The organism is Luteolibacter sp. Y139 (assembly GCF_038066715.1).
GTDB classification, from domain to species: Bacteria; Verrucomicrobiota; Verrucomicrobiia; order Verrucomicrobiales; family Akkermansiaceae; genus Haloferula; species Haloferula soli.
In genome coordinates this window covers 1144847-1202517 of sequence record NZ_JBBUKT010000001.1, presented here as the reverse complement: position 1 = coordinate 1202517, position 57671 = coordinate 1144847, and the positions used below count along the sequence as shown (strand labels likewise).

44 protein-coding genes (1 of these 44 cut by a window edge) are annotated in these 57671 nt (G+C 61.8%); 28 read left to right on the top strand and 16 right to left on the bottom strand.

From position 1 onward, the window contains the following. From WKV53_RS04990 to WKV53_RS04945, 10 genes are all read right to left on the bottom strand, one after another. Positions 1 to 182 carry the beginning of a hypothetical protein gene (locus WKV53_RS04990; RefSeq protein ID WP_341403251.1) on the bottom strand. The gene continues 1459 nt to the left of window position 1, outside the view, so the window shows 182 of its 1641 coding nt (coding positions 1–182); it begins with the start codon at positions 180 to 182; the stop codon falls past the left edge of the window. 52 nt (positions 183 to 234) lie between these two features. Beyond that, positions 235 to 4890 carry an autotransporter-associated beta strand repeat-containing protein gene (locus tag WKV53_RS04985; RefSeq protein ID WP_341403250.1) on the bottom strand — a complete coding sequence of 1552 codons (4656 nt, stop codon included), beginning with the start codon at positions 4888 to 4890 and terminating at the stop codon, positions 235 to 237. A 221-nt stretch (positions 4891 to 5111) separates the two neighbouring features. Beyond that, a complete protein-coding gene (locus WKV53_RS04980; RefSeq protein WP_341403249.1) occupies positions 5112 to 6656 on the bottom strand; it encodes a glycoside hydrolase family 28 protein in 1545 nt (514 codons plus the stop codon). A gap of 142 nt (positions 6657 to 6798) precedes the next feature. Continuing rightward, positions 6799 to 7842 (bottom strand): sialidase family protein, encoded by a 1044-nt coding sequence (locus tag WKV53_RS04975; protein WP_341403248.1) that lies wholly within the window; start codon positions 7840 to 7842, stop codon positions 6799 to 6801. A 50-nt stretch (positions 7843 to 7892) separates the two neighbouring features. Continuing rightward, on the bottom strand, positions 7893 to 10958 hold the full coding sequence (locus tag WKV53_RS04970) for an Ig-like domain-containing protein (protein WP_341403247.1): 3066 nt from the start codon (positions 10956 to 10958) through the stop codon (positions 7893 to 7895). Then, positions 10922 to 11758, bottom strand: coding sequence for an alpha/beta fold hydrolase (locus WKV53_RS04965; protein WP_341403246.1), 837 nt, complete (start codon positions 11756 to 11758; stop codon positions 10922 to 10924). Before WKV53_RS04965 ends, WKV53_RS04970 begins: the two co-directional genes overlap by 37 nt. A gap of 50 nt (positions 11759 to 11808) precedes the next feature. Next, the gene (gene uxaC, locus WKV53_RS04960) at positions 11809 to 13224 is read right to left on the bottom strand and encodes a glucuronate isomerase (RefSeq protein ID WP_341403245.1); all 1416 of its coding nucleotides are present in this window, start codon (positions 13222 to 13224) and stop codon (positions 11809 to 11811) included. Beyond that, the gene (locus WKV53_RS04955) at positions 13221 to 14852 is read right to left on the bottom strand and encodes a glycoside hydrolase family 43 protein (RefSeq protein ID WP_341403244.1); all 1632 of its coding nucleotides are present in this window, start codon (positions 14850 to 14852) and stop codon (positions 13221 to 13223) included. The genes uxaC and WKV53_RS04955 overlap by 4 nt, the downstream gene beginning before the upstream one ends. Then, on the bottom strand, positions 14849 to 16255 hold the full coding sequence (locus WKV53_RS04950; protein ID WP_341403243.1) for an MFS transporter: 1407 nt from the start codon (positions 16253 to 16255) through the stop codon (positions 14849 to 14851). Before WKV53_RS04950 ends, WKV53_RS04955 begins: the two co-directional genes overlap by 4 nt. Next, positions 16252 to 17667 (bottom strand): glycoside hydrolase family 28 protein, encoded by a 1416-nt coding sequence (locus tag WKV53_RS04945; protein WP_341403242.1) that lies wholly within the window; start codon positions 17665 to 17667, stop codon positions 16252 to 16254. Before WKV53_RS04945 ends, WKV53_RS04950 begins: the two co-directional genes overlap by 4 nt. A gap of 356 nt (positions 17668 to 18023) precedes the next feature. Between WKV53_RS04945 and WKV53_RS04940 the strand changes: the two genes are divergently transcribed. From WKV53_RS04940 to WKV53_RS04930, 3 genes are all read left to right on the top strand, one after another. After that, positions 18024 to 19208 carry an AraC family transcriptional regulator gene (locus tag WKV53_RS04940; protein ID WP_341403241.1) on the top strand — a complete coding sequence of 395 codons (1185 nt, stop codon included), beginning with the start codon at positions 18024 to 18026 and terminating at the stop codon, positions 19206 to 19208. A gap of 275 nt (positions 19209 to 19483) precedes the next feature. After that, on the top strand, positions 19484 to 22780 hold the full coding sequence (locus WKV53_RS04935) for a malectin domain-containing carbohydrate-binding protein (protein ID WP_341403240.1): 3297 nt from the start codon (positions 19484 to 19486) through the stop codon (positions 22778 to 22780). Between the two features lie 76 nt (positions 22781 to 22856). Further along, on the top strand, positions 22857 to 23891 hold the full coding sequence (locus WKV53_RS04930) for a pectinesterase family protein (RefSeq protein ID WP_341403239.1): 1035 nt from the start codon (positions 22857 to 22859) through the stop codon (positions 23889 to 23891). 21 nt (positions 23892 to 23912) lie between these two features. On the opposite strand, the gene WKV53_RS04925 is transcribed toward WKV53_RS04930, so the two are convergent. The 3 genes from WKV53_RS04925 to WKV53_RS04915 form a co-directional block, all read right to left on the bottom strand. Then, complete coding sequence (locus tag WKV53_RS04925) at positions 23913 to 26039, bottom strand: hypothetical protein (protein ID WP_341403238.1); 2127 nt, start codon at positions 26037 to 26039, stop codon at positions 23913 to 23915. A 119-nt stretch (positions 26040 to 26158) separates the two neighbouring features. Continuing rightward, positions 26159 to 26740, bottom strand: a complete 582-nt coding sequence (locus WKV53_RS04920) for a class I SAM-dependent methyltransferase (RefSeq protein WP_341403237.1) — start codon at positions 26738 to 26740, stop codon at positions 26159 to 26161. Positions 26741 to 26752: 12 nt separating this feature from the next. Next, positions 26753 to 27181, bottom strand: coding sequence for a 6,7-dimethyl-8-ribityllumazine synthase (locus WKV53_RS04915; protein WP_341403236.1), 429 nt, complete (start codon positions 27179 to 27181; stop codon positions 26753 to 26755). Between the two features lie 104 nt (positions 27182 to 27285). Between WKV53_RS04915 and WKV53_RS04910 the strand changes: the two genes are divergently transcribed. From WKV53_RS04910 to WKV53_RS04810, 21 genes are all read left to right on the top strand, one after another. Continuing rightward, on the top strand, positions 27286 to 28011 hold the full coding sequence (locus tag WKV53_RS04910; protein ID WP_341403235.1) for an RNA polymerase sigma factor: 726 nt from the start codon (positions 27286 to 27288) through the stop codon (positions 28009 to 28011). Positions 28012 to 28058: 47 nt separating this feature from the next. Beyond that, positions 28059 to 31073, top strand: coding sequence for a protein kinase domain-containing protein (locus WKV53_RS04905; protein ID WP_341403234.1), 3015 nt, complete (start codon positions 28059 to 28061; stop codon positions 31071 to 31073). A gap of 50 nt (positions 31074 to 31123) precedes the next feature. Beyond that, complete coding sequence (locus tag WKV53_RS04900) at positions 31124 to 31801, top strand: hydrolase (RefSeq protein WP_341403233.1); 678 nt, start codon at positions 31124 to 31126, stop codon at positions 31799 to 31801. 71 nt (positions 31802 to 31872) lie between these two features. After that, entirely contained in the window at positions 31873 to 33132 is a 1260-nt protein-coding gene (locus WKV53_RS04895) for an alginate export family protein (protein WP_341403232.1), read from the top strand. Positions 33133 to 33227: 95 nt separating this feature from the next. Beyond that, positions 33228 to 34685, top strand: coding sequence for a glycoside hydrolase family 32 protein (locus WKV53_RS04890; protein WP_341403231.1), 1458 nt, complete (start codon positions 33228 to 33230; stop codon positions 34683 to 34685). Between the two features lie 96 nt (positions 34686 to 34781). Further along, positions 34782 to 35342, top strand: a complete 561-nt coding sequence (locus WKV53_RS04885; RefSeq protein WP_341403230.1) for an antibiotic biosynthesis monooxygenase — start codon at positions 34782 to 34784, stop codon at positions 35340 to 35342. A 7-nt stretch (positions 35343 to 35349) separates the two neighbouring features. Next, complete coding sequence (locus WKV53_RS04880) at positions 35350 to 37137, top strand: amidohydrolase (RefSeq protein WP_341403229.1); 1788 nt, start codon at positions 35350 to 35352, stop codon at positions 37135 to 37137. A gap of 37 nt (positions 37138 to 37174) precedes the next feature. Beyond that, on the top strand, positions 37175 to 38872 hold the full coding sequence (locus tag WKV53_RS04875; RefSeq protein WP_341403228.1) for an FAD-dependent oxidoreductase: 1698 nt from the start codon (positions 37175 to 37177) through the stop codon (positions 38870 to 38872). 69 nt (positions 38873 to 38941) lie between these two features. Beyond that, on the top strand, positions 38942 to 39769 hold the full coding sequence (locus tag WKV53_RS04870) for an alpha/beta hydrolase (protein ID WP_341403227.1): 828 nt from the start codon (positions 38942 to 38944) through the stop codon (positions 39767 to 39769). 33 nt (positions 39770 to 39802) lie between these two features. Beyond that, positions 39803 to 40633 (top strand): alpha/beta fold hydrolase, encoded by an 831-nt coding sequence (locus WKV53_RS04865; RefSeq protein WP_341403226.1) that lies wholly within the window; start codon positions 39803 to 39805, stop codon positions 40631 to 40633. Between the two features lie 9 nt (positions 40634 to 40642). Further along, positions 40643 to 41398, top strand: a complete 756-nt coding sequence (locus WKV53_RS04860) for a glucose 1-dehydrogenase (RefSeq protein WP_345789638.1) — start codon at positions 40643 to 40645, stop codon at positions 41396 to 41398. A 97-nt stretch (positions 41399 to 41495) separates the two neighbouring features. After that, positions 41496 to 41846, top strand: coding sequence for a cupin domain-containing protein (locus WKV53_RS04855; RefSeq protein WP_341403224.1), 351 nt, complete (start codon positions 41496 to 41498; stop codon positions 41844 to 41846). Positions 41847 to 41859: 13 nt separating this feature from the next. After that, positions 41860 to 42807, top strand: coding sequence for a ring-cleaving dioxygenase (locus tag WKV53_RS04850; RefSeq protein ID WP_341403223.1), 948 nt, complete (start codon positions 41860 to 41862; stop codon positions 42805 to 42807). After that, complete coding sequence (locus tag WKV53_RS04845; protein ID WP_341403222.1) at positions 42804 to 43442, top strand: alpha/beta hydrolase; 639 nt, start codon at positions 42804 to 42806, stop codon at positions 43440 to 43442. Before WKV53_RS04850 ends, WKV53_RS04845 begins: the two co-directional genes overlap by 4 nt. A 19-nt stretch (positions 43443 to 43461) precedes the next feature. Next, a complete protein-coding gene (locus WKV53_RS04840; RefSeq protein WP_341403221.1) occupies positions 43462 to 44163 on the top strand; it encodes a histidine phosphatase family protein in 702 nt (233 codons plus the stop codon). Next, positions 44160 to 45188 (top strand): sensor histidine kinase, encoded by a 1029-nt coding sequence (locus WKV53_RS04835; protein WP_341403220.1) that lies wholly within the window; start codon positions 44160 to 44162, stop codon positions 45186 to 45188. The genes WKV53_RS04840 and WKV53_RS04835 overlap by 4 nt, the downstream gene beginning before the upstream one ends. Further along, positions 45188 to 45856: a response regulator gene (locus WKV53_RS04830; RefSeq protein WP_341403219.1), complete on the top strand. Its 669-nt coding sequence runs from the start codon at positions 45188 to 45190 to the stop codon at positions 45854 to 45856. The genes WKV53_RS04835 and WKV53_RS04830 overlap by 1 nt, the downstream gene beginning before the upstream one ends. A 280-nt stretch (positions 45857 to 46136) precedes the next feature. Continuing rightward, the gene (rpiB, locus tag WKV53_RS04825; RefSeq protein ID WP_341403218.1) at positions 46137 to 46565 is read left to right on the top strand and encodes a ribose 5-phosphate isomerase B; all 429 of its coding nucleotides are present in this window, start codon (positions 46137 to 46139) and stop codon (positions 46563 to 46565) included. Beyond that, positions 46565 to 46999: a YiiD C-terminal domain-containing protein gene (locus WKV53_RS04820; RefSeq protein ID WP_341403217.1), complete on the top strand. Its 435-nt coding sequence runs from the start codon at positions 46565 to 46567 to the stop codon at positions 46997 to 46999. Before rpiB ends, WKV53_RS04820 begins: the two co-directional genes overlap by 1 nt. A gap of 29 nt (positions 47000 to 47028) precedes the next feature. After that, entirely contained in the window at positions 47029 to 47787 is a 759-nt protein-coding gene (locus tag WKV53_RS04815) for a DUF1444 domain-containing protein (RefSeq protein WP_341403216.1), read from the top strand. A gap of 94 nt (positions 47788 to 47881) precedes the next feature. Beyond that, positions 47882 to 49147, top strand: a complete 1266-nt coding sequence (locus WKV53_RS04810; RefSeq protein WP_341403215.1) for a leucine-rich repeat-containing protein kinase family protein — start codon at positions 47882 to 47884, stop codon at positions 49145 to 49147. A gap of 2 nt (positions 49148 to 49149) precedes the next feature. On the opposite strand, the gene WKV53_RS04805 is transcribed toward WKV53_RS04810, so the two are convergent. Both WKV53_RS04805 and trxA read right to left on the bottom strand, forming a co-directional pair. Beyond that, positions 49150 to 50349, bottom strand: a complete 1200-nt coding sequence (locus WKV53_RS04805) for an MFS transporter (protein WP_341403214.1) — start codon at positions 50347 to 50349, stop codon at positions 49150 to 49152. A 65-nt stretch (positions 50350 to 50414) separates the two neighbouring features. Next, positions 50415 to 50783: a thioredoxin gene (gene trxA / locus WKV53_RS04800; RefSeq protein WP_341403267.1), complete on the bottom strand. Its 369-nt coding sequence runs from the start codon at positions 50781 to 50783 to the stop codon at positions 50415 to 50417. A 44-nt stretch (positions 50784 to 50827) separates the two neighbouring features. On the opposite strand from trxA, the gene WKV53_RS04795 reads away from it, so the two are divergent. The 4 genes from WKV53_RS04795 (at position 50828) to WKV53_RS04780 (ending at position 55244) form a co-directional block, all read left to right on the top strand. Continuing rightward, positions 50828 to 51436 (top strand): TetR/AcrR family transcriptional regulator, encoded by a 609-nt coding sequence (locus WKV53_RS04795; RefSeq protein ID WP_341403213.1) that lies wholly within the window; start codon positions 50828 to 50830, stop codon positions 51434 to 51436. Positions 51437 to 51560: 124 nt separating this feature from the next. After that, positions 51561 to 53405 (top strand): translational GTPase TypA, encoded by a 1845-nt coding sequence (typA, locus tag WKV53_RS04790; RefSeq protein WP_341403212.1) that lies wholly within the window; start codon positions 51561 to 51563, stop codon positions 53403 to 53405. Between the two features lie 138 nt (positions 53406 to 53543). Continuing rightward, positions 53544 to 54200: a hypothetical protein gene (locus WKV53_RS04785; RefSeq protein ID WP_341403211.1), complete on the top strand. Its 657-nt coding sequence runs from the start codon at positions 53544 to 53546 to the stop codon at positions 54198 to 54200. A gap of 57 nt (positions 54201 to 54257) precedes the next feature. Beyond that, positions 54258 to 55244: a metallophosphoesterase family protein gene (locus WKV53_RS04780; protein WP_341403210.1), complete on the top strand. Its 987-nt coding sequence runs from the start codon at positions 54258 to 54260 to the stop codon at positions 55242 to 55244. 17 nt (positions 55245 to 55261) lie between these two features. Here the strand turns inward: WKV53_RS04780 and WKV53_RS04775 are convergent, their stop codons facing one another. Continuing rightward, positions 55262 to 57604: a M60 family metallopeptidase gene (locus WKV53_RS04775; RefSeq protein WP_341403209.1), complete on the bottom strand. Its 2343-nt coding sequence runs from the start codon at positions 57602 to 57604 to the stop codon at positions 55262 to 55264. Between the last annotated feature and the right edge of the window lie 67 nt (positions 57605 to 57671).

Below are 57671 nucleotides of genomic sequence, written 5' to 3'. Positions count from 1 at the left end.
CTGGTGACGCCTTGGTAGAAGGAACCCGGTCCGGACGATTCCAGGTTCGTCACGACATAGACGTCACCGCCACGGCCACCCCTGGCATTGGCACCGAAGCCTTCGGCTCCGGGAAAGGCAGGTGTTTCGGCGCTCGCGCAAATGACGCTTGCTGCGGAACTAACGAGAAGGGTCCGGATCATGGGAAGGACAAGGGTTTACGGTGAATCAACCCGCTCGGGCGTGAGCAGTCGCTCAGGGATCGATGAAGATACGGTAGAAGCCGGCGTTGTTTGCGGCGGCGGGATCGTTGAAGGTAAGGACGGAGCCGTTGCCGGCTTGCGGCGTGCCGACATCGCTCCAGCTCGCTGCTGTCAGGCTGGCAGAGCGCTGCAGGCGGTAGTTGTGGCCGGCGTAGCTCTGGATGGTGACGGTGAAGCCATTGGTGAGGCTCGCGCTCGCGATCTTCACCTTGCTTGAGTCCAGAACGACTCCCTCATTGACGATGGATGCGAGGACTTCGGAGGAAACATCGGCGGTGAGAAGGTCTAGCAGGCCGGTATTGGTTAGGCTGCCTGTCAGCTCGAGGTCGGTGCCGCTGGTGACGCGGAAGGTGCCATGGTTCACCACATCGCCATGGATGGTGAGCTTCACGCCGCAGCTACTCAGCATGGTGCCGTTGTTGACCAGATCTCCCACCAGCGTGCCGCACGCGTCGAGGGTGCCGCCGGCGTCGATGACGATCTGGTCCATGATCACGGTGCCGCCGGCCACACGCAAGGTCGCGCCGCTGGCGACATCCAGATCGCCGGTCGAGCTACTGAGGAGGCCCGATACGCTCAGCGTTCCTGCGTTAACCGCTGTGTCGCCGCCATAGGAAGAGGAACCGCTGAGGGTGAGCGTGCCGGTGCCGACCTTGGTCAGCGCGGTGGTGTGTGGGGTGGCGTTGGTGCCGTTGAGGATGCCGCCGGCGAAGGAGGTGTCGGTATTGAGGGTTCCGATGACGTAGGTGTCTACCGCAGGGCCGGCTTGGTCACTGCCGCGGAGTTGCGAGCCAGCGGATCCGCTCAGGGCACCGAGGGGAATGGTGACATCGGTGAGGGCGCGGTTGTTGATGACTTGGGTGCCGGCGTTGAAGGCGACATTCGCATTGCCCCATCCTCCGCCACTGGTGGTGGCTGGATTGAAGCGCAAGGTGCCGCCGCTGCCGGTGAGGGCGATGCTGCCGGCGAAGGCGTCGATATTTCCCTGAAGGGTCATCAGGCCACCTGCGGGAAGATGAAAGGCCAGTGAGCCGGTGCCGGAGAGGATGCCTGTCAGCGTGTTATTGCCGCTGGTGGTCGCGAGGATCGAGTTGCCGGTGTTGCGGAGTTCGTTGGCGAGCGTGAGCGCGGAGCCGCCGAGTTGCAGCGTCGATCCATTGAGTGCAACGAAGCCGCTGCCAAGTGCGGTGGCGGTGCCGGCGGAAACCGTGCCACCATTGATGGTAGTGCCGCGGGTGTAGGTGTTGGCCGTACTAAGCGCGAGCGTGCCGGTGCCACTCTTGATCAATGCCGCCGAACCGGCGATGCCACCGGATCCGCTGAGAGTGTAAGCGGTGGTACTGTTAGAAAAGGTGACGTCCTTTGGCTGGAGATTGCCGGTGAGGGTGACTGCGCCGACCGCGGACGAGTCGTTGAACGTAACGGCGTCGAGATTGTAGAACGTTCCGGGAGTGCCGGTCCAGTTGGCGGAGCTGTTGAGATCCCACGTGCTGTTTGTCGTGCCGGTCCAGACGAGGCTCTCGGGATTGCCGGTAACGGTGAGCTGTACGAAGGCGGGATTGCCGGCGGCAGCGGAGCTGGTCAGGGCGAAGCTTTGGCGCGTGGTGGCCGGGAGATTGTGATTGAGGACGGGGGAGTTCAGGATGGTGTTGCTGCCGCCATCGATCAGCGTGTAGGTGCCTGCACCGAGTCCTCCATTGGTGAGGTTGAATTGGAAGTTTTGCGTGCCGGTAATGGTGAGCGTGTTTTGGGTGGAGATACGGTCGTTGATGGTGTCGTTCACGCCCGCGGTGTTCGACAGGTCGTATTGGAGAGTCGCGCCATTGAGAGTGAGCGCTGCCAGTTGCAGGCGGCCATCTTGGCCTGTCGCGCCCGGTATAAGGGTGGAGCCGCTGGCGGCTGTCACCGAACCACCTACGGAGTCGCCGATGCGTCCGCTGCCAGCGAACTTTGCGCCGTTGGCCACCGTGGTAGCGGTTCGGCCGAAGGTGCCATTGAGTGTGAAGGTGCCGGCGTTGATATTGGTCGCGCCGGTGTGGCTGCCGCCGCCATTCCACGTGAGCGTGCCGGAACCGGTCTTGGTCAGGATCGTATTGGCACCGCTGGCGGTATCGGTGGAGCTGGTGCTGTTGGTGATGGTTCCGTCGAAGGCAGTGTTCTTGTTGAGTGCGCCGATCGAGTAGGTGAGGACGCCGGCATAGTGAGCTCCGCCGAGCTTCGCCGTCGAGGTGCCCGAAAGCGCGCCGATGGTGAAGGTATTGCCGCCGGAATTGTCGCGGCCGCCGAGGTTGACGTTGTCTAGGTTGACGGTGGCGGCGTTGAGGTTGTTGAAGGCACCGTTAGTCGCGTCGCCGTTGAAGTTCGCGCTGATCAGGGCCTGCGCGCCGGTGGCGGAAAGATTGAGCGTACCGGTGAAGCCCGACCACGAACCGTTCAGCCGGGAGTTCTGGGTGGCAGTGGCGGTGACATTCAGGTTCAGGTTTCCCGATCCGCTGACGCCGCCGAGTTTCATCTGTGGCGACATGTTGATGGCGACATTGCTGCCGCCCGGGATGGTCATGAGGTTCGGCAGCGTGTGACTGCCGGTGTATTGCGAGGTGAGCGTGCCACTGAGGAACTCAAGCGGCCCATTGCCCATGCTCGAATTGTTTCCGATCACGACCGCTCCGCCATCAATGAGGATGTCCAGCGGGAAGGTATTGGCTCCGGTGTTCGCGAGGGTGAGCGTTCCACTGCCGGATTTTGTTAGAGAGGCGGCTCCGCCGATCGCGCCGGTGCCTGTGAACGTGTAGTTCTTCGTGGAATCCACCGTTACGGCGGACGGTTGGACAGTTCCGGAGACGGTGATGGCCGGTGAATTCGAGCCGCTGTCGTCAAAGGTCGCGGTGTCGGTGTCGCCGAAGCCCGAGGGCGTTTCGCCATTCATCCAGACCTGATTGGAAGCCGTGCTGTTCCATGTATGCGTGGTGCCGTTGCCTTTCCAAACGAGCGGATCGGAAACCGGATCGACCGGCAGCGGATCACCGGACACAAGGATGGCGAAGGTCTGAGTCCACGTGCTGCCCTGCGTGTCGGTGACGGTGAAGTCAAACATCGCACGGCCGGTGTAATTGGCCGGTGGGACATAGTGAGCCTGCGAATTGCCGGTGCCGGACAGCGTGACCGCGCCGCCGGTGACATTCGAGACTGTGAAGGTCGGGCCGCTGGTGAAGCCGGAAGTGTAGCGCCCCAGGTCGATGTCGAGAGCATTGTCCTTCAGCACCGCGCGATGCGGGATCGCCTTGAAGTGGAGGTATTCTTCAAGTTGGGTATAACCGGCGGGAGTAGCAGGCGGGAAGTAGGTGGTGCCACTGACAACGCCACCTGAGGTTGGCATCAGCGTGTTGTTATTCGCGACGGTGTGGCTGTAGCCGACGGCCTTTTCCCAGTAGTCCGGCATGCCGTCCTGATCGGTATCGGTGGGGGCAGGGCTGGAAATCAGCGTGCCGAAGCCGCCATTGGTGGCACCTGAGCCGCCGAGGGATCCATAGGTGATGCGATGGCGGCGCTGGGTGACGAGGTTGTTGGTGAGGATTCCATTGAGCTCGTCGCGCAGCGGACGATTCGGATTCGCGTCCATGCGCAGCGGTCCGCAGGCGGAGACGATCTTCTTGTAGGCGAGCAGGGCATTCGCATCCTCGGTCACGGGAACTCCGGCGGAGCGAGCGACGGCGCTCGCTAGCAGGTTCACGTTTGCCAGGCTGCTGCCGAGAATGTCGCTGCCACGGAGGGTGCCATCGAGGATGCGGTCCTTGTCGCTGTCGTAGTAGTTTCCATTCACATACACCGAGAAATTGGGATTCCCGTTGCTGTCCTTGCTGGCACTGGAGAACGGGCTGCCGGACGATGAGCTGGCGATGAAATAGCTGCCGACGACATTAGTCTTCCAATCGGCCGGTGTCTGCGAGTCACCGAGGATGAAGCCGATGTCGTAGTCGAAGGTGACATTGTTCACCCAGTCTAACAGGCCATTGGGGCGCGCCTTTGGATTGCGGGTGTGATTATGCGCCCACAGCGAATGGTGGACCGTGGCGCGGTTGACGTCCCACAAACCGCCGGCCGAGTGCGACTCGAGACCCCAGGCATTGTTCGACCACTGGAAGGTCTGCAGGTCCGGCGGGTCATTGAAACTGGAGTGATTCTCATCGTGCGCGAAGATCACGTCGCAATGGTCGAAGAGGGTATTGGTAGCCGTGCTGTCCACGTCCACGGCGTCTCCGGCAAGGCCATCGCGGAGGCGGAGGAAGCGGAACACGTTGTTGTTTCCGGAGACACGCACCGTGTTGTTCTTCAATCCGAAGCCGTCCCCGGGCGCGGTTTGCCCCGCTACGGTGATCTTGTTCGAAGTGATGCGAAGGGTGCTGGTGATGGTGGCATAGCCACTGACATCGAAAACGATGGTGCGCCCCGCCGCTGGAACCCCGGTGGTCAGTCCATAGTTCAAGGAGCCCGCGCCGGATCCATTGGTATTGGTGACGTGATAAACATCCCCCCCTCGGCCACCTGTGGCATAGGCGGCGAAGCCCTCCGCGCCGGGGAATGCGGGGATCTGGGCGACCGCGGTGAGCGCGCCGCAGGCTTGGACCAAAAAGAACAGGGGTTTCGTCATGGGGCCGAGTCCGGCGACAAGGCTGCCGGAAGGGATGGGTTTAAGAATCGATTCGGGAGATCAAGAATGGTCGGGCCCGCTTGATCCTCTCAATTCGGATTCCTGCAAAATCCCTTGAATGCAATGCAGGCGGCGGCAGGCCTATCCCAATTTGCGAGATTGGGTTTCAATCGAATGCCAGAGGCATTGCGCAATATTCAAAGGAAGGTGCGACGCGGGTCTCAGCGGATCTTGACCGCATTGTCCGCCACGCCTTTGGCGAGCGAGATCCGCGTTTTTGCGGCTGCACTTCCGCTGACATCGATGCCGCCGGACTTTTCTCCTGCCAGCTTCAGGAACAGCTTCGGAGTCGATGAAGAGGTCACGTTGCGGATTTCCACGCCGCTTGCGCCGTCGAAGTCGAACAGCACGCCGTCCTTCGGATCGATCGTGATATCCTCGAATCGCAGCCCCTTGACGTGACTCGCGATCACGCCCTGCTTGGCGGCGAGCTTCGTGTTTTCGAAGCGGATGTTCTCGATCGGTGAATCCGCCTCACCGGTAATGCGTATGGCGACCGGGGCTCCATCGCCTTCGATGCGCTCGAAGCACATGTCGCGGAATACGGGCAGCTTGTCATTGGCGGCAGCGTTTTTGTCGGCGCTGTAGTCCATGTTCAGGATCGCGAACTCGTATTCCATGTTCTTCGCCTTGATGTCGCGGGCGTAGACCTTCTCCACCACGCCGCCGCGGCCGCGCTTGGACTTGATGCGGATCGCGCGGTCGGTGCCATCGAACTGGCAATCATGCATGAAGACATTGCGCACGTCACCGGACATCTCGCTGCCAATCACCAGGCCGCCGTGGCCGTGCTTGCTGGAGCAGTGGCGCATGATGACGTTCTCGGTCGGCCGGCCGACGCGCCAGCCGTCTTCATTGTAACCTGACTTCAGAACAACGCAGTCGTCGCCGGTGTTGAAGGTGCAGTGCTCGATCAAGACATCGCGGCAGGAGTCGGGATCAATGCCGTCGTTGTTCGGTCCGTCGGTGTCGACGTTCACGCGGCGGATGGTGACGTTCTCACAATAGAGCGGGTGGATGGTCCAGTTCGGCCCGCTGCCGATGGTGAAGTCTTCCAGCAGGACGTTCTTGCAGCCGGAAAGGCAGAGGAAGTTCGGGCGGATGCCTGCTTCGGGGGTGCCGAAGATGCGTTTTTCCACAGGCTCGGTGAGGATGCCCGCCTTGAAGTGCGCGCCGCTTTCCTTCCACTTCCACCACTTCGCGGCGTTGCCATTGAGTTTGCCTTTGCCGGTGATCGCGACGTTGGTGCAGTCCTTGGCGAAGATGAGCGGCGAGTAGTTCAGGATTTCCACGCCGCCTACGCGCACCGGGACGACAGGCAGGTAGTCTTCAAAGCGATCGCTGAAGTTGAGCTCCGCGCCATCGGCCAGATGAAGTTCTACATTGCTGCGCAGGTGAATGGGGCCGGTGAGGAATTTTCCCTGGGGCACGGTCACCCGGCCGCCGCCGGCTTCAGAGCAGGCCTTGATAGCGGCGTCGAAAGCGGCCTTGCAGTTGTCCTTGCCACCTTCTTTCGCGCCGTGGTCGGTGATGGAGAAGTCCTTCTTGGGGAACACCGGCGGCACGATGCGAGCAAGGATCTGCGGCACGGTCTCCCAAGCTTTGTCCGCTTCCGGATCGGCGGCCGATTCGCCGATGACGGCCAGCGAGGCAGCGGCCAGCAAGGCGAGTCTGCCGTATGAGGTGAGGGCGGGCGAGAGCGTCATCGATTCAGCGAAGCTTGGATTGCCAGTGATCCTGATGAGTTAACGGAAGGAAAGTAAGCCCGCCTTTCTGCAATCGCGCTTGAATTTCGGGAAGGGTTTCGGGGACTGTGAAATGGACGCGCCGACGGAACGTCGACACCCCTTAGAGCTTCGCCGGGTCGAGCACCACGTGTTTGATCCTTTGGCGATTATGGGTGTAGGTGATGTGAACCTTCCCATCTGCGGTTTGAATGACCGCCGGATAAGCGTAGCCTGCGGGACAAGGCTCGGTTTCCAGCGTAATGACCCGCTTCCATTCGAGCCCGTCATCGGAGATCGCGACATCGAGTGGCCAACGGTCGCCCTTCGCTTCCTCGGGTCGGTGGGCGGAGTGATTGTAGGCGATGAGTTGCCGGCCATCCGAGAGGGTGAGCGCGTCGGTGCCGGAGTTGGGATTCGGAAGGGTGGTGGCAGTGAGCGCACTCCACGTCCGGCCGCCGTCCTTCGACCATGTCTGGACCACCACGCCTTGCTTGCTTCGGCAGAGCGCCTGCAATTGGCCGTCCTTGTGGAAGAGAATGCTGGGCTGGATGGCGTCGAATGCCGGACCCTTTTTCACCGGAGCGGTCTTTTCCCAGGTCTTTCCTCCGTCGGAGGAGCGCTCGAAGTGCACCAGCCAACCGTCCTTGCTGCTCTCGGTGCTGGTGGGTGAAAGCCACGACCCGTCGGGAAGAACCACCGGCTTGTTCTTGATGGGGCCGAGGATGCCATCGGGCAGGCGGTGCGGCGTGTCCCACGTTTTTCCGCTGTCGCCGGAGGTAGTCACCATGCCCCACCATGTCGAAGGATCGGGGCCGACCTTGTAGAAGAGTTGGAGTGGCGCATCCTTCGGCGCGAAGAGAACGGGATTCCAGGTGGGCAGACGAGGAGATCCGTCTGCTTGAACGCCATCGGCAACCTTCACCGCAGGCAGCCAATGCGTGCCGTCATGCTGCGCGATGTAGATGCTGACGTCCGGATTGCGCTCCTTGGTGCCACCGAACCAAGCCGCGACCAGCTTGCCTGATGCCACTTCGACGATGGTGGAGGCGTGACATTCTGGATAAGGTGGATCGGGATTGATCCACTCGGAGCTGATCACGGCGGGATGGGGTGCTGCGCTGGCACCAAGCGTTGCCGCGAGAAGGAGAGATGAGATGACCTTCATCAGACTCATCTTGAAACAGAAGGGCGTGGTAGCAAGGAGAAGCGCGGCGGTTACTCCGCTTCAGACACCTTGAGCCGTGCAAAGCGACAGTTGGAATCAATCGGAACGCGGACGGTGACGACTTCGGTCTCCGGATCTAGCAGGGCCGTCTGGATCGTCGCACCGCCCACGCCGTTCACGACTTCATTCCAGAAATCCAAGCCGGTCGACGTCTCAACGGCATCCACAAAGATCCCGTTTGCGGCCAGCTTCCTCCGGTAGGAAAAGACCAGCGTTCCCCCAGCATCAAGAGACGCAGAGGGGCTCGCTCCTTGGAGGAAGCCACGGGTAGGATCGCCGCCCAATAGGAACTCGATCGCATTGGCGAGGCCGTCGCCATCGTAGTCACTCGCAGGAGCACCGGTGGTTTGAGGATTGAGGCCGTAAGTCTCGCAGAACGTCTCATAGGCGGTCTTTTGTCCCACCGGTGGAGTGACTTGGACTCCCACCTCTCCCGTCATGCTGTCGCCTCCCGAGTCGGTGACGGTGTAGGTGAAGCGTGCGATGCCTGAGAACCCTGCCGCAGCGGTGAAGCGCGCGGTCTTTCCATCGGGGAGAAGCTGAAGAGTCCCGGCACCGGAGGAGGCGGTGGGAAGTTGCACGGAGCGGACCGGCGAAGTGGTGTAGCCCTTTGTCAGCGTCGACAGATCCAACATCACGGCTTCACCTGGAGCAACCACCAGCCGGGGCAGTGCCATCCAGGCAAGGTAGTCGCAGAGGCGGGTGTAGCCATCGTTCTCCGGATCGGCATTGGCATCGGAGAAGTCACCGGTGGGCGAAGACGGATTGGTGCCGTAGAGGGCTTCCCACCAGTTCGGCAAACCGTCGCCATCGCTATCGAAGCCGGAAGGGCGCGTTTCGGCGGGATAGTTTTCCCAGCCTCCGACATCGTCCTGCGAGTTCGGCAATCCGGGAAATCCGCCATAGGGACCCGTGCCGGTGTAATGATACGTCCCGGACAAGGTCTCTTGGATGACGCGGATGTCGTGATCGTCGAGCGGGCGGTTGGCTCCGACATCGGAGAGGACGCGCTTGTAGGCGCCGGCCGCGGTCTGGGTGGTGATGTAGTTTTCGAAGAAGGGTGCGGAGACGAAGGTCTCGTAGGTCGGGGTGGGAGCTCCATTGGAGACCACGCTGCGACGGCCTGCGGTTTGGTTGCTCTCGTTGAAATAGCCCTGCATGACGTTTCCGGCGAAGTAGCATCGTTGCGAGCCGCCGAAGTCATTCTCGTGGTTCATGGTCACTGCGTAGGGAACCAGGGTCGTGGCCGCGCCGGGCTTGTAGTAGTTGTTGACGAAGTTGACCTCCATCGCGCCGCCGTCGGTGGTGCGGCTCTTCCAGTTGTAGACGACGTTGTTGCGGATATCGAGACGGCCGGAGAAGAAGCCGAGCGCGTCAATGCCGCCGCCCATCGACCAATTCCGTCCGGAGCAGTGGGCGAGCAGATTGTGGTGCAGGCTCGCGATATCGCCACCGACGGTGGCGGCGTAGCCATGGTCGGTGCCCGCGGGATAGTTCTGGTGACCGGCGATGGCGAGAGCCTCCGAAATCAGGGTTTTCTGAAGGGTGATGTTCTTTCCGCTGCGCGAGCTGAAGCCCTCGTCCATCGACCAACTGATCGAACAGTGGTCCATGATCGAGTGGTCGCAACCGGCAAGGCCTCCGCCGTCGATGGTTTGGCCGCTGATATTACCGGGGCGGTTGCGGATGAAGCGGACGACGGAATCATTGGATCCGCTCAGGCCGAGCGGCCACTGGCGGAGACAGATGCCTTTTCCCGGAGCGGTTTGTCCGGCGATCGTGACGTAGGGAGAACTCAACGTGAGACGGCGATTCATGGTCATCAGGCCGGCGGTGTCGAAGACGACGACACGCGGGCCAGTCTCCACTTCCACGGCGTAGCGGAGCGTTCCCGGGATGGGAGTCGCGTTGCTCTCATAGTCCGCGAGCGAGGTGACATGGACGACCTTTCCACCGCGTCCACCGCGGGCAAAGCGCCCGTAGCCTTCGGCACCGGGGAAGGCGAGCAGGCGCGGGCGGAAATGCCATACGGTGCCCTTGGCAATATTGCCGAGCGAGTCGATTTCATCGACACGCCAATAATAGGTGCCGAGTTTGTTAGGGAGCGATACCGGACGGCTAGTTCCTGCTTGATTGCCGAGGAATTCGGGAGAGGTGCGGGTGGCGGATTTCACCGCTACCTCGGTGGTCCCGAAGTAAACATCGTGCGAGGCGACGCCACCGGCGAGGGCGGGCTGCCATGACAGCGAAATTGAGCCGGAGTCGGCGTCCACGTGTTCGTTGGCGTGAGCAGGCGAAGGGGTATTGGCGATCTTCTGTGAATTCGAGGTGTCGATCTCGAAGCCATTGATCATTGCATTGCGGATCGTAACGGCCGGAGCGGTGTTGGTTTCGGCTGCGAAAAGGATTTCGGTCACGGTGGAAGGTCCTGCGACGCTGAAGTCCAGGTAGGCCGTGGTCGCGGCTATGGTCGATGCCGCGCGGATTGTCGGCTGGAGATTGTCGATGACCTGCGTTCCGTTGACCCAAATGTCGATTGGCCCGACCGTTCCGGCGGCCACGTTGTCCCAAGCATTGTGATACGTGAGCAAGGTGTGCGTCCCGGCGCTGAGGCCGGTGACCGTCATGCGGAGTTGGCCGCCACCGCCGAGGTTCGCAGGTGCGACGGTGAGACCGTCGCTCACCAGCTTGGCGGATCCTTCGGCACCCGCCTTGAACCAATTGGTCAGGAGGCCGGTGCCGCCCGCTGCAGCGGATGCAGCGGTTTGAGCGAAGGTGATGGTCACATTTTCTCCCGTGGCCGTGGTGAAGCTGCGGCTGACCGGATTGGTGCCGGTCGCGGCTCCGTTGGTATTGTCAGGACTCCACTTGGTGTAGCCGTTCTCGGTGACGGTGGCGGTGTTGTTAGAGTCGCGATTGATGTCGACGCGCAGTTCGCCGGCATGGAGTGCGGCAATGAATGTGCACGATGAGGAAAGAATGACGGCGTGAATGGAGCGGGACATGGAAAGCGTGATGTTCACTTCGGTGCTGCTGCCAGTGTCGTCTTTAACCACGCCGCGGTCTTTTCGGCATAGTCGGGTGAAAATTTTGGCCACTCGGCAATCCGATGCGGGGCGTCCTTCATCTCCAGAAGTGCGCAAGATCCCTGTGCCTGCTTGAGCCTTTGAATGAACGCCAAGGTTTCCACATGGCGCACGGATTGATCGGCGGTGCCCTCGACTATGAAGAAGGGTGGCAGACCCGGCTTGATCTCTTCCGCAGGGGAGATCGAGGCAATCTTAGCCAGCGCGGCATCGTCCAGCTTGTCCGATAAACCTAGTAGATTCCGCATCGCGACTCCGACCTCGCCGCGTCGCTGCATGTCCGCGACGAGCTCGACTGCGGGTGCGAAGCCGACCACGGCTTGAACACGGGTTGATTCATCGGCGCGGATGGCGGCCAGTGTGGCGAGTTGGCCGCCGGCGGAATAGCCGATCAGAGCGATGCGTTTGGGATCGACGTTGTAGGCGGTGGCATTTGTCCTGACCCAGCGGATGGCGGTCTGGACGTCATCAAAGCATGCGGGCCATGGATGCTTTGGCGCGAGGCGGTAGTTGATGGAGAACCACGCGATGCCCTCCTTCGTGAGCGATTTGGAAAGCGGGACGAAGTCTGCTGCCTTGTCGCCGCTGCCCCAGCCGCCGCCGTGGATGAGGATGGCGGCTGGGAAGGGGCCGCTGCCTTCGGGAATGGATGCGTCGAGGCAAAGGCTTTCTCCGCCGGCTTGGGAGTATTCGATGTCGGGGCGCCAGTTTGGTTCGGCGGAGGCGGGAAAGCCGAAGAACAAGACCCCGGCAATCAGAGTGAGAGCCAATCGACTTGTCGTGTCGACGGAACGTCGACACCCCTTATGGGCGGGTCTGCTCATGGCATCTCGGGGACTTCGAGGCCGAAGTAGTCTCGGGCATTACCATAGCAGATGTCGCGGACCATTTGGCCTAACAGGCCCATGTCGCGAGGCAGTTCGCCGTTCGCGACGTCGCGGCCGATCAGGTTGCAAAGGATACGGCGGAAATACTCGTGACGCGGATAGCTCAGGAAGCTGCGCGAATCCGTGAGCATGCCGACGAAGCGGCTGAGCAGTCCCAGGTTTGAGAGCGTATTGAGCTGCCACTCCATCGCTTCCTTTTGATCGAGGAACCACCATCCGCTGCCGAACTGGATCTTTCCCGGGACGGTGCCGTCCTGGAAGTTTCCGATCATCGTGCCGAAGAGGTAGTTGTCGGCGGGATTGAGATTGTAGAGGACGGTCTTCGGCAGGCGGTCATCCCGATCGAGCCGATCGAGATAGCGCGCGAGCGCAGCGGCCTGTGGCTGGTCGCCAATAGAATCGAAGCCGGTGTCCGGCCCGAGCTTGCGCAGCAGCCGGGTGTTGTTGTTCCGCAGGGCGCCGAGGTGGAGCTGCTTGGTCCAGCCTTTATCGGCATCGAGATGGCCGAAGAAGATCATCATGAAGCTACGGAAGGCGGAGGCTTCGCCGGGAGTAACTTGGCCGCCGGATCGAGCCCGATTGAAGATGGCTGCGGCGTCGCGCTCGCTGCAGTCCTCCGCATCCACCGCGTTCATTCCGTGGTCGGACAACCGGCCGCCCATCTCGTGGAAGAAGTCGTGGCGTTGCTTCAATGCCGCGAGGAAGCCATCGAGTGTGGCGCATTCGACGCCGCTTGCTGCGGCCAGCTTGTCGGTCCAGGCATTGAAGGTCGCTGGCTGATCGACACCGAGTGCCTTGTCCGGTCGGAAGGTTGGATAGACGCGTGTCCTCAGAGTGCCGTCTTCCTTGATCTTTCGGTGGTGCTCCAGGGTGTCGGTGGGATCGTCGGTGGTGCAGACGACTGCCACGCGGCTCCGGGTCAGCAAGTCATGGACACGGGTTTCGGCGAGTTGCTCGTTGGTGCGTTGCCAAACCGAGTCCGCGGTGCTTTCATCCAACAGATCATCGATCCCGAAGTAGCGGAGCAACTCGAGGTGGGTCCAGTGGTAGAGAGGATTGCGCAGCGTGCGAGGCACGGTTAGGGCGAAGGCATCGAACTTTTCACGATCGGTCGCATCGCCGGTGCAGAAGCGTTCCGCGATGCCATTCGAGCGCATGGCGCGCCACTTGTAGTGGTCGCCCTCCAGCCAGATTTGATAGAGATTGTCGAAACGCCGGTTTGCCGCGATCTGATCCGGCGGAAGGTGGCAGTGGTAGTCGAAGATCGGCTGATGCTTGGCGTGGTCGTGGTAGAGTTCCTGTGCCACGTCGCTGTGCAGCAGGAAGTCTTCGGTGATGAAGGTCTTCATGGACGGGTCGGGCGCGCGGTGCTCCGGGAGTGTTCGCGACTCGCATGATCGTGGACCTCGGCGCCATTGGTGCGATGCTTCCGTTGCTCCGCGGGATGGTGCACCGGCCCGAAGCGGAACCAGGCGAAGTCCGCGTGGCCGGAGGCATCGAGCACATCGGTGGTGATACAGTAGAGTCCGACCTTCGCGCCGATCCAGCGACCCGGAGTGGCTTGGAAGGACGGCCCGATCTGATAGAATGCGGCTTCCGCCGTCGCGACTCCGAGTCGGCAAACGCCGCCCTCGCTGACCTTGAGCTTGAGAACCAGAGCCGGCGCGGAAAGATCGAGCGTGGCCTGAGTCTCTCCCGCAATCGTGAGGTGGAGACGATACATCCCGTCGAGATGCTGGGCGTCGAGGGCGGCCATGTTTTCTCCTGCGACAACAAGTCCCGAATGGAGGGAGGCGTGGCCGTCGGGAAGCTCGATCCGTGTTTCCACCTCGAACTCGCTGGCGGGAAATTTCTGAAGAAGGAGGTTCGGTGCCTTGGCGGTGTCTCCATTGAGTGCAAAGCACGGTCGCAGCCGCAGCTGTCCAGTTCGTTCGGTCAGCGAATACCAGTCGCCTTCGTGGTTCGCGTGCCACTGCCATTGGAGACCGAGTGTGTCGTTCTCGAATTCATCGCTGTCCTGTGGCACCGCGGGGTAGCTTTCGCTGGGAAGCGGCTTGCGATGCTGAAGGACAGGACGTCCGACACCGGTTTCATCCTGTGCCTCGCCGACCAACGGCCAATCGTTCTCCCAATAAACGGGCTGCAGGTGAACAACGCGCCCGTAGAGATCTTTGTCCTGGAAATGGATGAACCACCAGTCGTCGTCTGGAGTATCAACCAACGCACCTTGGTGAGGTCCATTGACGGCGGTGCCGCGTTGCGCGAGGACGATCCTTTCCTCGTAGGGGCCCTGGATGCTGCGAGAGCGGAAGATGCACTGCCAGCCCGTAGCCACGCCGCCCGCAGGAGCGGAGATGTAGTACCAGCCATGCCGCTTAAAGAGCTTCGGCCCTTCGAGCGCAGGCAAGGATGGATCGATCTCGACTACGACCTTTCCTTTCCCGAGCGTGCGGCTGCCATTGGGTGCCATCGGCCGGAGGTGGAGCTTGTTGCGGATGCCGGCGCGCGAGCCAGCGTAGGCGTGAATGAGGTATGCCTTGCCGTCATCGTCCCAGAACGGGCAGGGATCGATGAGCCCCTTGCCCGCGAGAACCAGGTGCGGCGGGGACCATTCGCCCAAGGGATCGGTGGCGGTTGTTAGATAAATCCCTTCATCCGGTGTGGGGAAGAAGATCCAGAACTTGCCGTCGTGGTGGCGGATGGAGGGGGCCCACACGCCGTGGCCGGGCTGAATCTCGCTGTAGCGGGGATGCGGGAGATTCTTCAGCGCGTGATTGACGATGCGCCAGTTCACCAAGTCGCGTGAATGCAGGATCGGCAGGCCGGGGGTGCAATTGAAGCTGGAGGACGTGAGGAAATAATCGGAGCCCACACGGACCACATCGGGATCCGAGTAATCGGCATGCAACACCGGGTTACGATAGGTTCCGTCGCCTTGGTCGGGCACCCAGGGATAAGAATGGCCGGTGGGAGTCATGATTCGGTAAGCGGTTCGGGCATGGGCAGCGCACGCGTTTCCTTTTGAATGCGGGGCACCAGCAGGTGCAGCAGGCCCAGCGAGAGGAGGTACATCAGCGAGAAGTAGGCGAAGACCCACACATAGCTGCCGGTCTCCTGGACGATCATGCCCGTGAACTTGTTGATGAAGCCGCCGGTGAAGTAGCCGACGAAGCCGCCGAGGCCGATGACCGAGCTGATGGCCTCCTTCGGCATCGTGTCGGAAACGACTGTGAACATATTGGCCGACCACCCCTGATGGGCGGAGCCGGCGAGGCCGACGATGAATACCGCGAGCCACACCGAGCCGGCAAACGGCGCGAAGAATACCGGCACTACCGAGAGTGCGCAGATCAGCAGCGCCGTCTTGCGGGCGCGATTGATGTCCCAACCGGCCCGGATGAACTTGGCGGCCAGCCAGCCGCCGGCCACGCCACCGATCGCTGCGAGTGCGTAGAAGGCACCCGTCCACCAGCCGGTTGCCTCCAGGCTGAGGCTGAATTTCTTGTCGAGGAAGTCGGGCAGGAAGAACTGATAGAAGGTCCACGCCGGGCTGGCGAAGATACTGGCGAGCACGTAGGCCCACACGGCGCGGTATCTCAGCAGCGCGAGCCACGGCACCTTTACCTTTTTAGCTTCTTCCACTGGCTGGTCGCCGCGGATGTAGTCGATCTCGGCCTGCTTCACACGCTTGTGTTCGCGTGGTTCGTCGTAGAAGAACCACCAGCCGATCAGCCACAGGAAACCGGTGCCCCCGGTGATGTAGAAGGTCCATTCCCAACCGATATGCGAAAACATCCACGGCACGGCGATCGGGCAAAGCACCGCGCCGACATTGGTGCCGGCATTGAAGCACCCGGTGGCGAGTGCTCGCTCCTTTACCGGGAACCATTCGGCGACCACCTTGATGGCGGCAGGAAAGTTCGCACCTTCGGTAAGGCCGAGCGCGATGCGTGCGAACATGAAGCCCGCCGCGGTCATTGGCATCGCCAGGGTGGCGAGGATGAAGCCTCCTTCCGCCCGCGAGAACCACGGATACTGCATCCGGAACTCCGCGGCATGATCCAGCTGACTCACCAAGCCGTGCGCCATTGCGGACAGGCTCCACAGGAAGACGAACAGTGGCAGGCCGCGCTTCACGCCGAGCTTGTCAATGAAGCGACCCCCTAACAGGTAGCCGAAGGCGTAGGCAAAGGAGAAGGCCGCGGCGATGGTCCCGTAGTCATTGTCGGTCCAACCGAGTTGGCCGCTCAGCGGCTTTTTCAGGATGCTGATGACCAGCCGGTCAAGGTAGTTGACCGCGACCGAGAAGAAGAGCAGGCCGCAGATGATCCAGCGGACGTTTCCTGTCTTTTCCCCGGTGGTTGGAGCTTGAGGGTTCATTTGGATTTCACGGGCTTGTCGTCGTAGTTCTCGCTCTTTAGCCCTTGGATTTCAGCATCGAAATGACGGAGCGCCGGACCCGCGGCGGGAGTGATCGAGACATTGGCGAAGCCAATGTTCTTCGCGTGGAAGACCAGCGCGCCGGTTTCCGCGGAGATTTTCGAGTTCTTGATGGTCACGCCGTCGATCGATTGATCGGGCAAGCCCCACAGGAGGATCGAATTCGGTGAATCGGTGACGGTGAGGTTTTCGATCGAAATGTCGCGCCACACCGGATTGAGAGACTTGCCTTCAGAGGGCTGATCCTCTGACGGATGCGCGGGTGGTTTTGGGTAGTAACTTGTGATCCACACCGGATAGCGCACGTGCTTCATCGCGATATTCCGGTAGTGGATGTCCTCCACCACGCCGCCGCGATCGCGCCATGCCTTCATGCGGATGCCGGAGGTGGTGCCGTCGAAGGTGATGTTCTCCGCGGTGACATTGCGCACGCCACCGGAGGTGTAGCTGCCGATGGAGAGGCCGTGGCCGAAGCCCAGCGTGCAATCGCGGATGAGGACGTTCTCCACTTCCGGCACGCCCTTCTTCCGCGCGGCGCTGCACAGCAGCACGATGTTGTCGTCGCCGGTGCTGATGTGGCAGTGCTCGATCAGCACGTTGTGGACGCTGGAAAGATTCAGCGCGTCGGTGTTCGGCGAGTCATCGGGGGCGATTGCCTTGATGCCGCGGATCGCGAGATCCTGGCAGTCCTTGAAAGAGTAGTGCGTGTTCGGAGGGTCGATGGTCGAGATGCCTTCCACTTCGACGCGCTCGCAGCGGGAGATGGCAATGAGCTGGGGACGACGTGGTGCGTCCTTGATGCCGCGTGCTTTCTCATCGAGGAAGATCTTCCACCAGCGTTCGCCCTGACCCTCGATGGTGCCTTCGCCGCTGATGCGGATGTCGTGGGCATTGCTGGCGGAGAGGAAGGCTGGCCTGCGATTTCCCTCGGCGGGGAAGTCCGAGTTCTGATCGCTCATGACGAGCACCGATGCCTTGGAAAGATGCAGCTCGGTCTTGTTGCCGAGCACGAGTGGCCCGCTCCGGAATCGGCCTGCGGGAAGGACCACACGACCGCCGCCGGCATCGCGCACGGCATCGAGCGCCTGTTGGATTGCGGCGGTGGCTAGAGCAGTCCCATCAGAGGCAGCGACTTCCTTGACGAGGGAGGGGATTTCGGGAGGAGGGATTACTGGAGTGGTATCAGCGCCGGAGGATACCGAGGCGAACAAGGCGACGAGAGCTATTGAAGCCCGCGTTTTGAGAGAGTGGCCGGAGGCGGCAACCTCGTGAGCGAGGAAAACCCTCGCCGCCTCCGGCATCTTCCCTTCGCCGGGGACCACCCAATATGGGCCGACGAAAGCGGCAGGCAATCCGCCGTCGCAACGCGACGGGCGAACTCCAAACCATCCGATGGAAATCTTCGTGAACAAAGGCTCTTGGGTTTTTCGTGCCGGACGTGGGAGGGCTCTCCCGCCCGGCGATTGGTCGTCGCCGGTGTCCGGCAGACGGCGAAAAAATTACAAAGCGGCTCATGGCGCGTAAACGGACCCATTCTGCAAAAGGGGTTGAAAAAAAGGCACCCGGTCGACCTGCAAAACCCGGCAAAGGGTGGCATCCCGGGTAATGCACCCCACGAGATTTGCACGATTTTGGATGAGTCCTTCAAAATTCCGCATTTACTTCTCGGCCCGGCGTGAGGGAGCCTAGGAGACCCAAGTAAACCCACATGAAGAGGCAAAAGAGCGTTCTGCTCGCCCTCGGCTGGCACGATCACCGGTTACTCGCCGGGATCGCGGCCTATGCCGCCGAGCACCACTGGCACATTTCCGCGGCAAGCATCACCAAGGAGCTCGCCATCCCATGGGGATGGAGCGGGGATGGCGTGCTGGCATGGCTGGCGGGCAGCGATGAGCTGTGCGAATTCGTGCAATCGCTGCACAAGCCGACGGTCGATTTCAGCCTACGCCGCGCGAATCTGCCTTTCACGCATGTGGTGCAGGATCATGCGGAATGTGCCCGCCTCGCCGCTGATCATTTCATCCGGCGCGGCTTCAAGAATTTCCTCTTCTACAGCGACTCGGGGAACTGGACCTTCGAGGAACGGGGTGATGGTTTCGTCAGGGCGGTCGCGAAACATGGCCACGACTGCACGTGGATTCGCTGGCACTCGCATAAGTCGTATCGGAAGGGTCGCGGCGAATGGACCGAACGCCGCGCGTGGCTCGCCGCGAAGATCGGCCAGGCGAAGAAGCCTTTGGCCGTCTTTGCCGCGAATGGCACGCTCGCCGTGGAAGTGCAGGAGGTCTGTGATCTTGCTGACATCGCCGTGCCGCAGGAGGTGTCGATCATTGGCATCGAGGATGACTTGTTGCTGCCACAGTCGAGCCAGCGGCCGATCACCGCGGTGGATCCCGATTTCGAAAACCTGGGCTATCAAGGTGCCGCGTGGCTGGACCGCATGATGAATGGCATCAAGGTGGACCCAACTCCGATCCGCATTCCACCGACCCGTATCATCGCGCGACGCAGCACCGACATCACGGCGGTGAATCATCCCGGGGTGGCAAAGGCACTGCGCTTCATCGCCGAGCATTTCAGCGAGAATATCGACATCGACACCGTGGCGCGCACCGCGGGGATTTCGCGCCGTGGATTGCATCAGGCTTTCATCGAGCATCTCGGGTTGACGCCCGGAGAGCATATCCGCTCGACGCGCATCGAGCACGCGAAGCGCCTGTTGGGTGAGTCTAACAACAAGGTGGAATCGGTGGCCTTCCTCTGCGGTTACCAGAGCGTGAACAGCTTCTTCATCGCCTTCAAGCAAGCCTGTGGCATGCCTCCGGGCGAGTTCCGAAAGCAGGCCTTGCTCGGCCGCGTGTTGAAGCAGGATGGCGAGATTGCGGTTGCTTGACCTTGGTGACGATGCAGTCCTGAGGGAGTGGCGGGAGAAGCTTCTGCTTGTCGTGGGAATGGGTCTGCGAGAACTACTATAAGAATCGTAGTAAGTCGCTCGATTCGAGAGTGTAGCAAGCTTCATTTTATCCAATGAGGTTTGCAGCCGCGCACAATTTACGGCGGCAGGGAATGGCTAACATGATCTCCGGATTGGAATTGGAGATCCCGTCGATGACGTCGCGGCTCTCCGTCTCCACGGACCACTAGCCAAACACCTCACGATCCAAACCCATGAAAACTCCCCTTCAGTCCTTCCCGATGCTGCGGCTCGTGGAAGGTCTCTCCCGACGATCCGCCATCATGTCTGTGGGCGGTGCAATCGCGCTCTGCGGCTCCGCTGCGGCGGCCACTGCCACGTGGACCGGAGGCGATGGCTCCGACCCGAATTGGTCGGTCGCTGGAAACTGGTCAGCCGCACCGCTGACCGGCGACGATATTGTTTTCTCCGGAGTCACAAATGCGTTCAACACGAACGACCTCAACACGGCCATCGGTGGCACGATCGCGGTCAATAGCCTCACCTTCGACGCCGCGGCCGAGTCATTCGAGATCGGCGGAAATCCCATTTTCTTCAATGGCAAGACGATCGCCAATAACTCGACGTTCCCCCAGGTCCTCAACGCGCGGTTGCAGGAGAACGCCAGTGGCATCGTGGCTGCGGGAACCGGCGAGCTCGAACTGTTGGGAGTGGAAACCAATACCTTCAGCCACGTCTTCACCAAGAACGGGACCAGCACGGTCAAGGTGGACGGAAGCTACAGCACGGTGGATGGCTCCGGCGGAGCGCCATTCCAGCTCACCGTGAATGCAGGCACGCTGGATTGGGCGGGAGGTATCTTCGGCACGGTGAACGTCAACGCGAACGCGACGCTCCTGTCGACCAACGCCAACTGGCACTACAATACGACGCTCAAACTGAACAACGCCACCTCCACCGTCGGCTTCACGATCAACACGGCGCTAGGTGAGATGGATGCGGTGGCAGGTAGCACCATCAAGAGCCTCGCCGGTGGAGGAACCACGATCATCGATTTCAACCAGGATCCGGTGACCCGGATCAACGACATCGCGGGCAACCTCGTGGATGGCGATGGGGGAGGCAGGCTCGGGGTGTTGCTGGGTTCGAACACGGGTATCCCGCTCGTGAATCTCTCCGGTCAAAACACCTACACCGGCGATACCGAGGTGAGGACGGCCGGCTCCAAGCTGAACCTTCTCAATGGCGGCAAGGTCACGTTCAAGATCGAGCCGGATGGAGTCAGCAACAAGATCTTTGGCCCGGGCTTGGTCTCGCTCAACGGGGCCCTCGACATCACCGGTCTCGACACGGTGGGCACGCCTGCCATCGGCACCAAGTGGGTGCTGGTGCAGTCGCCGAGCGTGACCTACGGCGCGAATTTCACGGTGCCCGGTTTCACTGAAACCTCGCCGGGAATTTGGAGGAAGATTGTGGGGCCGGCCACGTGGTATTTCACGAAGGCCAGCGGCAAGCTCGCGTTCGGCGTTCTTCCCGACTCCGTTTGGGCAGGAGGCAGCGGCGGGAATTGGAGCACGGGGGCGAACTGGACTTCACTCTCGTCGCCGGTGACCAACGATCTCCCCACACTTACGGGTTCCAATACGGCGAGCAACAATGACGTTGCCACTGCGTGGGACACGGTGAACCTCCTCCCTGGAGCGGTACAACTCGCGGGCCTGCGCTTCGATGCGGCAGCGGGATCCTTCAATCTCTCCGGCAACGAGCTCTACCTGAATTCGAAGACCATCCAGAACCTTTCGGCGAATCCCCAGACGATCAGCGCGGGAATCGGTGCCGGTCTCAATGGATTCACCGTGAACACCTCCGCCGGTGATGTCATTCTAACAGGACCACTCAACAACTACGATCCGACGAATTCTTCCAACCGTGCCTTGACCAAGGCTGGAACTGGAAAGCTCGTCCTGAATGGCAGCCAGAACCAAGGCTGGGCGCTCAATGTGACCGCTGGCACGCTGCAGGTGTTCAACCCGGTCACCGCCGGCAAGCAAGTGGGCTCTGGCGGGACGATTTCCGCAGGTGCCACGCTGAGAACGGAGACCTCCGACACTTACACTGCCAATGCATCCGTGGCGGTGAACGGCACGCTGGATGTGGTAGGCGGGGGCGAATCATTTGGCGCCGTGACCGGCACCGGCACCGTGACGAACCACGGTCCTGGCGGTGGAGTCGCGCTCCTCAGTTTCCAGCGGAATAACACCACGTGGGGAGGATCCATTCAGGATGGCGGCAACGTGACAGCGGTTGCTTTCACTGGAACCACCGCCGCCGACACGGTGACCTTCACCGGCCACAACCGGTATACGGGCGATACGACCGTGGGGACAACCGCCACGTTCACGCTGGCCAACGGTGCGTCGATGCTCTTCAAGCCGGGGTCCAATGGCGTGAGCAACAAGATTGCCGGCACCGGCACCGCCAATCTGAACGGCAAGCTGAAACTCGATCTGAGCGCGGCCAGTCCGGCCAATGGCAATAGCTGGTCGCTCGTGGATGTCGGGGCCTTGAGGGAAACCTTCGGTGCGAGCTTCGCGGTTACCGACGCCGCGTGGATCAGTCCCGCCGCCACCAAAGTGAATGCCAGCGCCAACGCGATCGGCGACTTCGTTTCGGGAACCTCCTATGTTTCAGGCGGCAATATTTACACGGGCGGTTCGGGGCCGATCAATCTCACGGGTGTCACTGATCCCGCGCCGGAAGCGGTCTACATTGCCGAGCGATACGGGAACATGACCTATACCTTTGGCGGCCTCACCATCGGCAACAACTACAAGGTCCGCCTGCACTTCGCGGAGGTCTTCCATAACGCCGCGAACAAGCGGAAGTTCGACGTCACGATCAACGGCGTGCTGCAGCTCGACGACTACGACATCTGGGTCGCGGCCGGGAATGCGCAGAAGAAAGCCGTGATCGAGGAACGCACGGTGGCCGCCAATGCCAGCGGGGCGATCATCATCAACTTCGCCAACGTGGTCGACAACGGGAAGATCTGCGGCATTGAGATCATCGACACGCGCCCCGGTTCTCCGACACCGGACTTCGCGAAGTCCGGAAGCGTGTGGACCCGTACCGATGGCAGCAAGACCTGGAGCTTCAACCAGACAACCGGCGTGCTTTCACTCGCCGTCGCCGGGGGAGCTTCAAACTACAGCACTTGGGCTACGGCGAACGGAATATCCGGCGAACCCGGATCCAGCGATCATGACCATGACGGGCTCAGCAATCTCGTCGAATATGCCCTTGGCAAGAGCCCGACCGTTTCCAGCGTGCCCGCCGGAACTTACGCCAGCGGCGCGGTCTCCTTTGCCAAGGGAGCTGAGGCGGTGGCGAATGGTGATGTCACCTGGGCGATCGAGGAGTCCGATGACCTCGGTGTCACGGACCCGTGGGCCGTGGTGACGCCTGCCGTCAATAGTCCGACCGCGATCTCGTATACGCTGCCAGCCGGGAAGGCGAAGGTCTTCGTGCGGCTTGCGGTTCAGCAGCCGTAGCGCTTCGCTACTTCTCATGTCCCCACGGCGGCCCTCGGAAGACGAGGGCCGCTTTTCCTTTTTCTCAAGACACCTAATGAAGCCTTTCCTGCCTGCCTGGTTGCTGGTCTTTTCCTGTGCGATAGTTCCGTGCTTCGCCGATCCGCTTGCCGTTCCGGCATTGAGCGCCCTGCCATTGCCCGCGGACATCGATGCTGTGATTTCCACCGGCAAGGATTCGAAGTTCAAGACCTTGCAGGAAGCGGTGGATGCCGCGCCTGACCATGCGACGAAGCCCTACGTCATCCTGCTCAAGCCCGGTCGCTATCGCTGGCAGCAAACGCTGATTCCGAAGTCGAAGCGCTTCATTCATCTGGTCGGCGAGAATCCTGTGACCACCACGGTTAGCTTTCATCTCAATGTGTATGAGACGTTGAAGGAACGGCGTCTCGAAAATCTCGAGGGGATCACGCTGATCGCACAGGGCGATGACTTCCGGGCCACGAACCTTACCATCGAGAATACCTCAGGTGATCACGGCCAGGCGCTGGCGCTGCGGCTCGATGGCGATCGTTGCGCCGTCCGCAACTGTCGCTTGCTCGGCTGGCAGGATACCCTGATGGCCAATAACGGCCGCCACTATTTCAAAGACTGCTACATCGAGGGCCGTGTCGATTTCATCTACGGATCTGGCACCGCGTTCTTTGAGGGCTGCGAGCTCCGCAGCAAGAACGGCGGCTATGTCACCGCGGCCAGCACGCCGGAGGAGAACCCCTTTGGCTACGTCTTCTCGCACTGCAAGCTCACGGCCGACCCGACACCATGGGATGCCGAAGCTTCCAACAAGAAGCCGCCTCTGGCCTTTCTCGGTCGTCCGTGGCGACCCAATGCCAGCGTGATTTTTCTCCGGTGCGAGATGGGCAGCCACATCCATCCCGACGGCTGGAACAACTGGGACAAGGCCGAGAACGAGAAGACCGCACGCTATGGAGAGTATCAGTCGACCGGTCCGGGTGCGCGGGTGAATTCACGCGTGAAGTGGTCCCGTCAGCTGACCGACGAACAGGCGAAGGCAATTAACGTCGAGAAGGTGTTCGGTGGCTCCGATGGCTGGAATCCAGCGAAGCCTTGAAGGAGCCATGCTTCACTCGGATCAAGGTGCCTTGATCAATCCTTCCGTCTTCACCTTCCACGTTCCGTCCGCCGGGAAGCCGGGGCTTGGCCGATCCGGAGCACCATCCCAACCGGCGGCCATCATCGCCACGGCGTGAAGCAGGCCGCCATTGCCGGGGAGGTAGAGCGGCAGGCGTTGGTCGAGGTAGTTGTGGCCGTTGGCGAGGTAGCCGTTGCGGGGCGTGTTGCGGAGCAGTTCATCGACCGCGGCGGAGGGGCGGCCGAGGCGGGCGGCTGCCATGGCCATTACCGGAGGATCCCAGCCCCAAGTGGTCGGGTAGTCCCACTTCTTCGCGATATCGTCGTAGGTGCGGCCGAAGCGGGCCATGTCGAAGTCCTTCTCCGGAGGCAGCCAGCCGCAGACCATGAGGACGCAGGGATGATCGTGATAAAGCGTGAAGGGTGGGCCGCTGACCGTGGCGTAGCGATCTTCCACGACAGGCAAGGGAGCGAGATCTTTCCAAGCGGTCTCCCATGCGGGATCGGGTGCTTCCCCGAGTTCGGCGCGCCATTCGCGTGCCTTGCCGAGTGCCCAGCGGAAGTAGGCGAGTTCATAGGCCGGGTCCTTCGTCTCGGACTGCTTGTAGCACTCCTGAGCGGGGATCAATGGTGGCAGCAGGTGAAGCTTGCCATCGTCACCACGGCGAGGAAACGACGCGAGGAAATCGGCGGTCGCGAAGATCACCTCGCGGTGCTTTTCCAAGGTCTTCCGGCCGGGCTTGGCACGGCGCACGAGCTCTAACAGATAAATGGGGTGTGACTGCTGCCACGCGAGATACACGCCGATATCGCTCGGGCTCTCGCGGCCGGACGGGTCGGTCATCTTTGGCCAGCGCGCGCCCTTGCAACCTTGTGCCACGGCGGTTTCGCGGGCCTTCGGCAGGATGCGTTGGTAGAAATCAAGCTGGCGGTCGGTGACCTCCGGCATGCCCCACAGCGAGAAGTGGGCGCTGTGCCAAGGCACCATCTCAAGGTGGAACTTGCCGAACCATGAATTGCGAGCGTTGCCGGTTTCCTGCGGCGGGTTGGGCCCCGCACTATGGATGGCCATTAGGTAGCGCGAGAGCACGACGCGACGCTCGAGTTCCTTTGCGCGAGAATCGGTCGAGCCGGCGAAATCGATGGCGCCGCCGCGATTCCAGAAGCCGTTCCATTGTTTCGCGCACGCGGCGGCATCGGTGTCGAAAGCGGGCGGATTCGCCGGTGTGCCCGTTTGAGAGAAGACGAGGCGGAGATCGAAGTTCCGCGAGCCCTTCGGCTTCAGCAGAAAGTGGTGGGTGCCGCTCTTTTCGAATGACGCATCGCCGCTCCATGCCAGTGCCGCACCGTAGTGTGTCCCGTCCATGGTTCGGACGAAGGTGGCATCCTGCTTTTCCGCGACGCACTCGGTCTGGTGCGCGGCGGGATTCGCGTCGTCTCCGGTGGCACCCCATTCGTGGGAGGGTCCGGAGAAGGCCAGTTCCAGCGCGAGTTTCCCATTTTCTAACAGCTCCGACTCGATCCTTGCGGCTACTCCATCTGGACCGGCGACCGGCACCGTGGTCACCTTCACCTCCGAACCTTCGAGGACGAATCGCGAGCGCAGCGTGCCGGACCACAGGTCCATCTCCTGATGGATGCCCGAGAGATCCTCAGGCTTGATGGAAGTCCCATCCGCTTTCACGAAGCCGAGCTGACCGAGGCCGATCCGGTGTGGATTCGAGCGCAGCCACGCGGACGCCTTCAGCCAGCGCTCCTTCTTTTCCGGTGACAGGCCATCGGGCGGATTCATCGGCATGTAGGGCCGCGTTTCCCCATCGTGCGGATGAGGTGCCGTGCAGTCTGCGAGCGTGAATTTTTCCGGATTCGGAAACTCATGCCATGCCCAGCCGGCCATCGTATTGAGATCCTGCCCGTCGCGGTGGAAATCGACCAATGTCTGCAGCCCGGTGACGTCGGCGGTGAAGACGAAGTCCGCGCCCGGCAGCCCGAGACCGAAGGGCGTGAGCTTGTCCGCCTTTTCCAGCACGGGCTGGTGCCGCCGCACGATCGCCTCGCGGTCGAGCTTTTCCTGGGCGCCTGCGAATGAGGCGGCGAAGCAGGTCGCGGCAATGATGGCTACCTTCATGGCATGCGATCCGACCGCCTTCATGCCCAAGCGTCAACCTGACGGCGCGCCACCCTGCACAATACTCAATTCATTCTGCACAATGCTTGAGTCGCCACAGCTTCGTGGCCCCGACTTGCTCAGTTTCCGCGCGGACCTTCGCACACGTGGACGAAGGCGGGCGGGACATTGAGCGTGACCAGCGAGGTGCTCACTTTCTCGAACCGCTTCTCCAGCCGCGACTTCAGCCTCAGCGAATACTGGAAGGCGATGAACTTCCCGTCCGGCTTCAGGGCTGCCTTCACGTTATCGAGGATCTGGTCACGCAGGCTCGTCGGGAAATTCGCGAAGGGCAGGCCGGAAATGATCCCGTCTAACAGCGGGGCCGAGTCTTCCTCCCGCGGCAGCAGGTGGATGTCGCGGGCATCCGGGTGAAACGAAAAATCCGGGATTTCCACCTGCAGGCGTTCCCGTAGCGCTTCATCGCGCTCGAAGATGTAAACTTGGCAGCGGGGATCGCGGCGGCGGCGGATTTCCCGGGTGAAGACTCCGGTGCCGGCTCCCAGCTCGGCGATATGCCGCGAATTCTCCCAGTTGATCGGCTTGAGCATCGCCTTCGTCAGGTGGCGGGAGCTCGGGACAATGCTTCCCGTGCTCAGCGGGGCTGAGAGGAATTTCTGGAGGAACAGCAGGCGTTCCTGGAGTGGCGTGCAGTCGTTCACCGGTGGTTCATTCTAGCAGGTTACGGCGGCCCCGAGGCGGATGATGGCGAGAGCGGCCTTGCCGACTTCAACGCCTTTCACGACGAGGTGGTCGCGGAAGAAAGCGATACGCTCCGGACTTTCGTCGAAATGATGTGGGGTCAACACACAGGAAAGGATCGGTACGCCAGTATCCAACTGCACGCGCATCATGCCTGAAAGTACCGCATCAGCGACAAATTCGTGACGATAGATGCCGCCGTCCACGATCAGGCCGAAGGCGACGATGGCGTCGTATTTGCCGGTTGCCGCGAGTTTTTGGGCGAAAAGGGGGATTTCGAGACATCCCGGCACGGTGAACTCCTCGGCGGTGGCATTTCCGGCGAGGGTTTCCTGACAGGCCGCGCTGGCGCCACGCAGGAGGTCTGCGTGCCAGGTGGCGGAAATCAGGGCGACGTGCATGACCGTAACTTCGGGAGCTGGAGCGGACTTGGCGAGTCTGGAAATCGGGCTTGAAGGAACCGGGCGAGTGACGTCGTTTCAGAGGCGTTCCGATGAGCACCGGCATGGCCTCTCCCTTCCCCGTCACGCAGTGGACGGCAGTGGTGGATCTGTGCCGGGATGGCAGTCCGGAGGCCCGGCAGGCCGCGCTGGAGCGGCTGTGCACGGATTACTGGTATCCGCTCTACGTCTTCGCCCGGCGGCAGGGCCACCCGCACCCGGATTCGGAGGACCTGACGCAGGGATTTTTCCACTACCTGCTGGAGCGCGACCTGTTTTCCGCGGCCAGCCAGGAATTGGGCAAGCTGCGGACCTTCCTGCTGACCGTTTTCCAGCGCTACATCGGCGACGTGCGGGGCCGGGAGCAGGCGCAGAAGCGGGGAGGGGGGAAGGAACTGCTGTCGCTGGATGTCGGGCAGGCCGAGAGCCGCTACGAGGCTGAGCCGCAGGACTTCGCGACGCCAGAAGCGCATTTTGACCGGAGCTGGGCGATGTCGGTGCTCCACGCTTCATTGAATGATCTGGGCGAAAGCGAGCGCTCGGCCGGCCGCGGGGCGCAATTCGCGGTGGTGGAGGCATTCCTGAATCCCACGGGGGTCGCGGAGAGCAGCTACGAGGCGGCGGCTGCCGAACTCGGGATGAATGGCGAGGCGGTGCGGAAGGTGGTCAGCCGGCTGCGGGCGAAGTTCCGCGACTGCCTGCGCCAGCAGATCGCCGCCACCCTCCACGAGCCGACCACGGCCCAGGTGGATGAGGAGCTGGTGGCGCTGAAGGCGGCGCTGCGCAGTTGAAACGAATCGCTTTCTCTGGCGGCGGGATTTGTGCTTCAACGCTGGTAATGCCTGAGAACCCCACCACATCCCTTCAACCGACTTCGCTTTCCGGCGAAGCGGCCGAGGCGCTTATGGATCTCGGCTTTCATCCGGAAGAAAGTCCGGTCCGCTCGCGGGATGAGAAACCGGGCGACCGGGTGGGGCGCTACCGGTTGATCGAGCTGCTGGGAGAGGGGGGCTTCGGTGCGGTGTGGAGCGCCGAGCAGACGGAACCGATCCACCGGGAGATCGCGCTGAAGCTGATCAAGCGCGGCATGGACAGCCGCGAAATCATCGCGCGCTTCGCTGCCGAGAGCCAGGCGCTGGCGATGATGGATCATCCGAACATCGCCGCCGTGCTGGACGCCGCGAGTTGTCCGGATGGCCTGCCTTATTTCGCCATGGAGCTGGTGAAGGGTCCTCCTCTGACGACCTACTGCGATTCCCGTAGTTTATCGGTGGAAGAGCGGGTCGAGCTGTTCATTCCCGTCTGCCAGGCGGTGCAGCACGCGCACCAGAAGGCGATCCTGCACCGTGACCTGAAGCCATCCAACATCCTCGTCGCCGAGGTGGACGGAAAGCCGGTGCCGAAGGTGATCGACTTCGGCATTGCCAAGGCGCTCGGCACGCCGAATGAGGCGGCTTTCCAAGGCAGCCTGCTCCAGACGCGAGCCGGTGCGGTGGTCGGCACGCTGCAATACATGAGCCCCGAGCAGGCCGGCAGTGTGGCGGACGTGGACACCCGCAGCGACATCTACTCGCTGGGGGTCATTCTCTACGAACTCCTCACCGGATCCACGCCGGTGATGGAGGGTGCTCCCTATGATGAAACCCTGAAGAAGATTCGCACCGAGGAAGCGGCGAAGCCGAGCACGCGGGTTTCCGGGGACACTGCGGCGCGCCTTGGTATTGAGCCGGATCGCTTGCGCCGGACGCTGCGTGGGGATCTGGACTGGATCGTCCTGAAGGCCCTGGAGAAGGACCGCCGCCGCCGCTACGAAACGGCGAACGCCCTCGCGACTGACCTCCGGCGCTACCTGGACCAGCTGCCAGTCACGGCGGTAGCACCCACGTGGAGCTATCAGTTCTCGAAATTCGCACGGCGCAATCGCGTCGCCTTTGCCGCGGCGAGCATCGTCTTCCTCACCTTGGTGGCGGCCACCGCGGTGAGCCTGTGGCAGGCGAACGCGGCGAAAAAGTCCGAAGCCAAGGCCGAAAAGAACCGCATCGACGCCGAGGAGAACGCCCGCAAGGCGCGCCAGGCAGTGGAAACTTATCTGAGCCGCGTGACCGACCATCCGCGGCTGATGGAGGACTCGTTCCGCAGCCTGCGCAGGGAGCTGTTAGAGAGTGCCGTGCCGTTCTATGAGTCGTTTGCAAAGAGCGCGACTGACAATCCCCAGGTCCGAGCCGAGCAAGCTTGGGCACTTGGGCGCCTGGGCGTGATCTATCGGGACACCGGCGAAAGTGACAAGGGCATTGCCGCCCTGCGCCGTGCAACGGAAACCGAGGTGAAGCTGGTAGCCGAACATCCGGAGAATCAGGAGTACCGCCGCTCGCTCGGGCTGCGCTACCACAACCTTTCCGTGATGCTTCGTGAAAAGGGTGATCACGCCGCATCACTGGAGAATCACAAGCATTCGATCGACGTCGCCAGGAGCCTCGCTCGCGATTTCCCGGACAATGATACCTATCGCAAGGATCTCTCGATCATGCTGGTGAATCTTGGCCAGACCCTGGCAAAGGATGGGAAAATCGATGAGGGGGCAATCCCCCTGCAAGAAGCGATCCAAGTGCGTGAGACCATCGCTGCCGCGCACCCGGATGATGCCAGCGCCGTGAACGACGTGGCCTCGGCGCAAACGGACCTTGGATGGATGTATTTCCAATCCGGCCGGCCGGATGACGGCGAGAAGTGGTTTCGCCAGGGCATGGCGATCCAGGAGAAGCTCATCTCGGGGCCGAAATCCTTCGAGCAGGCGAAGCGGGGACTTGCCAGTGCTTGCCACAATCTAGGCTTCCATCTCCGGTCAATTGGCCGGGTGGAGGAAGGACTGGCGCTGCATGTCCGGAGCATCGAGCTGAATGCCGCACTCGCCGCCGAGCATCCGCATGATCCCGATTGCCGCCATGCCTTGGCGCTCGGCTATCACATGACGGGCGAGACCTTGCTGGGCCTAGGGCACCGGGAGGAAGCGGAGGCCGATTTCAAGAAAGCCTTTGAGGGCCACCGCGCTCTGGTGGAGGAATTCCCGGACAATCCCGACCATCTCTTTTACACCGCCTTCGCGGGCGAACGGCTTGCCAAGCTGCGCCACGAGGCAAAGGACCTGCCGGGCGCGGTCGAGATGTATCGCCTCTGTGCGGATCTCTGCCGCAAGGGGATGATGGCGCGTCCGGACAACACGACCTACCGCGATAACCTCGGTAATAATCTGAACGACCTCGCGGCGTTGTATTTGGAAACCGGCGACGGGAACGGAGCGATTGATTCAGCCCTCCAGCTTGTCCGCTATTTTCCGAATTCGTGGAATGACCATGACATTGCTGCCGGCGTGCTGGCCCGCGCGATCCCGCTGGTGGAGGAAGGCAAGCATGCCGAAATCACCTCGAAGGCGGTCGCGCTGCTGCTGCATTCCCTGGAACTCGGGAGCACGAGGTTCGCCCAGTTTCCCAACGACGAGCGTTTCACGAATCTGCGGCAGGATCCCGGATTCATCGGTCTGAAGGAAGCAGCGCCCGATCCCGCGGGCCATAGCCCGTCGAAATTCAGCTACCACTACAAGTACGACGACCCCGGTACGCGGGTCTGGCAACGCGAGGGCGACCAATGGACGGAGAGCCAGCCATCGGGAAAAGTGAATCGCTTCACGATTTCCGGACGCGTGAGGGTAAATGGGATTTCAGGGACCGAACTCCGTTCCGTGGATCGTGAGATTTGGATCTTCGTTCCCGACCTCGGCACGCCAGCCCCGCAGGTCGTGATGCTGCGAACCGGTGCACGTTGGGGCAGGTTCGCGGAGATCAGCGAAATGGAGTGACTTTTTTCGTCACGGTGGCTGGCGCTTTCCCAAGGAAGCGACGAACCACCATGAATCCGTATCACAAGCTCTACACGGCGGAAGACAGCGCCGTCGTTTTCATCGATCACCAGCCGCAGATGACCTTCGGCGTCGCGAACATTGATCGCGCCACGCTGATTAACAACGTCACGCTGCTCGCCAGGGCCGCGAAGGAGTTCAACGTCCCCACCGTGCTCACCGCGGTCGAGACCGAGTCCTTCAGCGGCTACATCTGGCCTCAATTGCTCGATGTGTTCCCGGGCCAGGAGATCATCGAGCGCACCTCGATGAACTCGTGGGATGACGCCGGCTTCCGCAAGGCGATCGAGGCCACGGGCAAAAAGAACATCCTCCTGACCGGCCTTTGGACCGAGGTCTGCGTGACCTGGCCGACCATCGAGATGCTCGGCGCGGGCTACAATATCTACGTCGTGGAAGACTGCTGCGGCGCGACCTCGCAGGCTGCACATGAGGCAGCTCTGTCCCGCATGGTCCAGGCCGGTGCAGTGCGCGTGACCACGATTCCCGCTTTGCTCGAATGGCAGCGTGACTGGGCCAAGCGTGAGCACTACGACAAGCTCATGGGCATCATCAAGGGGCAGGGCGGTGCTTATGGCGTGGGCGTTGAATATGCCTACACCATGGTCCACAAGGCTCCACAGTCCGCGATCAAGCCGCAGGTGGTGCCGCCGAAGGCCGGGCACTAAAAACTTTTCTTCGTCCATGCTCCCGTGGCGCTCATGGCCCGCCACGGGAGCGCGGAGCAATCATCCCGGAAATGACCGCGATGCGAATCCTCGCGTTCCTTCCCGTGATGGTAGCACTGTGCCATGCCGGGCCGGACGACGCGCGATGGGCCATCGATGGTCATGCGCGCACGATGTATGAGAGCTACCATGGTCTCGACTTCGGGTTGGGGCCGGTGGACGACGATGACTGGGTTCACCAGCGGGTTCAGGCGATGTTCGCATGGGATCCCGACTCCACCTTCCGGCTGGCTGCCGAGCTGACCTGGGGCCGCATGTGGGGAAAGGAATCGCCGCTCGCGCCGCCAGATGAAGACGATGTCGATTTCCTCCAGCTCTTTGCCCAAGGCCGGATTCCTTTCGGCGGTGATGATCTGGTGATTCAAGCGGGCCGACAGGCGCTCTATTACGGTTCCGGGCGCTTGTTGGCCGCGCGCGAGGGAGCGAACCAGCGGCTGGCCCATGATGCGTTGCGTCTCTCCTGGCAACGCGATGAACACACCCGGGTGGACGCCTTCATCGCTTCGCCGGTCCAGATCGAGCCCGGTGCTTTTGACAACGAATCGAAGCCTTCGGAAGTCCGTTTCTGGAGCCTCTATGCGGTGATGCCGCTGGCATGGGGGAATTTCATGGATCTCTACTACATCGGCCTCCGCGATGAGGATTCGATCTTCGCAGAGATTGGAGGGCACGAGACGCGGCACACGATCGGCACTCGTCTCTGGCGGGATAGCGGACCGTGGATCTTGAACACCGAGCTGATCTTTCAATTCGGAGAAGCCGCAGACCGCGATATCCTCGCGGGTGCTGCGAGTCTCGGCGTTGGCTACACGTTTGAGGAATGGCCTTGGAGTCCGTCCTTTCAGTTCAAGGCGGATGCGATTTCCGGAGGCGACGATACCGGCACGCTCCACACTTTTCACCCGCTCTTCCAAGCGAACAACTACTTCAATGAAGGCGGCTTCCTCTCTCCCTCGAACCTCTACAACCTGAACCCTCTCATCGTTTTCAAGCCGCACGAGAAACTGGAGCTGACGCTGGGCGTGAACTTCCAATGGCGCTTCGACCCGGACGACGCCGTCTACGGTCCGCCGCTTCAACGGCTCGGTGGACCGGCACCGGATGGCGAGCGTTACCTCGGCACTGCTTTCAATGCGTCCTTGGCCTGGGAGATCACCTCTGCCACTTCCATGTTCCTCGGCTACACGCACCACGAAGCCGGATCTTCACTGACCGCAATCGGCGGGAGCAGTGTGGACTATCTTCAGGCCAGCTTCCGCCAGGAGTTCTAAAGCCGCCCGGGGAATCTGACATCACAGCTTTCTTTCCAGGCTGAGAATTGAAGATTGCCCGGGTGGCGGCTTCTTTCCGCCAATGGGAGAAACCCATGAGGAAGCAAACACTCGTCGCAGTCCTGATAGGGCTGACCACAACTGCGAATGCGGATCCCGCTTTCGATATCGGACGGGCGTCCCGCAATACGATCGATCCCTCGCGCTTCAACTACGATATCCCGCCGCATTCCGCGAACTACGATGACCCCCTGCGTCCCCAGTTTCATTTCACGCCTGTCCAAGGCCACATGGCGGACACGACCGGGCTGATCTTCCATGAGGGCACGTATCACCTCTTCCACATGTTCGACCAGTGGGAGAGACGACGCTACAAGCACAAGCAATGGGGCCATGCCACCAGCCGGGATCTGATCCACTGGCAACAGGTCGATCCGATTCTCGACACCGTGCGTGACCACAAGCCCGGCAGCGGATGTGGCATCGTTGACTTCAATAACAGTAGTGGTCTTCAACAGGGCGACGGGAAAACCCTGCTCGTCTTTTACACCGACTATGAAAGCGGCACCTGCGTGAGCTTCAGCCGCGATGCGGGCAAGACGTGGCAGTACTACGAGAAGAATCCTGTCCTTCCAGGAGCTGACGACAAGCGCGATCCGCTGGTAATCTGGCACGCCCCCAGCCGGAAGTGGTCCATGGTTCGCTACGAAAAGAAGGGCATGGCCTTCTATCAATCGGACACGCTGGTCGATTGGACTCCCACCGGCCGGCTGGAAGGATTCTATGAGTGCCCCGATCTTTTCGAGCTTCCTGTGGAAGGGAGCGAAGGGAAACGTTGGGTGCTTGTCGATGGCAACGGCAGCTACTTCGTCGGGCAATTCGATGGCAGGATGTTTCATCCCGAGTCGGACCGGCAGCGCGTGATCTACGGCGACGCGTATGCCACCCAGACGTGGAAGTTCCCCGATGCCGCCCCGGTTCAGGTGGCGTGGATGCCGTATCCGCTCAATGAAATCACCCAAACCCTGAATTGGCATGGCCAGATGACCTTTCCCTGCACGCTCGCTTTGAGGCGGTCCGGAGAGGGAAGCATCCGGCTCTGCCGCGAGCCCGTCGCTGCCCTCGATGGAATCCGGGATTCCGGGCGCGAGTTTACGAAAAGGGATTTCACGGTCGACAGCACGGGTAACCCGCTGAAGGACATCCCCATGGACGTTCAGGAGATCGACCTCAATATCGGGGCGGTCAATGCCGACGGCTTCGTTCTGAAGATCGGAGCGGCCCAGATCAAGTATTTGGCCAGTGAGCGGAAGCTCGCCTGTGAAGGCGTTGAGGCGAAGGTTCCCGGCGAGGGGAAGGGGATTCACCTCCGCGTTTTGGTCGATCGTCCCTCGATCGAGATCTTTGCGGAAGATGGCCAGGTGACGATCAGCCGCGTGCTTTTCCAATCTCTCAGCTCCGACCGCGAACTTTCGCTGGCAGCGGCTGGCGCCGGAACACTCGACGTGCGGAACCTCCGCGTCACGCCGCTCAAATCGATCTGGCCGCGGTAGTTCACAGGGGCCCGATTTTTCGGTGTCACGCCCGGTTCCGCTTTCCCAATCGATAGGGGAACAGGCGCGGCGGTTTCTCCCGCGCTCCCACTCGCCATGTCCCCACCACCGGAAGATCCCTCGGTAACCGTCGTTGTGCGCCGCCGCACGAAACCGGGTTGCGAGGTCGATTTCGAAGAGGCGATGCGGGAATTCATTGCGTTCGCTCTCTCATTCCCGGGCAATCGCGGCATCCATGTGCTGCGCTCCGAGCAGGCAAATCCGCGCGACTACACCGTGGTCGATCGCTTTGTGGATATGGATGCGCGACGGGCATTCACCGCTACGGAGTCCTACAAGGAGTGGATGGTCCGCTTGCGTGCACTGACCGAGGAAGATCCGCACATCGAGGAAATGGGCGGGCTTTCCGGCTGGTTCACCTTGCCGGACAAGCCGCATGCCCATCCGCCGCCGAAGCCGAAGATGGCGCTCGTCACGTTCCTCGGCGTCTACCCGCTGACTTCGATCCTGCCGCCATTCTTCGGGAAGCTGCTACCCGCATGGCATCCGCTCCTGCGGAACGTCCTCGTCACCGGCCTCATCGTCGCCCTGCTCACCTGGGTGGTGATGCCGAACCTCAGCAAGCTCTTCCGCCGCTGGCTCTTTCCCACGATCTAACAAAGCCATGGAAACTCCCGATCTCATCCTCTGCAACGGACGCGTCACCACGCTCGATCCCGCAAAGCCGGAGGCAAAGCACGTCGCGATCAAGTGCGGCCGCATCCTTTCGGTGAGCGACGACGACATTCAGCCCGGCCCTCAAACCAAGGTCATCGACCTGCAAGGCCACCGCGTCATACCCGGTCTGAATGACTCCCATCTCCATCTCATCCGTGGAGGACTGAACTACAACCTGGAGCTGCGGTGGGATGGTATCCCGTCGCTGTCGGAAGCGATGCGCATGCTGAAGCTCCAGGCCGCCGCTACGCCGACGGGCCAATGGGTGCGCGTGGTCGGCTCGTGGAGCGAATTCCAATTCGTCGAGCAGCGCATGCCGACGCTCGATGAACTCAACGAAGCCGCTCCGGACACGCCGGTCTTCATCCTTCATCTCTATTGCCGTGCCCTGCTCAATCGTGCGGCGTTACGCGCCTGCGGCTACACCAAGGATACACCCGATCCTCCCGGCGGGGAAATCCAGCGCGACAAGAATGGCAATCCCACCGGCCTGCTCATCGCCCGGCCGAATGCCATGATCCTCTACGCGACACTGGCCAAGGGCCCGAAACTGCCACCCGAGCATCAGCTCAATTCGTCCCGCCACTTCATGCGCGAACTGAATCGCCTCGGCATCACGAGCTGCATCGATGCCGGCGGTGGATTCCAGAACTACCCTGAGGACTACGAGATCATCCGCCAGCTCCATGACCGCGGTGAACTCACCGTCCGCATCGCCTACAATCTCTTCACCCAGAAGCCGAAGCAGGAGAAGGAAGACTTCGCCCGCTGGATGAAGATGACCAAGCCCGGCGATGGCGATGCCTTCTTCCGCATGAATGGGGCGGGGGAGATGCTCGTCTTCTCCGCTGCCGACTTCGAGGACTTCCTGGAGCCTCGCCCCGATCTTGCAGCATCGCTGGAAAGCGAACTCGAAGATGTCGTGACCGCACTCGCATCGAATCGCTGGCCCTTCCGCTTGCATGCCACTTACGACGAAAGCATTTCACGTTTCCTCGATGTCTTCGAGCGTGTGAACCGCGAGGTTCCCTTGCAGGATCTCCGCTGGTTCCTCGATCATTGCGAGACAATCAGCGACCGCAATCTGGAGCGGGTGAAAGCTCTGGGCGGTGGCATCGCCATTCAACATCGGATGGCCTTCCAAGGCGAATACTTCGTTGATCGCTACGGTGCGAAGGCGGCGGAGCGCACTCCGCCTGTTAGAAAAATGCTGGAAATGGGAATCCCGGTCGGTGCTGGCACCGATGCCACCCGTGTGGCCAACTACAATCCCTTCAACTCGCTCTACTGGCTGGTCAGCGGTCGCACGGTCGGCGGGCTGGAGCTTTACCCGGAAGCGAACCGCATGGCACGCGAGGAAGCGCTGAGGCTCTACACTGCTGGCAGCGCGTGGTTCTCTGGCGAGGACGATGTGAAAGGCCGCATCATTCCCGGCCAGCAGGCCGATCTCGTGGTGACCAGCGAGGACTACCTCGCTGTGCCGGAGGAGAAGATCCGCGATCTTCAATCGGTGCTGACCATCGTCGGAGGAAAGCCCGTGTATGCCGCCGGCCCCTTCCGCGAGCACGATGCCCCGCCGATCCCGGTGCTGCCGGAGTGGTCGCCGGTTGCAAGATTCGGCGGCTACGGCGCGCCGCATTGGGACGGCCGGACAGCGTCGCTGAAGACCGCACCGCGTTCCGCGCCGTCCCCTGGTCCGCTGTGGGGCACCGGCTGCGATTGCTTCGCCTTTTGATTCGCACGGCGGGAACAAGCAGCTAATCGTTTCGGGCATGACCGAAGAGGAGAAAGACGAGCAATTCTATCGGGACACCGAGAGCGTCGCATTCCCCAAGCTGGATGATCGCCAACTCGCGATGCTGGAGCCACTTGGCCAAAGGCGCGTTGTGCGGCGGGACGAGGTCGTCTTCAAGGCCGGCCAGCGGGATCTACCCATGATCGTGATCCTGAGCGGCGAACTTGAAGTCTTCGAGCCACGCGATGGAAAGGAACTTCTCCTCGGCGTGGGGCAACCGCGGGATTTCCTCGGCGATGTGTCCATGCTCAATGGCACCTCCGCCTTGGGCACCGGGCGCGGCAAGGCGGAAGAGACGGAGATCCTCGAGGTTCCTGCGGTGGTATTGCGGAAAGCGCTCTCCGAATTGCCGGGCGTGGGTGAGCCCATCGTCAATGCCTTCATCATGCGCCGCGAACGGTTGCGGCGCGACCGCGATTTCTCGGGCCTGCGCGTGCTCGCGGTAAAGGGATCGCGCGACGGACACCTGATCCACGACTTCCTCGACAAGAATCACATCCCCCACCGGCTCATCAAGACCGACAGCGATGATGGCAAGGCCCTCTGTGCACGGCTGAACGTGACCGATCGTGACCTGCCGGTGCTGATCTCCGCCACCGGTGCTCCACTGCGCCGGCCGTCGTTGCGGGAAGTCGCGCAGATCGCCGGCCTGTTGCGTCCACTCGCAGCCGAAGGTACCACGGAGATCCTGTGCGATGTTGCCATCGTCGGCGCTGGGCCAGCGGGGCTCGCAGCAGCCGTTTGCGCGGCATCGGAGGGCTTGCACACGGTGGTGATGGAAAGCTACGCGCCGGGCGGGCAGGCGGGTTCTTCGTCGCTCATCGAGAATTTCTTTGGCTTTCCCACTGGCGTCAGCGGCGGCGAGCTCACCTACCGCGCGCAGCTTCAGGCATTCCGTTTCGGCGCGAAATTTTCCACGCCCTGCCAGGCACTGACGCTTGGCTTCGCCGATGGCGAGTATGGGATAGAACTACAAGGCGAGGGCTGTTCCGCGACGCTGCGCGCGAAGTGCGTGATCATCGCGACCGGCGCTCAATACCGCCGTATCGAAGCGGAGGGGCGTGAAGACTTCGAAGGAGTCGGTGTCTACTACGCGGCAACCGCGATGGAGTGTCAGTTCTGCCGCGGCGCGACTGCCATCGTCGTGGGTGGCGGAAACTCCGCCGGACAAGCTGCGATGTTCCTCTCCGAGAGCGCCGAGAAGGTGCTGCTGGTCATCCGCGGCAGCGGACTCGCGGCGACCATGTCGAGCTACCTCTCGCGGCGCGTGGAAACGAAGCCGAACATCGAGATCCTCTACCACACCGAGGTCCGCAAGATGACCGGCGGGAAATGCCTCGAAGCCGTCGAACTGGAAAACACCCAGACGGGCGAACGTCGCACCGTCGAAACCCGCGCGGTCTTTTCCATGATCGGCGCGAAGCCCTGCTCGAGCTGGCTGCCGCCGGAGATCGAGCGGGATGAGAAGGGCTTCATCAAGACCGGCCCCGCGGTCGCCGACTCACCGGCGTGGAAGGACGCGAGCCGCCCGCCACGTGCCTTGGAAACCAGCCACCCCGGCATCTTCGCGTGCGGCGATGTCCGCTCCGGATCGGTCAAGCGCTGTTCGGCTGCCGTCGGCGAAGGCGGCATGGCCGTGGAAGGCGTGCATCAGGTGCTCGGCACCTATTCGTGATTCCGGAAAAAATTCCGTCACGCGAGGAGAAGAAGCCCCATGAGGAGGGGAGCCTTCCTTCTTCTCCCCATGAAACGCCCCATCGTATTGGTCCACGGCCTGTGGGTGACCCCGCATTGCTGGGACAAGTTCCGCAGCTACTATGAATCCCGTGGCCATCAGGTGCTCACGCCAGCGTGGCCGGGTGTCAGCGATGACGCCGCCGCGATGCGCCGCGATGCTTCGAGCCTGAATAGCGTGGGCGCGGAACAAGTGATCGAGCATTACGCGGAGATCATTCGCGGCTTGCCGGAAGCGCCGATCATCATCGGCCATTCCTATGGTGGCGTGATCACGCAGGTGCTGATCGATCGCGGTCTCGGCGCAGTCGGCGTGGCGATTGATTCGGTGCCGCCGAAGGGTGTCTACATTTTGCCGCTTTCCACATACCTCGCGTTACTACCCGCATTTCTGAAGCCTGCGACGTTGCGAGGTACGTTCCTGTTCACCTTGCGGCAGTTTTGGAAAGTCTTCGCGAACACGCTCTCCGAGACGGAGGTGCGGGAAGCGTATGAAAGCGTCGCGATCCCCGCATCCGGACGCGCGATTTTCCAGGCGGCGCTCGCCAACTTCATGGTCAATGCCCCGACGTTTGTCGATTTCGCCAACGACAAGCGCTCGCCGCTGCTGCTGATTGGAGGCGAGAAGGATGTGATCATGCCGTCCGCCCTCAACCGGAAGAATTTCCGCAAGTATCGATCCAGCGCGATCACCGAGTTCAAGGAATTCCCCGGTCGTAGCCACTACATCATCGCCGAGAGTGGCTGGGAGGAGGTCGCCGACTACGCGCTGTCATGGGCCACGGCGCAGGCCGATTCGCGCGAATCCGCATCGCCACCGATACCTGTCTCTGCATAGTTTTTCCGATTCAACCCCAACCCCAGAACTGAAATGAGCACCATTACCACCAAGGACGGCACCACCATCTATTACAAGGATTGGGGCCCGAAGGACGGCCCCATCGTCACCTTCAGCCACGGCTGGCCACTGACGGCCGATGCGTGGGAAGCACAGATGTTCCACCTCGCCTCACACGGCTTCCGCTGCATCGGCCACGACCGCCGCGGTCACGGCCGCTCCAGCCAGCCGTGGGACGGCAATCACATGGACCAGTATGCCGACGACCTCGCCGAGCTCTTCGAGCAACTCGATGTGAAGGATGCCGTCATGATCGGTCACTCCACTGGAGGTGGCGAAGTCGCGCGCTACATCGGCCGCCATGGCACGAAGCGTGTGAAGAAGGCCGTTCTCATGGGAGCCGTGCCGCCGATCATGTTGAAGACCGCGGCGAACCCGGGCGGCTTGCCGATGGAAGTGTTTGATGGTTTCCGCGCCGCTTACCTCGCGGACCGTGCGCAGTTCTTCCTCGATGTCGCCAGCGGTCCATTTTTCGGGTTCAACCGCCCGGGCGCGAAAGTCTCGCAAGGCCTCATCCAATCGTGGTGGCTTCAGGGCATGATGTCGGGGCACAAGAACGCCTACGATTGCATCAAGGCATTCTCGGAAACCGACTTCACAGAGGATTTGAAGAAGATCGATGTGCCTACCTTGATCATCCACGGCGACGACGACCAGATCGTGCCGATTGGCGCTTCAGCGATGATCTCCTCGAAGCTGGTGCCAAATGCCGAGCTCAAGATCTACCCGGGCGGTGGTCATAGCCTCGGCGATACCGCGAAGGATCAGCTCAACTCGGATCTGCTGGCGTTTGCTCGTTCTTGATCCGACACACTGATGAAAACGCATTCAGGAAAGGTCATCATCGTCACCGGTGGTACTGCCGGCATCGGGCGTGCCACCGCGATTGCCTTCGCAGCGCAGGGCGCGAGCGTCGTGGTCGCAGGTCGTCGTGAAAGCGAAGGTGCGGAGTCGGTCGCTCTGATCGAGCAAGCCGGTGGCAAAGGTTTGTTCGTGCGGACCGACATCGCGGAAGAAGCGGACATCGAAAACCTCGTTTCCACGACGCTCGACAAGTTCGGCAGGCTGGACTTCGCGTTCAACAACGCGGGCGTCCATCTCGAAGGCGCTCCCATCACGGAAGTGACCGCCGAGATTATCCAGAGAACACTCGCGATCAATGTCGGTGGCGTGGCGCTGTGCCTCAAGCATCAGATCCCAGCGATCCAGAAGTCCGGCGGTGGTTGCATCGTGAACAACGCCTCCGTGCTCGGCATCCGGCCCATCCCGAACTGCGCCATCTACAACGCGAGCAAGTCAGCGGTGATAGGACTGACCAAGAGCGCGGCACTTGAGAACGCGAAATCCGGCGTGCGGGTCAATGCAGTCTGTCCGGCCGTCATTGAGACCGACATGACCGCCGGTCTTCGTGGCGACCCGCAGGTGCAGGCCTACATGACGGGCCTGCATCCCGTGGGCCGTTTCGGGAAGCCGGAGGAAGTTGCCGAGGCGGTGCTCTACCTGTGTTCGCCGCTTTCCGGCTTCACCACGGGCATCGCGCTCGGGGTGGATGGCGGATTTGGAATGTAAGTCACATGGCCATCGGAGGGCGGGGCATGTCCCGGTATCATGCTCAGCCCTCCGACGTGGCATTTCCCGGATCGTGGGAATGCGGTAGTCTCATGCCGTGAACGCCACCCGAATCCACGCCGATGCCAACGGGGTCACCCGCTTCGAGGACATCGCGATCCCGCTGAATGACGCCGGCGAGATCGGCCGCCTATCCGCCGATCTGCCCGCCGGTGCCGTGGTCTTCCGCGAAACGGATTCCAGCTACGACTACGACTGGCATCCCGCGCCGCGGAAGCAGTGGATCGTTTTGTTAGATGGCCGGATTTCGATTGAAACCGGTGACGGCGAGGTGCGTGAGTTTGGTGGCGGCGACCTCCTGCTCGTGGAAGACACGCAGGGCCGCGGCCATCGCACGAAGCAGCTTAGCGCAGGCGTGCGGCGTTCACTCTTCATTCCCATCTTCTAAAAGTAACACGATCATGAAACCGGAAATCACAGGCATCCATCACGTCACCGCGATCGCGAGCGACCCGCAGCGGAACATCGACTTCTACGCCGGCTTGCTCGGCCTGCGGATGGTGAAAAAGACCGTCAATTTCGACGACCCCTCCGCCTACCATCTTTACTACGGCGATGAAAACGGCACGCCCGGCAGCATCGTGACCTTCTTCTATTGGCCCGGCCACGATGCCCGCGGTCGTGTCGGCAGCGGCCAAACCACGGCGCTAGTCTTCTCCGCGCCGGAAGGCTCACTCGGCTATTGGCAAGAAAGGCTTGAGAAGCGTGGTGTCGCCGTGGAGCGCAAGAACCGCTTCGGTGAAGAAGTGCTGGCCTTCGTTGATCCCGACAAGATCCCCGTCGAAATCGTGGCCGTGGCGAATGACAGCCGCAGCGGCTGGACGGGCGCAGGCATTCCTGCAGAGCACGCCTTGCGCGGACTGCACACGGCCGAGCTGACCGTGGCCTTTCCCGCTCTGACGGAAGGATTGCTGTCGATCGAGATGGGCTTCCGCTTGGTGAAGCGCGAGGGCGATCGTGCCCGCTTCGAAGCCGGACCCGGTGGCTCGGGCCGCTATGCCGATGTCATCCAGAGCTCCGGCCCACGTGGGACCGGTGGCTCGGGAACCATCCATCACATTGCGTGGAGTGTGCCGGACGATGAAACCGAGCTGAAGAAGCAGGACGAGCTGATCAAGTCCGGTTACCAGGTCTCGCCGGTGATGGATCGCGACTACTTCCACTCGATCTACTATCGCGAAAAGGGCGGCATTCTCTTCGAGATCGCGACCGAGAATCCCGGCTTCGCCGTCGATGAGGCACCCGCTTCACTCGGCACTGGCCTCAAGCTGCCGAAACAGCACGAGCACCTGCGCGCCCGCATCGAACAAATCCTTCCTCCGCTCCAATCCGCCGCTTCCTTGTCATGAGCATCCACGATGTTTCCCATACTTTGCGCCGCGGCAAGGCCCTCGCGGATGCCACTGGTGTATTGATCCTGATCCACGGCCGCGGTGCCGATGCCCATGACATCGCTGGCGTCGCGGACTATTTGCCTGCGCAGGATCTTGCGATCCTCGCGCCCCAGGCCACCCAGTTCACGTGGTATCCGCAGCGCTTCTTCGTGCCGCTGGAGGAAAACGAGCCATGGCTTTCCAGCGGGCTTGCGCTGGTGGATCAGCTCGTGAACGAAGCGCGCGCGGCCGGTATCCCGGATGAACGCATCGGCATCGCCGGCTTTTCTCAAGGCGGCTGTCTCGCGCTGGAGTATGCCCACCGCAATCCGCGGCGCTACGGCCTTGTCGCCGGAATGAGCAGCGCCTTGATCGGACCGCAGGGGATTGCGCGGAAGCCAACGGATCTGTTGCAAACGCCAGTGCTGCTCGCCTGCGCCGACCACGACCCGCACATCCCTTTGCCGTTCGTCGAGGAAAGCGCAGGCATTCTCTCCCGCTCGAATGCGGCGCTCACCAAGCAGATCTTCCGCGGCTACGACCACACGGTCTTCCCGGAGGAGATTGCATGGCTGAGTGAACGGATTTCCGGCTGGAACAAGGGCGCTTGATCGCGTCCCCTGATGGGGCATGTCCATCACCCGCATTTTCCTGATCCGCCACGGGGCCACGGTCCTCACTGCCGAGGACCGCTTCGCCGGATCGACCGACGTCGAGCTCTCCGATGAGGGCAGGACGCAAGTCCGCCGCCTTGCCGAACGCCTGAGCTTGATCCCGGTCGATGCCGTCTATGCCTCGCCGCTGGGACGCACGATGGAAACGGCGAGCATCCTCGCTGCGCCTCACGGTTCGAAAGTGGTCGCGCGCGATGGCCTGAAGGAAATCTCCCACGGTCACTGGGAGCAGCTGACCCGCAGGGAAGTCGAGCAGGCCTACCCCGAGGAAGTCACCGCATGGGACCGCGACCCCTTCACCTACGCACCACCCGGCGGCGAGACCGGCTTGGAAGTCACCGCGCGTGCCTTGCCCGCGCTGCTCGATATCGTGAAGAACCATCAGGGCAAGCCAGTGATCGTCGTGTCCCACAAGGCGACGATCCGGCTCCTGCTCAGCTCGCTGCTCGGCTTCGATCCCCGGCGCTACCGGGACAATCTCGATCAAGATCCCGCCGCGCTGAATATCGTCGATTTCAAGGACCCGGTGCGGGCACGATTGATGCTTTTCAATGACAGCTCGCACTACTCCGAATCCGGCCTCGCGATTCCGGACATCGCGGGTGCCTGTCTCTCGAAATGGTGGTCCACGGAAACAGCGGAAAGCGGCGCGCAGTGACTCTTCCCTCCAAGCCGTGGCAGGTGGTGCTGATCGGGTCCCTGGTGGTCGCGGCCATCGGGGCGGTCGATATGCGGATCGAGCCGCAGCTCGGCAGCGCGTTTTTCTACATGCTGCCGATCCTTCTGGTGACTCGTCATGCCAGCGCCCGCACCAGCATCGTGTTCTCCATCGTGGCCACGTGGGTCTCCTTGTATGCGGACCTGGTGACCTCGGGGCCTGAGGTTCCGGTGTATGTGCCTTACTGGAATGTCATGCTGCGGTTTGGGGTGCTGATGGTTCCGGTATGGCTGGTGATTTCGCTGAGAAAGCTCAATGAGACCCTAGAGGCTCGCGTTCACGACCGCACCGCGCGGCTGGAAGACGAGGTGAAGGAGCGTTTGAAACTGGAGCGCCGCATCCTCGACGCACGGGAATCCGAGCAGGCGCGCATCGGCCAGGATCTGCACGATGGCCTTTGCCAGCAGCTGGTGGCGACCGCCTTTTCCGCCGCACTGCTCCAGCGTAGCCTGGAGGACAAGGCAGCGCCCGAGGCTGTTCAGGCGGAGCGGATCGCGAAATCGATCGACGAGTCGATCGGCCAGGCGCGGGACATTGCGAAAGGCCTTCATCCGGTGCCGCTGGAGGAGGAGGGACTCGAGACGGCGCTGCGCGATCTCGCCCGCAGCACCTCGAAGCACACCGGCATCCGCTGCATCGCCGAGGTCTCTGGAAAGCCATCAAGTCTCGACAAGGCCTATGCCATTCACCTCTACCGCATTGCCCAGGAAGCGCTGAGCAACGCGGTCAAGCATGCTTCCGCCTCGATGATCATGATTCGCTTCTCAAGCAATGGCGGCGACTTCGACCTGATGGTGGAGGACGATGGCCACGGCATCGGCAACAGCAGCCGTGGCGGAGGCATGGGCCTTCATACCATGGACTACCGGGCGCGAACGATCGGTGCGGAAATGAATATCTCTTCGGGAAAAGATGGTGGCACCCTCGTTCGTTGTGTTTCATCTCCCCCGTCAACAATCGGCTGATGACTTCCACTGCAAACGACCAGGCCCGCATCGTCCTCGTGGACGATCATCCGATGGTCCGCGAGCGCCTCGCGGAAGTGATCAATCGCGAGCCCGACCTGTCCATTTGCGGCGAGGCTGAGGATCGCGCTGGCGCGCTGGAGGTGGTCGAGCGGGAGAAGCCGCGGCTCGCCATTGTCGATCTGACCCTCAAGCGCTCGAACGGCCTCGATCTGATCAAGGACCTGCGCGTGATGTATCCGGAGCTGCTGATCCTGGTGCTCTCGATGCAGGATGAAAACCTCTACGCCGAGCGGGTGATCCGCGCCGGCGCCCACGGTTACATCACCAAGCAGGAGGCCACCCGCAAGATCCTCGACGCCATCCGCCAGGTCATGGCGGGCAAGGTTTTCCTCAGCGAAGAGCTGTCCGCCGAGATCCTGTCCCGCATGCTGGGAAAGACCAAGGGAGCGGTGCGCTCGCTCGACGTTCTTTCCGATCGCGAGCTGCAGGTTTTCGGCCTGGTCGGCGAAGGTTTCGGCACCCGGCAGATCGCCGAGCAGCTGGGCCTCGATGTGAAGACGGTTGAAACCTACCGGACTCGCATCAAGGAAAAGCTGGAGCTGAAAGACGCTTCGGAGCTTCTGCGCCAGGCGATTGCGTGGCGGCGGGACCATCCCAATGAGTAGGGGGTAGGGGCTGACCCTTACAGGGTTGTCCGGGCATTTAGCCAAGTAAATCGGGCCGTGGTCGGATGGACGGCGGGCTCATGTTAAGGCATGGTTCCATCAGCACCGACACCTACCGTCTTTAACCTCTGGCCCGGGGGGGACATGTGATCTGACGGAGGTGCCGGTGCGGCCTATGTACGGATGGCGGCTTGGCAAGCCGGGGTAAGGATGCATTGTTAGGGGATCGGGAGTCGCCGCCCGTGAGGAAGCGGCACGCCCGTGTACTGCTGTCCTACCCATGAAAATCGCCATCGGATCCGACCACGCCGGCTTCACCTACAAGCGGGAAATCATCGCCCAGCTCCGCGCCAAAGACATCACCGTGATCGATGTCGGCACCGACTCGGAAGCCCCGGTCTCTTACGTTCCCTTTATCCGTGAGGTCGCCGAGGGCGTGGCGGCTGGAACCTACGACCGCGGCATCGTGCTCGGCGGCTCCGGCAATGGCGAGGCCATGGCGGCGAACCGGATCAAGGGCGTCCGCTGCGCCCTATGCTGGAGCGTGGAAACCGCCAAGCTCGGTCGTCAGCACAATGACGCCAACGTCCTTTCCCTCGGCGAGCGGGTCATCGACCTGCGCACCGCCATCGCCATCGTCGATGCTTTCCTGACCACCGACTTCGAAGGCGGTCGCCATGTGGAGCGCATCCGCGAACTCGACGAGTGATGAGCCCCGCGGAGATCGAGGCCTTCCTGCACGAGAAGATCCCGCTCGCCCAAGCCATGGGCGTGCGGGTCGAGTCGTCGGAAGGGGAGGCCTTCATCCTCACCGCACCGCTGGAGCCGAATCACAACCACCTCGGCACCGCGTTCGGCGGAAGCCTCGCCGCGCTTGCAACGCTCACTGGCTATGCCTGCCTCTGGCACGCGCTTGATGATCGCGATGCCCACGTGGTGATCCGTCGCAGCGAACTCGACTACCGGTACCCGGTGCGGAGCACGCTGCGGGCGATCTGCAAAAGGCCGGTGGAAGCCAAGCTTTCGGCCTTCCGCTCGACTTTCTCGAAGGCTGGCAAGGCGCGCATCACTCTGGAGGTAACCATCGAGCAAGAGGGCCAGGTCTGCCTCGGATTCCGCGGCGTCTTTGTAGCGATCCGATGAATGAGTTGAGATAGACGCCACTGACCATCATGGATGTTCGAACGCTATTTGAGGGTGAGCTGACCCGAAGAGGGCTGCGCTTCTCCGTGGATGCTGAATCCAATGGCTACGTGATTGACGCTGCCGAAGGTCGCTGCCTCGTCCATTTGGACAATTTGGAGCGGGGTGTGGCGAGTGACGGGGATGCAGGCAGAGTCCCTCGCTTTGTGGATACAATTTTAAGCTCATTGGAGGCTTCCGATGATTCGATTTCCGCCGATGGGCTCTACTGGTGTCTGGAGCCAAACGATTACGAAGAGCCCGCTGAGATTCGATTTCCGATCAGTGACTGCGTGGACCGGGTTCTCGTGCATTTGTCGCCTGACGGTAGTCAGATCACTTGGGTATCCGGAGAAATGCTGGAAACGTTGAGCATGGACCAATTCCTTGCCGCGAATCGTGCTTTCGAGAATCTTAGCCGCGCCTTGGAAGAAGCGACCATCGAATGCAATGAGATCGATGGCGTTCACCTTGGATTCCTGAGCACTTCGCTGCCTTTCAAGGCGGCACTCCTGCTCGCCCCGAATCTTCGCGAGGTAGTCGGCGCCAAGCTGGGCTGGCCGCTTCTCGCGGTCGTTCCTGACCGTGATTTCATCTACTTGTGGGATGCCCGGCACTCGGACTTCGTCGGGAAGGTGGGTAAAGTGGTGGTCCGCGAATACAATCAGGCACCTTATCCCATCTCGACTGAAGTTTATCGGGTTTCTGACGAGGGAATCCGGGCTATTGGCGCGTTTCCCACCGCTTGATCGGACAGTCACGGCCGCTTTCGACTTCCTGCTTGCTGATGGTTGAATCGTGGGGAGGAATGCGTCCGCCCAACTGTGGGTATTCCGAGTCAAGATGTCGGCCGATACGCTCACTCTTCTTCGTTCCGGCAAGCTCACCGGTGCCACCCGGCTCGACCTCTGCTGCGGGCTCACGGAGTTCCCGCGCGAGATCTTCGACCTCGCCGATTCGCTGGAGATCCTGAATCTCTCCGGCAACCGGCTTTCTGACCTTCCCGCTGACCTACCTCGGCTGAAGAAACTGCGGATCCTCTTCTGCTCGGAGAACGACTTCGATCACGTGCCGCCGGTCATCGCGGAGTGCGCGGAATTGTCGATGATCGCCTTCAAGTCGAACCGCGTCGGGCGTGTGGAGGCGCTGCCACCATCCCTGCGCTGGCTGATCCTCACGGACAATCGCATCGACCGGCTGCCCGCTTCCGTCGGGAACTGCCTGCCGCTCCAGAAGCTAATGCTGGCGGGCAACCGGCTGGAAAACCTTCCGGAGGAAATGGCGGCCTGCACCAACCTCGAACTGGTCCGGCTCGCCTCGAACCGCTTCCGCTCGTTGCCGGAGTGGCTGCTCAAACTTCCTCGATTGGCGTGGCTGGCGTTTTCGGGGAATCCCTTTTGCCGTGAAGAGTCCGGCGCGGAGGCTGTGATCGATTGGACGGATTTGCAGCTACACGAAAAGCTCGGCGAAGGTGCTTCGGGCGTCATTCACCAAGCATCGCTGATTTCGGAAAGAAGACCGGTGGCGGTGAAAATTTTCAAAGGAGCGATGACCAGCGACGGTCTTCCCGCCAGTGAAATGGCCGCTTGCCTCGCGGCGGGGAGGCATCCCCATGTGATACCGATCCTGGGAAAGATCGCCGGCCATCCGGAGCAGGCGCAGGGACTGGTAATGGAATTGATCGGATCGGAATTCTCAAGCCTCGCCGGGCCTCCGAGTTTCGAGAGCTGCACCCGTGATGTCTATCCACCGGGAACTGTCATCCCGTTGGCCGCCGTCCTGCGCATCGCGCGTGGCATCGCCTCCGTGGCGGCAGCCTTGCACGCGAAAGGGATCATGCACGGCGACCTTTACGCGCACAACATGCTGAGGAATACGGCGGGCGATTGCCTGCTGGGGGATTTCGGCGCGGCGTCATTCTACTCGGGCCTCGCCGGACTGGAGAACATCGAGATCCGCTCGTTCGGCTGCCTTCTGGAAGAATTGTTAGATCGCTGCGATTCGGAATCCGTCGCGATGAGGGGATTGCAGGAACGCTGCCTCTCGGCAGAACCTACCCTACGTCCGTCGTTTTCTGAAGTGCTTCGTAGGCTGGACGCGCTGGCGTAGGGTCACTCTGCTTCGGGGCAGGGATCCCCAACAGAGGACGACCGCGCCGTCATCAGCACGAAGGCGGCGGCGATCGAAAGCCCGATGACTCCTGCCGCAGCCCAGCCGACATGCTGGAGTCCGAAGCCATCGATCACACGTCCTCCGACGATCGCACCCAGGCCGATGCCCATGTTCGCGCCCGAGATATTCAGGGACGCCCCGAGCGCCGCGTTGGCGGAAGCGGACTTCATCACGCGGACGTGGGAGACGGTGAAAAGCGCAGCCTGCGCGATACCCCAGATCGCGAGGACGATGGCGAGCACGCCATAGGAATGAACCACCGGGACCACCGCGATCATGGCGATGGCGATCGGCGCGCAGAAAATCACGGAAGCTCCGAGCGGGCTGCGGTCAACCAGACGCCCGCCGAGCCAGTTGCCAATCATGCCGACACCGCCGAAGCCCATCAGAATCCATCCGACCGTTGCGCCATCGAAGCCACCGAGGCGCTCGAGGATATCGGCGAGGTAGGTGTAGGCCGTGAACATCCCGGCAAACACGAGCAGGGAGAGAAGGACGTGACCGGCAATGACCGGGTCGCGTAGGATGCCCATTTGCGAGGCGACCGAGGCGGACTCCCTTTTTCCCTGAATCACGGGAAGGAAGAAAAACAGCAGGGCCGCCTTGAGCAGGGCTAGCCCCGCCAAGGAGCCAAAGGCGACGCGCCAGCCGAAGGCATCGCCGATCAAGGTGCCGATGGGAATGCCGAAGATCGTGGCGGCGACGATGCCGAAGGAGACCATCGAGATCGCTTTGCCCGCGCGCTCGGGACCGGTGATGGCCACCGCGGTTTCGCTGGCGAGCGCCCAGAAGACCGGAAGCATCACCGCGGGGATGAACCGGGCGAAGGCCATCAGGCCGAAGTTCGGCGCGGTCGCCGCGAGGAGGTTCGACAAGGCGAACAGCAGCAACGTGGTGACGAAAAGCCGCTTCCTCTCGAAGCGTGAAAACGAAGCCGTGAGCGGCGGACCGACCACGGCCACAGTGAAAGCGAACAAGGTCACCAGCAATCCCGCGCTGGACACGCTGACGCCGAGGTCGCGCGCCATCGCCGGTAGCAGGCCGACGATCACGAACTCGGTGGTCAGCACCGTGAACCCGGCGGCGGAAAGGAGAACAATGGGCAGGATCGAACGTCCGCCTCGGGATGAATCCGTCATGATGGATAATGAAAGGAGCGTGGCACCCGACCCTTGCGGGGAGGGACCACGCTCCGGAGAAGCAATCAGGCGGCCAGCGCGGCCAGAAGGACGGCCTTGTCCTGCACGCCGCGGAAGACATTCACGGGTTCGCCGTTCTTGAAGACGATCAGGGTGGGGATCGCCTTGATGCCGAAACGCCGGGCGAGTTCGGGGGCGGCATCCACGTCGACTTTCGCGACGAGGGCTTTGCCATCCTGCTCGGCTGCGATCGATTCGACCACCGGGCCGATCATTTTACACGGGCCGCACCATTCGGCCCAGAAGTCTACAAGCACGGGCTGGTCGGTGCCGGCTAGCGCGGCATCGAAGGTGTCATTGTTGAGTTCGATGGTTTTCATGGTTCTGTTCCTCTGCTGATCGAGGGTGTTCTGTAACGAACGGTATAGATGTATCCGCTGGACAAACCGGGGTCAAGCGGCATTTTTTACCGGCAGGTATGAAACCCGGTGAAACCCCTCCGGCAATTGGCCGCCCGCGAGCCTTCGACGCCGATGTGGCGCTCGACCGGGCGCTGCGCGTCTTTTGGGAGAAGGGCTACGAGGGGGCCTCGATGGCTGACCTGACGGAGGCGATGGGAATCAACCGCCCCAGCCTCTATGCGGCCTTTGGGAACAAGGAAGCGCTGTTCCGCAAGGCACTCATTCGCTACTGCGAAGGCCCGGCATCCTACGTGGCACTGGCGCTGGAAGCCCCGACGGCGCGAGAGGCCGCCGAGAAACTGCTGGCGGGGGCGGTGAACGTTTTGAGCGATCCGGAGAACCCCTGCGGATGCCTCTCCATCCAGAGCGCGCTCGTCTGCGGCGACGAAGCGACGCCGGTGAAGCAGGAACTCGTGACCGTGCGTTGCGAAACCTTGCGATCGATTGAAGACCGGTTTGCGAGGGCGAAAGCGGAGGGGGAATTCGGTGCCGACGTGGACACGAAACGGCTGGCCCGCTACCTTTCGACAGTGATTCAGGGGTTGGCGGTGCAGGCCGCCAGCCGCGCGACCGGGGGCGAGCTGAAGGGCGTCGCCGAGCAGGCGATGAAGGCCTGGCCGACCTGAATTCGGGCATTACGCGATGATTTCCAGCGCTCGGTGGCAGGAACGCCACGTGCTTACCCCTTGCCAAGCGGGGGAAAAGCGTCCATAGCCCCGCCCCGCCCGCCGCCTGGGCACCCGCGCCGCCATGTCACTCAAGATCCGCAATCTCGCCATTATCGCCCACGTTGACCACGGGAAGACCACCCTCGTTGACCAGCTCCTTCAAGCCGGCGGTACCTATCGCGACAACCAGGCGCAGCAGGAGCGCGCAATGGACTCGATGGACCTGGAAAAGGAAAAGGGCATTACCATCAAGGCCAAGAACACTTCCATTCACTGGGAAGGTTACACCATCAATATCGTCGATACCCCAGGCCACGCCGACTTCGGTGCCGAGGTGGAGCGCGTGATGAAGATGGTCGATGGCGTTCTTCTCGTCGTTGATGCTTCCGGCGGCCCGCAGGCCCAGACCCGCTTCGTGCTCCGCAAGGCGATGCAGGAAGGCCTTAAGCCGATCGTCGTCGTCAACAAGATCGACCGTCCGCTGGCCACCCCGCTCAAGGTTCACGATCAGGTCCTCGAACTCCTTCTCGACCTCGATGCCGATGACGAGCAGTTCAATGCTCCCTTCAGCTACGGCTCCGCCCGTGACGGCTACTTCATGGATCACCCGGATGATGAGCGGAAGGACTGCGTGCCGCTCCTCAAGAAGATCATCGAGCACATCCCGGCGCCGAAGGCCGATCCGGAAGCTCCTTTCCTCATGCTCGTCTCGAACATCGAGTGGGACGACTACGTCGGCCGCGTCGCTGTCGGCAAGGTCCTCGGTGGCAGCGTCAAGAAAGGTGACACCGTCTGGCTGCTCCGCGAAGATGGCACCAAGCAGCAGTCGAAGGTGATGAAGACCTTCAGCTACTCTGGTCTCGCCACCACCGACTCGGAAGGCTGTGGCGCCGGCGGCATCGTCGGCATCGCCGCGGGCATTGAGAACGTGAACATCGGCGAAACCATCGCCGGCTCGGCGGACCAGCAACCGCTGCCCTTCGTCGCGATCGACCCGCCGACCGTGTCGATGCAGTTCTCCATCAATGACGGCCCGCTCGCCGGCAAGGAAGGCAAGCACGTCACCTCGCGCGCCATCCGCGACCGCCTGATGCGCGAGCTGAAGACGAACATTTCCATCACCGTGGAAGACACCGATACCTCCGGCGTCTTCAACGTTTCCGCCCGTGGCGCGATGCAGATCGCGGTGCTGGTCGAGCAGATGCGCCGCGAAGGCTTCGAAGTCCTCGTCTCCCGCCCGGTCGTGATCTTCCGCAAGGATGACCACGGCAAGATCCTCGAGCCCTTCGAGACCCTCTACGTCGAGGCCCCCGGCGACTACACCCAGGGCATCCTCAAGATCCTCATGAACCGCAAGGGCATGATGGAGCACATGGACACCGAGGCCAGCGGCCGCGTCTTCATCCAGGCGAGCATCCCGACCCGTGGCCTCATCGGCTTCGAAACCGAGCTGGTCAACCTGACCTCCGGCCACGGCATCATGAGCCACCTTTTCAAGGAATACGGCCCGCACGCCGGCGAAATCCAGAACCGCACGACCGGCACGCTGGTCTCGATGGATTCCGGTGCCGCCACGCCCTACTCGCTACAGATGCTCGAGGAGCGCGGCGTCCTCTTCGTCGCTCCCGGTGATGCCGTCTACGAAGGCATGCTGGTCGGTGAAAACCCGCGCGTCGGCGACCTGCCGGTGAACCCGGTGAAGGAGAAGCACCTCGATAACATGCGCTCCTCCGGCAAGGACAAGACCTCCAAGCTCACCCCGGCCATCCGCTTCTCGCTCGAGCGCGCGATCGAATACATCGACGCCGACGAACTCGTCGAAGCCACCCCGCAAAATATCCGTCTTCGCAAGCGTATCCTTGATGCCAACGCCCGCAAGCGGGCGTCCAAGGGCCTCAACTACGAGGATCGCAGCAACCGCGGTTGAGGAGCAACAAGCTTCCCTCCTCCTAGCCTTCCCTGCACGGGCCGTCTCTTTCCAAGGAGCCGGCCCGTTGTCGTATTCATGCGAATCTCAAAGTGGTTTCGCCGCAGCTTCATGCAAGGATGACACTTGCAATCGGCTATGAAAGGAACGCTCTTCAACGTCTTCGGAATCGCTATCGTGATTGGTTTGTTGATGCTCCTTTCAGCGCCTGTTATCCCCAAACCCCCTGGGCGGAAGGCGGGGGATCGTCGGGAAGCCATCAACAATGCAAAGCAGATCTTCCTCGCCTTGTTGGATCATCAGGAGCGCTACGGCTCGTTCCCGAACGAGGAGACAATGAAGAAGGTCGCCGCGGAAAAAGGCATCGCCCCATTTTCGCTGACGACTTCGAATGACTATTTCCGCCTGCTGCTCGCCGGGGGAGCCGCTTCCGAAAAGATTGGCTATTGCCGCTATCCCGCCCTGCCTACCCACCGTCCGGACAATGTGATTTCACCTTTGGAGCAGGCGTTCGCGAAGGGGGAGGTTGGCTTCGCCTACGTTGCCAATCTCCCGGCGGATGCTCCTGCCGACACGCCGCTGCTGGTGGCACCGTTGATTCCCGGGACCCTCCAATTTGATCAGAAGCCGTTTGATGGACACGCGGTCATTGTCTTCATGGATGGCAGCGCGAAAAGCATGACTATTCGACAGGACAACGGCTTGGTGATGATCAATGCCGCTAAAACCCTCTTCGATCTCTCCGCCCCGTGTTGGAAAGGCAAGGCACCGGAGCTGAAGTATCCTGCCCGGTGAGTCGGTGGCGATTTCGCCCCCAGAGACGACGAAAATGTCGGCAAGGAAGAGACGTCCATGAACGTTCGATGCTTCATGGTCACCCGCCGCAAACTTCTCAAGAACTCGGTCCTTGCCGCCTCAGCCTTTGCCCTTCCGCTTGAGGCCGCTGGTGCGGGAGCGAAAAAGATCCGCATCGGCCTCATCACGGACATCCACAAGGACCTCGTTCCCGATGCCGACGAGCGACTCCGCTCCTTCATCGATCTCATGAACAAGGAGTCGGTCGATGCGATCATGCAGCTCGGCGACTTCTGCACGCCCAAGCCCGCGAACCAAGGCTTCCTCGACATCTTCAATGGCTTCCGCGGTCCTCGCTATCATGTGCTGGGAAACCACGACACCGACGGCGGCTTCAGGCGTGAGCAAACGATGGCCTTCTGGGGGATGAAGCAGCGCTACGATTCCTTCGACCTCGGCGGCTATCACTTCATCGTGCTCGATGCGAACGACCGGCCGAAGGATTGGAAGGGCGGCTATCCGAGGTCCATCGCCGCGGATCAACTCGAGTGGCTTCACAAGGACCTCGAAAACACTCGCCTGAATACCTTCGTGTTTTTGCACCAGAGCCTCGAACGCCCGGACTGCATCACGAATCAAGAGGAGGTCCGTACCATCCTGGAAGCTGCCAAGACCCAAGACGGCAAGCGCAAGGTCGCGGGCTGCTTCAATGGCCACTGGCACATCGACCACAGCCGCGTGATCAATGGCATCCCTTACACCCACATCAACTCGGCATCCTACTACTATATGGGAGGTGTTAGAAACGATTCGGTGGACCCCGAGCTCGCCAAGAAATTCCCCATTCTCACCATGAGCGCCAACTACGATGGTCCGCTCTACACCGTGCTGGAGATCGATCCCGCTGGCGGGACCTTCACGATCCGCGGCATGGAATCGAAGTGGCGCGGGAAGTCCCCGCAGGAGATCGCTCCGGACCGAAAGAAGGAGGAGGACGCATGGGCTCGCCCGACGATCAGTGCCGGGCAGTGGACCGTGAGCTGATCAATCATCCAGCGTCGTTACGGCTTCCAGACCGGGTACTTGGACAGTTTCTTCTTCGTGGCAGGCGACACCTTGTAGCGTACGCTTTCGAAATACTCGCTCACGTCCCTCTGCACCGTCTCGCCGAAGCGGAGAGTCCATTGGTCCTGGCGCTCTTCGTTCGAGAGATTGATGGCACTGCTGTCCTTGCGAGCGTCAGTCCAGTAGCCGGTCAGCGTGCGCGTGATGCTTTCGTAGCCGAACTCGTCGATCAGCGGCAGGAACAGCGAAAGATTGATCCAAGCGTCCTCTTCTCCGGCCTGGCGCTTTTTCAGCAGCCCCTTGGCATCCGATAGCGCGTCGTGGCCAGCGATCGGATCCCGTTTCGGAATCGTTGCCTTCAGCGTGGCCAGCGTGAAGAGATTCACCGTCGACTCCGTGAAGCCACTCGGCGTGATGCAGACCGGCTGGTGATTGTGGCCGATCTCGTGATAGAGCCCCCAGCTTCCCTCGGTCTGGAGCTTCTTCAAATCGAGCACCTCCTTCACCTCCGGGACATGGACCATGATCGGATAGCCGGAGTGCATGAAGCCCGCGCTGATCTGGCGGTCGAAGCTCACGCGCATCGGGATGTAGCGGTAGCCGGGATAGCCGGCGAACTTCCACTGCGCATCCATCACCTGATCCCAAAACGCAGCAAGCTCCGCGGGATTGCGAACCTCGGCGGCGCTATCACGCGGCACGGACGTGTGAAGCATGCCGAGCTCGAGCTCCGCCCACGGCGCGGGCTTCTTGAGCTCATCGTGCCATGCGGAGGGCGTCATGCCGGCGCGCCACCATGCCATCTCCACGCCACCGGCGATGGATAGCGCCTTCACTTCGGGAGAAGGCATTTTATCGAACGGCCGGATGGTCCAGCCGTGGGCAGGCACTTGGAAGGCACCGCCATTGTTGCCGAAGGGCACATCGATGTAGATCGCGCCACCGAAGGGATTGCCGGCCGTCACGCGCGCATCGTCGAGTGCGATCTCTCGTGAGATCATGGGAAAGCGGCTGAGGTTGTTCTCTTCCTCACCGCTCGTCTTGAGAATATTGTCCGTGTCCGCGCCGATGCGGAGCTTGAGGCCTAGCTTCCGCAGCGGGGCAGGTACGGCCACCGTGATCGCTCCGCCCGGAGGCGCATAGAGTCCGGTCGCCTGCCAGCGCGGCATGTTCAGGTCAATCGATACCTGCTTCTCCACCCGCGGTGCATTCGCCGGCACCGCGCCGGGAAACTCCGCCGCGCCCGGGTGCGCTAGCAGCGCTTCCGGTGGCAGTGCCAGATAGGCCTTCACGCGGGCGAGGATCTGCTCTGCCTCCGAACCGGTGGGCACCTTCACCTTGGCCTTCGCGGAGGGATTGAACCCATGCGCCCAGCGGACCAGCTCGCGGACGTCCTTGAAGTCAGCCAGGTCCACGGACTTCTTCACGTCCGGCAAGCTGTCGGGGTCAGCCGCTTGCGCGACGGCTGCCGGCGCATCGGCCAAGGGAACCTTCCCTTGGCGGAGGGCATGAACCATGCGGCCGAGCGTGAGGGCATTGTCGATCGTCCCGCTATCCTCGGCCTCGGTGAAATGCTGCAGCAGCTTGCCCAGCTCCGGCGAGCGGGCGATGGCGGAGAGCTTGTCCGCTCCCGCCGCTTCGCCGGCCTTCTCCGGCGACAGGAGCTTCACGTAGGTTTCCGTCAGATCGGTAGCCTTGTTCGCGGAACGGGAACGAATGGAGATCCGCGTCACCGCCGGAAGCCGCGCACCAGCAGCTTCTTCGACCCGTGCCCACAAGTCACCCAGCAGGCCGAGCAACAGCTCCGGGTGATCCTTCGCGAGATCAGCGGCACGGGTCTTGCCGTTCGACTTGGCAAAGAGTCCGCGTAGGAGAAGGCGGGCTTCGTCCTCCACCTTGTCAGGCGCGGCCGAAATTCGTTCGAGGGTCGTCTGGAAAGCGCGGGCGATTTCCGGGGAGGCACTCTCCAGCGTCGCTGCGGTTTCCGGTGGGGCAGGTGTGGCTTCCGCCGGTGCGGCTGGCGCGGCCGGTGGCAAAGGAGCCGGATCGGCGGCGATAGGAGAAGGTGCAGCGGGTTCCGTGGCGGCTGCGACCGGAGCAGTGGGCTGGGTCTTGGCAGCCACTTTGGTTTCGGCAGGAGCAGCGGTCTCCTCTTTCGCAGCCGGTGCCTTGGCGGCCTTTTCGAGGCTCTTCAGGGTCTCCTTGCTGGTCGTGTCCGCGCCAAACACCCGGCTCCTCACGCCCGGAGAAAAAGCGACCACACCGCCGCCAAAGACCACCAGCGCTGCCGCCACTCCACCCCAGGACGGCCCGCTCTTTTTGCCAGAGCTGACGATCATCCGCGGTGCGGGTGTTGGCACTGCCACTGCCTGCGGAACGGCCGCCGCGGGAGGAGATTCGATGACC

Bases quoted from the DNA above. Each gene is read 5' to 3' on its own strand.
- WKV53_RS04840 (WP_341403221.1), top strand. From the start codon at position 43,462: ATGTCCATCACCCGCATTTTCCTGATCCGCCACGGGGCCACGGTCCTC.
- rpiB (WP_341403218.1), top strand. From the start codon at position 46,137: ATGAAAATCGCCATCGGATCCGACCACGCCGGCTTCACCTACAAGCGG.
- WKV53_RS04880 (WP_341403229.1), top strand. From the start codon at position 35,350: ATGGAAACTCCCGATCTCATCCTCTGCAACGGACGCGTCACCACGCTC.
- WKV53_RS04870 (WP_341403227.1), top strand. From the start codon at position 38,942: ATGAAACGCCCCATCGTATTGGTCCACGGCCTGTGGGTGACCCCGCAT.
- WKV53_RS04820 (WP_341403217.1), top strand. From the start codon at position 46,565: ATGAGCCCCGCGGAGATCGAGGCCTTCCTGCACGAGAAGATCCCGCTC.
- WKV53_RS04865 (WP_341403226.1), top strand. From the start codon at position 39,803: ATGAGCACCATTACCACCAAGGACGGCACCACCATCTATTACAAGGAT.
- WKV53_RS04940 (WP_341403241.1), top strand. From the start codon at position 18,024: ATGAAGAGGCAAAAGAGCGTTCTGCTCGCCCTCGGCTGGCACGATCAC.
- WKV53_RS04785 (WP_341403211.1), top strand. From the start codon at position 53,544: ATGAAAGGAACGCTCTTCAACGTCTTCGGAATCGCTATCGTGATTGGT.
- uxaC (WP_341403245.1), bottom strand. From the start codon at position 13,224: ATGAAGACCTTCATCACCGAAGACTTCCTGCTGCACAGCGACGTGGCA.
- WKV53_RS04895 (WP_341403232.1), top strand. From the start codon at position 31,873: ATGACCGCGATGCGAATCCTCGCGTTCCTTCCCGTGATGGTAGCACTG.
- WKV53_RS04795 (WP_341403213.1), top strand. From the start codon at position 50,828: ATGAAACCCGGTGAAACCCCTCCGGCAATTGGCCGCCCGCGAGCCTTC.
- WKV53_RS04830 (WP_341403219.1), top strand. From the start codon at position 45,188: ATGACTTCCACTGCAAACGACCAGGCCCGCATCGTCCTCGTGGACGAT.
- typA (WP_341403212.1), top strand. From the start codon at position 51,561: ATGTCACTCAAGATCCGCAATCTCGCCATTATCGCCCACGTTGACCAC.
- WKV53_RS04805 (WP_341403214.1), bottom strand. From the start codon at position 50,349: ATGACGGATTCATCCCGAGGCGGACGTTCGATCCTGCCCATTGTTCTC.
- WKV53_RS04850 (WP_341403223.1), top strand. From the start codon at position 41,860: ATGAAACCGGAAATCACAGGCATCCATCACGTCACCGCGATCGCGAGC.
- WKV53_RS04955 (WP_341403244.1), bottom strand. From the start codon at position 14,852: ATGACTCCCACCGGCCATTCTTATCCCTGGGTGCCCGACCAAGGCGAC.
- WKV53_RS04815 (WP_341403216.1), top strand. From the start codon at position 47,029: ATGGATGTTCGAACGCTATTTGAGGGTGAGCTGACCCGAAGAGGGCTG.
- WKV53_RS04845 (WP_341403222.1), top strand. From the start codon at position 42,804: ATGAGCATCCACGATGTTTCCCATACTTTGCGCCGCGGCAAGGCCCTC.
- WKV53_RS04925 (WP_341403238.1), bottom strand. From the start codon at position 26,039: ATGAAGGTAGCCATCATTGCCGCGACCTGCTTCGCCGCCTCATTCGCA.
- WKV53_RS04980 (WP_341403249.1), bottom strand. From the start codon at position 6,656: ATGACGCTCTCGCCCGCCCTCACCTCATACGGCAGACTCGCCTTGCTG.
- WKV53_RS04875 (WP_341403228.1), top strand. From the start codon at position 37,175: ATGACCGAAGAGGAGAAAGACGAGCAATTCTATCGGGACACCGAGAGC.
- WKV53_RS04975 (WP_341403248.1), bottom strand. From the start codon at position 7,842: ATGAAGGTCATCTCATCTCTCCTTCTCGCGGCAACGCTTGGTGCCAGC.
- WKV53_RS04900 (WP_341403233.1), top strand. From the start codon at position 31,124: ATGAATCCGTATCACAAGCTCTACACGGCGGAAGACAGCGCCGTCGTT.
- WKV53_RS04775 (WP_341403209.1), bottom strand. From the start codon at position 57,604: ATGATCGTCAGCTCTGGCAAAAAGAGCGGGCCGTCCTGGGGTGGAGTG.
- WKV53_RS04950 (WP_341403243.1), bottom strand. From the start codon at position 16,255: ATGAACCCTCAAGCTCCAACCACCGGGGAAAAGACAGGAAACGTCCGC.
- WKV53_RS04780 (WP_341403210.1), top strand. From the start codon at position 54,258: ATGAACGTTCGATGCTTCATGGTCACCCGCCGCAAACTTCTCAAGAAC.
- WKV53_RS04810 (WP_341403215.1), top strand. From the start codon at position 47,882: ATGTCGGCCGATACGCTCACTCTTCTTCGTTCCGGCAAGCTCACCGGT.
- WKV53_RS04985 (WP_341403250.1), bottom strand. From the start codon at position 4,890: ATGACGAAACCCCTGTTCTTTTTGGTCCAAGCCTGCGGCGCGCTCACC.
- WKV53_RS04915 (WP_341403236.1), bottom strand. From the start codon at position 27,181: ATGCACGTCGCCCTGATTTCCGCCACCTGGCACGCAGACCTCCTGCGT.
- WKV53_RS04885 (WP_341403230.1), top strand. From the start codon at position 34,782: ATGTCCCCACCACCGGAAGATCCCTCGGTAACCGTCGTTGTGCGCCGC.
- WKV53_RS04905 (WP_341403234.1), top strand. From the start codon at position 28,059: ATGCCTGAGAACCCCACCACATCCCTTCAACCGACTTCGCTTTCCGGC.
- WKV53_RS04930 (WP_341403239.1), top strand. From the start codon at position 22,857: ATGAAGCCTTTCCTGCCTGCCTGGTTGCTGGTCTTTTCCTGTGCGATA.
- WKV53_RS04890 (WP_341403231.1), top strand. From the start codon at position 33,228: ATGAGGAAGCAAACACTCGTCGCAGTCCTGATAGGGCTGACCACAACT.
- WKV53_RS04910 (WP_341403235.1), top strand. From the start codon at position 27,286: ATGGCCTCTCCCTTCCCCGTCACGCAGTGGACGGCAGTGGTGGATCTG.
- WKV53_RS04935 (WP_341403240.1), top strand. From the start codon at position 19,484: ATGAAAACTCCCCTTCAGTCCTTCCCGATGCTGCGGCTCGTGGAAGGT.